Here is a 54,197-nt window from a genome sequence, read left to right as displayed (position 1 = left end):
AATCAAATTTATCGGTAGGCGATTTGTTAATGGTAGTAAAAAATAATTACTTTTGGCTTAAAGAAAATGCAGAAGCAGGTTTTATTGCAAATGGCGATATTATAGAAGTTACACGAATTAAAACAATTCAAGAACTTTATGGTTTTACCTTTGCAACTGTAACTGTAAAAATGGTAGATTACCCAAATCAGCCTAACTTTGAAACGGTGCTATTGCTAGATACTATTTCTAGTGAGTCGCCCTCGCTTACTTATGAAGAGTCGAATAAACTCTATAACGAAGTAATGCAAGATTTTAGCGAAGAAAAACACCAATACCGAAAATTTTTGAAGGTAAAGAATAGTCCCTATTTTAATGCCTTACAGGTAAAGTTTTCGTACGCAATGACGTGCCATAAATCGCAAGGAGGGCAGTGGCATACTGTTTTTGTAGAGCAGCCCTATTTACCTAATGGTATTACAGTAGACTATGTGAGATGGCTTTATACTGCCATAACCAGAGCAAAAGAAAAATTATATTTGATAGGATTTAATGATGAATTTTATGAAAGTTAGAATATTTGTAATAACACTATTTTGTTTTACACTACAAGCTTTAGGTCAAATTGAACTTTGCAAACCAGATTTTGTAAAAATTCAAGCCGAAGTAACTAAAAAATCAAGTAAATACTACTTGCCAAAATTATTAGAACGTTTTAATAATCCAAATGTTAAATTATCTGAAGATGAGTTGCATTATTTGTATTTTGGTTACCGAATGGTTGAACCTTACAAAGCACTTTCTTTAGAAGAAAAAGCAAACAAATTAAAAAGATTGTCTTTGTTGCCTTGCGAAAAAGTAGTTGAATACTGTGATGAACTTCTAAAAACAGATCCGTTCGATTTAGATTATTTAAAAACCAAACATTCGTGCCAATACGAATTAACAAACAATCAAAAGCAGTCTGAAGATAATTTTAAATTTTATTACAGTATTTTTATGACTATGCGAAAAACAGGCTGCGGTACAAGAGCTTCTAGTCCTATTTACGTGCTAGACGAAAACCACATTGCCACCATAATAAACACTTTAGGTTATAAGCCGTCGGGCAATAAAAGAGTCGAAAATAATTTGTTAATTGTAGAAGTTAATAATAATTTTTTCAAAAATAACGAACTTTATTTCGATATAACTTTAATGCACCAACAAAAATTTGATGCTAATACAATGGCTTCTAAAAGTGTAACGAATACAAATAGTCAAATTGCTACTACAGAAAAAGCTACTATACAAAACGATACAACAGTTGAAAAAACAGAAAATATTACAAATGTAACCCATAATACAGCTACTACCACTGATATTGCTCAAAATAACAATTCAAACATTGTTACCAAAGTAAAAGTAAATAGCGAAGTAGTAAATGAAGTAGCAAGTAATGAAACGGTAAGTACTATTGAAGATAGTAAAGAAGAAATTGTAGAAGAAGTACTAGACGAAAGAGCTTTGCGTATAAAAGAAATTGAAGAAATAAGAGCAAAAAGAGCTCAAGAAGCAGAGGAAAGAAGATTGCTTAAGCAGCAAATGCTAAAAGAACGAGAAGAAATGCGTAAAAAACTTATAGAAGATCGTAAAAGAGAAATTGAAGAACGCAGAAAAGCAATTGAAGAAAATAGAGGTTTAGAAAGTAGTTCAGCAGAATAAAATAAAAGCAAAAATTAGTATAAAATTAAAATTGTACTAACTTAGCGTTTTTTATTTATCGAACCAATACAAAAAATACTCATCATTACTTATTATTGGCCTCCAGCTGGTGGTCCAGGAGTACAGCGTTGGTTAAAATTTGTAAAGTATTTACCCACTTTTGGTGTTCAACCCCACGTTTATATTCCAGAAAATCCCACGTATCCGCTACTTGATGCTAATTTAAAGCAAGAAGTTTCTGAAAATGCTATCATCATTAAACAAAAAATAAAAGAACCTTACGGGTTAGCATCGGTTTTTTCTAGAAAAAAAGCTAAAAAAATTAGTTCTGGAATTATTTCTGATACCAAAAAACAATCGTTTATTGAAAAAATGTTGCTTTGGGTAAGAGGCAATTTTTTTATTCCCGATGCTCGTGTACTGTGGGTAAAACCATCGGTTAAATTTCTGAAAAAGTATATACAAGAAAACCAAATTACAATTGTAATTACTACAGGTCCACCGCATAGCTTGCATCTTATCGGGCTAAGTTTAAAAAACGAATTTAATATCAACTGGATAACCGATTTTCGCGACCCATGGACAACCATTGGTTACCATAACAAATTGAAATTAAGCACCAAAGCACAGAAAAAACATAAAAAATTAGAACGAAAAGTAGTAACTACTTGCGATACAATTATTGTTACATCGCCCACTACAAAAACCGAATTCGAACAGCTTACAACGAAACCTATTTTTGTTATTACAAATGGTTATGATGTAGAGAAAATTATACAAAAACCAATGGATGAAAAGTTTACATTGGCACACATTGGTTCTTTATTATCTGAAAGAAACCCGTTAATTTTATGGCAAAGTTTAAGCGAATTAGTAACCGAGAGTAGTGTTTTTGCAGAAAAATTTCAATTAAAATTAATTGGCGCCGTTAGTACTGATGTTTTAGCTAGTATTTCGCAATTTGGATTGCAAAACTATGTAAATCAACTAGGTTATGTTTCGCATACAGAAGCTTTGCAAGAGCAACGTTGTTCACAGGTTTTGTTGTTAATTGAAATAAATTCGAAAAAAACACAATGTATAATTCCGGGCAAAGTATTCGAATATTTAATTTCTAATAGACCTATTGTGGCTTTAGGACCAAAAAATGCCGATTTTGCCACTATAATTCAACAAACTAACACAGGAAAATTCTTTACTTACGAGGAAAAACAAGCACTTAAGGCACATATTTTCGCTTTGTTTAATTTGTATTTAAAAAATGAGTTAAAGGTTTTTCCAGTAGGCTTGCAACAATATAGTAGGAAAAATCTAACCGAGCAGTTGGTTACGGTTTTAAAATAATACAAAAATCCTGCTTCACTTTCGATCCACAGGATTTTAAAAACAAACTAACCAACCAAACTTTTTTTATTTTTTGCTACGAGGAGTAGCTGTTTCTTTTTCTTCTTTTTGTATTTCAATAACTTCATCAGCATTTATTTTTGCTTTAGTCCCATCTGTTCTATAGTAGTAAAAATCGTCATCGTTATTACTTGTATCATTATAATTGTAACTACCATAATTTCCGTTTGATGGGCCATAGTAAACACCTCCGTTTTGATTGTAATTATAAACAGTACTCGAATTGTTTACAAAACCAATTATGTTTATAATTCTTCCTCTGTTATCGTAAATAATTCTAAGATTACCTACTTGTTTTAAAGCAAAACTGTTATAGCTCATATATACAGAGCCTACACGTTTTACTCGTCCGTAAGCGTCGTAATTAATAAATACATTCCCTACTCGGCGTACTCGCCCCATATAGTCGTGTTCTACGCGAACGCCCATTGGCGCAGGATTGTGGTAACGATTGGTATTGCTTCTTGGTGCTCCGTATGTAGCATTTCTTGGTTGCGAAGCAGTAGTAGTAACAGTATTAAAATCGAAATCGCCATTAGGAAAAACATAAAATTCAATTCCTCTTTCCATAAAAACGATTGGATCGGCATATCGATAATCAATCGGAGTTAGTATTCTTCGGTCTCCATCATCAAAAACCTTTTCTGATGATGCTTTTGCAATTGTAGTTCCTATTACAAGAACAAATGCACTTAAAAGTAAAGTAATTTTTTTCATTTTGCATCAATTTAAGGTTAAACTTTCAACGTGTTAATTAAAACGCTGTTGCTTGTTAGGTATAAACCAATTTGCGTGCCAAAAACGAAATAGTACTTTTTTATCTTGTTAATCAGTTGTTAACAAATAAAAAAAGAGAAGCAATTGCTTCTCTTTCTAAATAGGGTAAAATTTATTTTATTTCCCAAAAATTTCTTGAAGTTTCTCTTGTAACAGTTCAGGATCTTGTAATCCTTCCATGCCAATTACAGAAAACATATAAATAACATAAATTAAGTAAATTGCACTTACAGCAATTCCAATTATACATAAAATTCTTCCAATTTTTAAATTATTGTAATTTGAAAATTCTTGTGGATTTTGCTGGTATAATTTTAAATCGTTATTGGCTAAAACCAAACCGATAATTCCTAAAATAATACCTACAACTCCATAACAACAGCACGTTAGTATAGAAAATATACCTAAAATAAGTACAGCTGTAGCATTTGGTAATTTTTGATTCATCATAATTTTATGGTTAGTGTTAAAAAATAATTTTATAAATGTAAGAAACAACCATAATAATTGCGTTTGCAATGGCTGTTATTATAATAATACGCGTATAATTTCTGCTTTTGTCAATAAAATGTAAGCCTAAAAAAAGAAATAACAGTATAAAGGTGTAAATAGCGGGATACATTTTAAATGCTTCAACAAATTCGCCTTTCAGTAATAAAGCTATAGCACGTTGTGTTCCGCAACCTAAACACTCTATTCCAAAAATCGATTTGTTTGTACAAGGCAACATATAATCTTCCATACAAGCTTTATTACAATTACAACAAATATATTTTAACTATTTAATATTACAAAAAAATAAAGTAAAAAATTACCTTTGTATACTAACTTAAAGAAATAAAGTAATGAAAAATTTTATATATCTAATTTTTTGTTTTGGTTGTGGCATTTTAGCAGTTTATGAGCAATCGAAACCCGAGCCCAATAAATTTATAATGTTTTTATCTTTTGCTGTTTTTGTTTTTGGCATGTATAAATTAATGAAAACTATACCGAGTAAAAATACAAATAACGATGAAGAATAGTTTTACAATAGGCGATAGGGTTGCGGTACTAGACGAGGCAATAGAAGGGAAAATTATTGCTATTAAAAATAACGAGATTACAATTGAAACAACTGATTTTTTACAGATGACATATTTTGTCAACGAATTGATTAAATTGCAGAATACAAATGAGTTACATAATGTGTTTTCAAGTAAAAGTTACAGTGAAGTAATTCGAGAAAAAACGACGCAAAAAAATAAAAAAACAATCCAATTTAAGACCTCAAAAAAAGATGAATTTGTTCTGGAAGTCGATTTACATATTGAAAAATTAGTTCCTTCAACTAAAGGTTTAGAAAATTTTGATATGCTCAATATTCAACTAGATGAAGTAAAACGAAAGCTAGAATTTTGTATAAAAAACCGTATTCCAAAAATGGTTTTAATTCACGGCGTTGGCGAAGGTGTTTTAAAATCGGAAATAGAATTTTTATTGGGTCGTTACGATAACATTATTTTTCAAGATGCAAGTTACAGAAAGTATGGCTTAGGTGCTACCGAAGTATATTTTAAACAAAATAAAAATTAAAGTTGAGTTTCCCAATCGCCAAAAATGTAGCTTTCAAAGCTAAAACTATCGGCGCTACCTTCAAAATTTACGTTTAAAAAAGTAATGTTGTGCGTATAGCCTACCACAATAGAAGGATCGTTTTCATCAAAAATTTTATTCGATTCAATTTGAATTGTTCCTGCTTCGGCTTTCCATTCGTTTACAACAGTGGGTGTTGCGGGTGCCAATTCGCTACACACTTTAGCCAATGTAATGTCGCCAGAATACATTCGATAAATAATAGGAGTAGTGCTACTAACTGAAATTATTCTAGGCGTATCGCCTGTTTCTTCATTAATAAAAGCTTGGTTATAAAGGGTTTCATTTAGTTGAACAAGTAATAACTCTTTTCCTTTTACTTTAAAAAGCAAATAATTATCGCCGCATTTCTGAATTGGCTGCTCCGAAAAATTAAACGATTGCAACGTAATATCTCCATCGTCACAACTTGATAATAAAATAAAAAAAGAAAAAACGAACAAAAATGACTTTTTAAACATAACTTTTATTTTAAGCAAACATACTAAATATAAATGTTTCAGTTTATAAAGTACAGTATTTTTTTGCAATCATTTTTAAAACATATTTTGTCGAAAGTCAAAAGTCAAAAGTCAAAAGTCAAAAGTCGAAAGTCGAAAGTCGAAAGTCGAAAGTAGTTTATTTTTCATAAATCATAGTTTTTTTGTTTCACGTTTCAAGTTTCTACAAACTTGTCATTGACTCTGTCGAGTGTTCTATTTCCGTAGGAATCTCATTTTTGTTTATTTCATATTTACATTATACGGTTTACGGTTACCAGTATTTCTTATTCGTTAACAGCTAAAAACTAATGCTAATTGCTAATTAACTTATTCTCAAATTATCTAATTCATAATTCGTAATTCATAATTCGTAATTCATAATTCGTAATTCATAATTCGTAATTCATAATTCGTAATTCATAATTCATAATTCGTAATTCATAATTCGTAATTCATAATTCGTAATTCGTAATTCGTAATTCGTAATTCGTAATTCATAATTCGTAATTCATAATTCGTAATTCGTAATTCGTAATTCGTAATTCGTAATTCATAATTCGTAATTCATAATTAGGTAATAGGTAAACTGTAGCTGTTAATCGTAAGCTATTCACTAAATCAATACAAAATTAAAGCATTCTATTTTTTTTATGTAAAAAAGTTTGTTTCTTCGTAAAATAATTCAACTAACAAACCAAATTATGAATACTAATCAAACCAAAACAAACTACCCCGCATTATATACACTCATTACAGTGTTTTTCTTTTGGGGCTTTATTGCCGCAGGAAACAGTATTTTTATACCATTTTGTAAACATTATTTTAATCTGGATCAATTTCAATCGCAATTAATCGATTTTGCTTTCTACACAGCTTATTATATAGGTGCATTACTACTCTTTATTTTTAGTACGGTAAATGGAAAAGATATTGTAGGAGTATGGGGATACAAAAAAAGCATTGTATATGGTTTGTTGTTCTCGGCATTAGGCGCAGGTGCTATGATTATAGCGGTTAAGGCAAATATGTATGCAGGTATGTTAACCGGTTTGTTTATTGTAGCACTTGGTTTTTCGTTGCAACAAACAGCGGCCAATCCTTTTGCTATTTTATTAGGAAATCCTAAAACAGGTGCTAGTAGGGTAAATCTTGGTGGTGGAATTAACTCTTTTGGTACTATGATTGGCCCAATTTTAGTTGGTTTTGCACTTTTTGGAACTGCGGCTTCTATTTCAGATGAGCAAATACAACACTTAGAACTAAGCAAAGTTATTTACCTTTATATGGGAGTTGGCGTATTATTTTTAGCCGCCGCTGCTTTGTTTTATTTTTCTAAAAAAGTTCCTAGCGGTATTTCAAAAGAACCAATGGAGAAAGCTAATAAAGCGCTACTTACACTGTTGGTTATAACAGGTTTATTAATTGTAATGTTTAGCCCTGTTTTTGCTAGTTATACTACTGCCGAAGCAAAAAAAATTGTTGCTATAGAAAATAGTATAGCACCTACAACTAAAAAAATTAATAGTTTAACCGATAGTTTAGTAGTAAACAAGCATAATATTATACTATCGGAAGTCGAAAAAGCCGAAAAATCAGCTAAAATTGAAGCTGCTATTGCAAGTTTAAAAACCGAAATAAAACCCCAAACCGATGAAATTTCGAGTATTAAAATGCCTTTAGAAAAATATAGAATGTATTGGCTTACAGGGGCATTATTGGTTATTGTATGCGGTATATTTTTTGCTTACTATTCGGCAAATAAAAAAACCGAAGGTTGGGGCGCTATGCAGTATCCGCAACTGGTGTTAGGTATGCTAGCTATTTTTACGTATGTAGGTGTAGAAGTGGCTATAGGTAGTAACTTAGGCGAATTATTAAAATTAAAAGATTTTGGCGGTTTGCAATCATCTGAAATTGCTCCTTATATTTCAATGTATTGGGGTAGTTTAATGATTGGCAGATGGGCAGGCGCAATTAGCGCTTTTAATTTAAAATCGACTAAAAAAACAATTGCATTACTTGTAGTACCAATTGTTGCATTTGCAGTAATTATAGCTGTAAACACTATTTCGGGTAAAGATATGAAACCGTTGTATTATTACATTTTCTGTGTTTTCTTGCAAATAGGTGCTTTCTTTTTATCTAAAGATAAACCAGCTAGAACTTTAATTATTTTTGGCTTATTTGGCATTGCAGCAATGCTTGTAGGATTGTTTTCTACAGGAAATACCGCTATTTATGCGTTTCTGTCGGGCGGATTAGCGTGCAGTATTATGTGGCCGTCTATTTTTAGTTTATCGCTTTTAGGCTTAGGCAAATATACTTCGCAAGGTTCGGCGTTTTTAATTATGATGATTTTAGGTGGCGGTATTATTCCACCTATACAAGGAAAACTAGCCGATATTATTGGTATTCATCAATCCTACATAGTAGCTGTAGTTTGCTTTGCATATTTAACACTATTTGCTGTTTTAGTAAAAGGAATTTTAAAAAAGCAAGGTATTAATGTTGATACTATTGAAGTTGAGGGTTCTCATTAAAAATTACAATGCAAAAAATATATTTAGATAACGCCGCCACAACGCCTTTACGTGAAGAAGTTATTGTAGAAATGACTAACGTAATCCGTAATTTCTATGGAAATCCGTCTTCTACGCATAGTTTTGGGCGTTCGGCAAAAAATTTAGTGGAGCAATCAAGAAAAAGTATTGCAAAAATGCTACACGCCGAATCTTCCGAAATTATTTTTACGGCAAGTGCAACCGAGGCTACTAATCTTATACTCCATAGTGTTGTTAAAGATTTGGGTATAAAGCGTATTATTACATCTAAAACAGAGCATCATGCCACGCTACATACTGTTGCGCATTTGCAAAAAGATTTTGGTGTAGAGGTGCTTTATGTGCCTATTCTTAAAGAAGGAAATCTCGATGTTGAATATTTAACAATGTTACTTCAAGACGAAAAACCAACTTTGGTTTCACTTATTCACGTTAACAATGAAACGGGCGAAGTTTTAGATATAGAACGAGTAGGGAAGTTATGCCAAGAATATAATGCTTTATTTCATTGCGATACTGTACAATCTATAGGAAAAACCGAATTTGATTTAGCAAAGTTGCCAGTGGATTTTATAGTAGCGAGTGCTCATAAATTTCACGGACCAAAAGGTGTAGGTTTTGCATATATCCGAAAAAATACAACTATTCGTCCGATGATTTTTGGTGGCGAACAAGAAAAAGGATTGCGTGCCGGTACAGAAGCTGTACATCAAATTGCCGGCATGGCAAAAGCTTTAGAATTGGCTTATCAAGAATTAGAAACGGAGAGAAATTACATTACTAATTTAAAAGGATATTGTATTGTTAAATTAAAAGAAATTTTCCCCGAAATTAAAATAATAGGAAATAAAACGTTTTATAATCTTGTTAATGTAGTTTTACCGTTAAACGAGCAAAAAGCATCAATGCTATTATTTATGATTGATATGAAAGGAATTGCCGTTTCTCGAGGAAGCGCTTGCCAAAGCGGAAGTGTAAAACCTTCGCATGTGCTAGCTCAGTTTTTATCAGAAGAAGATCAAAAGAAACCAAATCTTAGAATTTCATTTAGCCATTACAACACTTTAGCCGATATTGATAGCTTTATTACTGTTTTAAAGGAAGTATAATTTTTTATAAACAAATAAACGGGATATGCTTGTTGTCGTATATCCCGTTTTGTATGTATTATTTCGATAAATAATCTTTTATCTGGTTTTGAACATCAGCTAATTTATCTTTTAATTCTTGTGTAATTTTTTCCGGCGTATCTTTTAATTTTTTTAATTTTAAAGCTAAATAAACACCATAACACCCAGCAAATAGTAGTGCTAAACCCGTCCAAATAACAATGCTCATTCCTGCAAACAAAGGATTCCAAATTAAAATAAATGAAAAAATTAACCCTAATACCGCTATAAGCATTAAGTTGCCCCAGTCTAGTACTTTGTAGTTTTTAAGGTCGAGAGCAAAACTTATTCCTGCAATAGAACGAAACATTAATAGGAAACCAACATAGAACGGTAGTGTAATCATTGAAATTTCTGGGTTTGCAACCATTAAAATTCCCATTAAAAGCGAAACGGAACCAAAAAATAAAACCCAACCCCAATTATCGAGCTCTTCTTTATTAGAAAGTGCAAAAATAATTTCTGAAACGCCCGTTACAATAAACGATAGTGCAAATAAAAAGGATAAAGCTAAATACGATTCTGCAGGCGATGCAAAAGTATATATGCCTAATGCGATAAAAATTAATCCACTAATTAGCGGAATGTACCAATACTTAACTGAGTTTTTAATTGTTTTAAAAAAACTTGCCATATTTTTAAAGTGTTAATTATTGCCTACTGTTTTAGGGTTTCGGCTTTCCCGTTTATAGTTATAATGTTAAAAAATTAAATTAAAGTAAGTTTTAATTCTATAAAGATAGAAATTATTATAATTTTAACATAATTTTTTAAAAAAAATACCACACTATTGGTGTGGTATTTTTATAAAGTAAATATAATTTTAACTTAATATAATGATGGGAATTTTGCAGGGTTAGCCTCATTCATAATCGCATAAACTTTTTCAAAAATATCTTCTACACTTGGTTTCGAAAAATAATCGCCATCAGTACCATAAGCTGGGCGGTGTGGTTGCGAAGTTAATGTTTGTGGCTCGCTATCTAAATAGTTGTAAGCTTTTTGGTTTTCTATAATTTGTTGTAAAATAAAGCCACTAGCACCACCAGGAACATCTTCATCTATTATTAGCAATCGATTGGTTTTTGCAATACTTTTTACGATATCGTGTTTAGTGTCGAAAGGTAAAAGCGATTGAATATCAATTACTTCTGCGCTAATACCAAAAGCTTCTAACTCATTTGCAGCTTGTTCTACTAAACGTAACGTAGAACCGTAAGAAACTAAGGTAATATCTGAACCTTCTTTTATGATTTCTACCACACCAATTGGCGTTTTAAATTCGCCTAAATTTGTAGGCATTTTTTCTTTTAATCGGTATCCGTTTAAACATTCAATAACAAGTGCTGGTTCATCAGCTTCAAGCAAAGTGTTGTAAAAACCAGCGGCTTTCGTCATATTTCTAGGAACTAAAACATGAATTCCTCGAATTGCATTAATAATCATACCCATTGGCGAACCCGAGTGCCAAATTCCTTCTAAACGATGCCCGCGTGTACGAATAATTAAAGGTGCTTTTTGCCTTCCGTTTGTTCTATATTGAAGGGTAGCTAAATCGTCACTCATTATTTGAATGGCATACAATAAATAATCCAAATATTGAATTTCGGCAATTGGTCGTAAGCCACGCATTGCCATACCAATTCCTTGCCCTAATATGGTTGCTTCGCGAATTCCAACATCGGCAACACGCAAATCGCCATATTTTTCTTGCATACCTTCTAGTCCTTGGTTTACATCGCCAATGTTTCCAGAATCTTCTCCAAAAATTAATACTTCTGGATATTTCGAAAAAAGGGCATCAAAATTATCGCGAATTATTAATCGCGCGTCAACTTCTTCGTTTGTAGCATCATAAGAAGGCAAAACTGCTTCAATCGCGCTTACATTTTGATGGGAATTAGAAAATAAATGCGAGCTGTATTTTGGTTGAATTTTCTCGGTGTATTTTTTAATCCAAGTTGCTAATTCATTTTTTCCATTTTCTTGAATGAGCAAGCGCAAAACTCTACGAGCAGTTGTTATAATATCTTTTCGTATGGGTTCTTTTATGGTAGCTAAATCGTTACTGTATTTTTCTATAAATACTTTATTAGGACTAGATGTTGCTAACGTATTTAAGAAATTAACCAATTCTTGTTGCTCGGTTTTAATTGGCGAAGTATATGCCAACCAAGCCGCTTTTTTACCTTCTAAAACTTCTTTTTTAGAAACAGTATCTATCTCGTTTAATTCTTCTTCAGTTGCAATGTTATTTGCTAACATCCATTCTTTCATTTTAGCAATACAATCGAACTCGGTTTCCCAAGTTAAACGATCTTTACTTTTGTATCTTTCATGGCTTCCTGAAGTAGAATGACCTTGTGGTTGTGTGAGTTCTTGTACATGAATTAATACAGGCATATGTTCTGTACGTGCTATTTTAGAAGCTTTTTGATAAGTTTCTACTAAATTAGGATAATCCCAACCTTTTACACGTAGAATTTCGTATCCATTTTTAGCTTCGTCGCGTTGAAATCCTTTTAATATTTCAGAAATATTTTCTTTTGTTGTTTGGTGTTTTGCGTGTACTGAAATTCCGTATTCGTCGTCCCAAACACTCATAACCATTGGTACTTGTAACACACCTGCAGCATTTATAGTTTCAAAAAACAATCCTTCAGAAGTTGAGGCATTACCAATGGTTCCCCAGGCAATTTCATTTCCTTTATTCGAAAAATTTGTAAAACTTTCTAATCCAGTTACATTTCTATAAATTTTTGAAGCTTGTGCTAAGCCTAGTAAACGAGGCATTTGACCTGCAGTAGGTGATATATCTGAACTTGAGTTTTTTTGTTGGGTAAGATTTTTCCAATTTCCATTTTCGTCTAAACTATGTGTGGCAAAATGACCGCCCATTTGGCGTCCAGCACTCATTGGGTCAAAAGCAATATTGGGATGGCCGTATAAACCTGCAAAAAATTGTTCTATGGTTAAGGCGCCAATTGCCATCATAAAAGTTTGGTCGCGATAATAACCCGAACGAAAATCGCCGTTTTGAAAAGCTTTCGCTAAGGCTAGTTGTGGTACTTCTTTGCCATCGCCAAAAATTCCAAATTTTGCTTTTCCTGTAAGCACTTCTCTACGGCCGAGTAAACTGCATTCGCGACTTACAACCGCAATTTTATAATCGTTGAGAACTTCTTTTTTAAAGTCTTCAAACGACAGTGCTTCTTTTTCTTTGGTATTACTCATAAAAAATGAATTGAATTGTACAAAAATAGTAAAATGATACTATAAAAACAATATGTAATAAAGTTCTTTTTAAAAAATTAGTAAATATTTACACTTTTAATTGAAAAATATTTATTTTATAAAGTGTTAAATTGAATTTTATTGTGTTTTGTTTAATAAAACTATTACTTTGTTGTTAAAACCATTTTCGGGTAAATAACGAAATTAAGGTTTTAGGTGATAGTGTAATTACAAATCTAATTTTTTCGTTGTAGTGTGGTTGATTTATTTCAAATCCGTTTGAAGAATAAACAGGAAAAAACAGCTCAAAATAATCGGGAACTAAATTTAGATGAATACCGCTATCGTAAACAAATTGTGGGTTTTGGTAATTGTTTTTTAACACGCCAACATCTCCATAAACCTGAATCCAGTTCCAAATGTTAAAGGCAACATTTGCGGTAGCCATCCATTGATTAGCGAAGCGTGTGTTTAATTTCGATTTAAATCCGCCTTCGGCATATACATATTGTTGGCTAAATAATCCGTTAGATTCGCTTCTGCCCAATAAATTGTGTTCGAACATATAATCGGTAGGACGATCTAATCCGAAGCTATAATAATCAGAATTAGTATCGCGATATAAAAATGTACCAGCAAAAAAGCGAAGTGTTATTTGTCTGTTATCTTCAAAAAGTTTTCTGTAATGCACTTCGGCGGCTAATTTGCCAAAATTTCCAGCTACTTGTAAATCGGTTAAAAAACTATAATGTTTTGTTCCTTCCGATTGAAAATTTCCGTATTTCGCATTAAAAATATTATAATCTTCGGTGTTTTCATCGGTTATATAAATTGATTGTTCTCGTTTTGCATAAAGTTGTTTTAGTAAAATATATTCTTTTTTGTTTGACCGAAAATCGGGGTCGCGTAAATAAAATTGAACTGTTGGGCTTAAATTTGTGTAACGCGCATTAGGCGCATAGTGAAATTCGCTTCCTCGTATGGCATATTTTACTTTGTATAGTTTTCCTGTAGTTCTAATATTATTTTCATACGATAAAGAGGCTTTACCAACCAATGAGCCCGTGTTTGGCGAATAAAATGGAGTAGCGCTAAAGGTAAACGGTTTATTAAGAAGCGATTTGTTATTAATATTCATTCCTACAGCTATGCCATCGTATAGGTTGTATTCAAATTCGGGTACATAAAAAATTTGGTTGTAGTAGGGTTCTTCTAAATCTCTAAAAAAATTGAATTTTAGTGGGCGATGGTTGAACAAAAACCCTTTTAACGATTTCCAGTTATTGCGTAAATTGTATTCGGGAATTTCGTTTAAATAATTTAATGTTATTTTATCGGCTTTATTACGATTAAAAACTAAAGTAGTATCGGTCGTAATATTGGTTATCCATTCTTTATGTACAATGCTGTCGTTTTTTAACTCGTAAAATGAAATAGGTACATTTGTTTGGGTTATATTTTTTATGGTAACAGTAACTTTTTCATCTGTTTTTTTAACTTTTCCAAATTTAAAATCGATTAAATCTCTAGAGTTTACGAGTGTTTCAAAAAACCAATCGATATTTTTTGAAGTATTTTTTTTAAGAATATATTCGAGGTCGTATTTGCTCGATTCGCATTCGCGATTATTATTTAAAAATTCTTTAATTGAATTTGCTACAATTTCATTTTCTAAATAAGAATCTAAATATTTAAAATTTAAACCAGAACGATATTTATTGGCAATTTGCTCGTTAAATTTTATGAGTTTATTTTTGGGTAAACCAACGGCTTGATCTAGATTTTTTCGAGCCATTAACATATATAAATAGTTGTATTGCTGATTAAAATCGAGATTAATAATGTTATAGGCTTTTAATATTTTTAATTTGGCAACATTTCCAGTAAGTTTCATATCGGGATAATACTGATCCATATATTGCATCATGGTATAAACTTGAATACCATCGTAAATCCAACTTTCGTTTCGGGCATTTAGTTGCAAATTAGCTTTTAGATATTTGTATAAGTAAGTTTTTAAAAACTTTAGCTCAAACATTAATTCGTTTGGAAAAGGATTTAAAAAAGCAGGCATTTGATTTAACCCATAAAAAGGTTGTCTGTCGTAATCTTCTTGTGAAACTAAAATTTTATTAGTTAAGCTACTACCAAGATTTTCTTGTGTAAAACGTGTTATTCTATCAATTAAAATAACTTTTTGTATTTCATTTATTCGTTTGTTTTCTAAATTGGTTGAAACTTCTATAAATTCGTTTGTGTAGCTTTTATAATTCGTTTCTTTATTGATAATAAGTGCTACCGATTGTATTTTTTCTCCTTCTAAAGTATAAATATTTGCATCATTTTTTATAATAGATAAATTTGTTGCAAGTGTATAATTAGTTGGTAGCTTAGTAGTAATAGTGTAATTACATAATGCGTTTGTGTTATCATCAAGGTTTTCGTTACTATATTTTATAAAACCTCTATTTTCGTATTTGCAAGGTACAAGTAAAAAATCTTTAAAATAGAGTTGGTTATCATCAAAACCATAACGTGTAAACTTATCGTTTGGAATTTTTACGTTATAAATGAGTGTTATTTTTTGAGAAGTGTAGGGCAGAATAGGAGTATGCAGCGAAAGTTCTAACAAATCTACTATTTCATTTGGACGATTCCATTGTAATTGGTTAAAATTTTCATCAATACAATTTTTTACAGCTGTGTAACCTCTATCGGCATCGGGTGCAAGATGAAAAGCTCTAACAAATTCATCGGAAAAACGTTTGGCTAAAGCAGAGCTTTTAGACGAAAACGCATTATTCCAATCGTTAAACATAATAGTACGCAATGTATCGGGCGAATTATTAACATATAAAACATCTTGTTTAATTGCAATTGTTTTTTCTTCAAAATTAATACGCGATTCTATTGTAATAGTATGTTGCGCAAATAAACTTATATGTATAAACGCGAATAAAATAATAGTATTGAAAACTTTTACTGACACTTTTTACTTTTTAAACACCACAATTATACTAAAAGTTAGGTATAAAATTCTTAAATATTAATTAAATATTACGCTATGCCTTATTTAAACCAATACTTAACAAAAAATAACAGATAATTAACCTATAAAGTTAAAAAAAATGAATATGTTTGGCTTTTAAACCAAATTTTAAGATGAATAAAAGAATAATTACCATACTATTTATAGTCTTTACATGTTTTACTTTTTCTCAAACAGTTGTTATAAACGAATTAGATTCTGATAATTCAGGTTTCGATACTACTGAGTTTATAGAATTAAAATCGTTTGATGCTGGTGGAAGTGCTTTAGCCAACTTTTCATTAAACGGATATACAATAGTTTTTTACAACGAAGGAACTGTTGCAAGTTATTATGCTATAGATTTAGATGGATTAACAACAGATATAAACGGAATAATTCATATAGGTAATAGTGCTGTAAGCCCAGCACCAGTAACTACTTTCCCTAATAGCACCATTCAAAATGGGCCAGATGTAGTAGCTTTATACCAAGCTAATAGTAGCGATTTTCCATTGGCAACAGCACCTACAACTACAGGTTTGGTTCATTCATTAGCCTATAATACAGGTACAGCACAACCTACAAACTTAATGTCAGCGTTAGGAACTACTATTTTTGTAAACGAGAATGCAAATAATGCTAAAGATACTCAGTCTATTCAGCGTAAAAATGATGGTACTTACGAAGTAAAAAACCCAACACCAGGAGCAAATAATGATGGAAGTGGAGTTGTATTTAATGAAATAACAATTTCATTAGATCAAGAGAACTATAATGAAGGCGACCAATTTTATGTAACTTTTACCACTTCGCAACCTGTTACAGGCTCTAATTTAGCTATCAATTTTTCTATAGCAAATGGTAATTTTATGGTTAATGATTACAATATTCCTTTAACAGACTTAACCCCAGTAATATATGTTGGTCAAACTTCGGCACAAGCACTTATAGTTTTAAATGATGATTCTGTTGATGAAGGTGATGAGGAAATGCTTATTGATGTGCAATCGTTACCAAGTGGATATGTTGTGAATAACGATAATATTATTGTTAGAATTTATGATAATGATTATTCCACAGATCCATGGGGAACGCCATTAAATCCTACTTATGGGCTTTGTACACCTCAAATTCCAACGGGTTATTACGATAGTTTAAACGGTTTATCAGGAGCTGCTTTAAAACAAGCTACACAAGATATTATTGCTAATAGTTCAGTAGTACGTTTACAAAGTTATGCCGATATATGGGATATTTTAAAAGAAGCCGATAGAAATCCAGAAAACAACAATCAGGTATGGACAATTTATAGAGAAATGCCTATGGCAAAGTTAGACCAACAAAATACAAGTAGTATAATAGGCAAATGGAATAGAGAACATATATTTTGCCAATCGCGTGGTGGTTTTGAGGTAGCTAATAGCGATACTGCTGATGGAATTAATGTTTGGTCGTACATAGGTGGTCCCGCTGCTACGGTAGAAGGCGTTTCCGATGCACATCATATTAGAGCTGTTAATGGTCAAGAAAATTCCTCACGAAATAATAAAAATTATGGCGAAACAGCTACTTCTACAATCTATGCAGGTCCTACAGGCACGCAAGGTTCTTGGAAAGGCGATGTGGCTAGAGCTCTATTTTATATGGCAGTTCGTTTTAACGATTTAGATATAGTTAATGGCGATCCAAGCGAAAATAATGGTTCAGATCCTTCCTATCAAATAGGCGATTTAGCTACCTTATTAAATTGGAATACACAAGATCCGTCTGATGATTTTGAAATGAATCGTAATAATGTAGTTTACAATTGGCAAATGAACCGAAATCCGTTTATAGATATGCCACTTTTAGCCGATTATATTTTTGGTTCTCATTATGGCGATGTGTGGAACGCTACTTTAACTACACCAATAGTTTCTTTAAATACTATTAAAGTGTATCCTAATCCTGCGGTAGATTATATTTATATTAACGGTTTAGAAGGTATAGCCCAAGCCGAAATTTTTACACTAACAGGACAAAAAGTTTTAGAAATTGCTTTTGAAAATGAAACTAAAATTAGTTTCGATTTACAGGCAGGAGTATATTTAGTAAAAATTACTAACGGTACAAATGAATTAATGAAGAAAATAGTAATTCAGTAAAAAAAAATCGCTTCATTTGAAGCGATTTTTTTTAGAAGTTTGGCGATAAATTATATTTTTTATAGAAGTTATCAAGTGCTTCTAATACTTGGTCTTCATTATCTACAATTTTAAATAAATTTAAATCTTCTGGGCTGATATTGTGGAATTTATCTAAAAGTACCGCTTTTACCCAATCTATTAAACCTGTCCAAAACTCAGTGCCAACTAAAATAATTGGGAATTTAGCAATTTTTTTGGTTTGAATTAACGTAATCGCTTCAAATAATTCGTCTAATGTTCCAAAACCACCAGGCATTACTACAAACCCTTGCGAATATTTTACAAACATTACTTTTCGTACGAAAAAATAGTCGAAATTTAAGTTTTTATCGTGATCGATATACGGATTAAAATGTTGTTCGAATGGTAATTCAATGTTCAATCCAACTGATGTTCCGCCACCAAAATGCGCACCTTTGTTACCTGCTTCCATAATTCCAGGACCACCACCAGTAATTACACCATAACCCGCTTTACTAATTTTGTAAGCAATTTTTTCAGCTAATAAATAATATTTGTCTTCGGGTTTTGTTCGTGCTGAACCAAAAATAGAAACACAAGGACCAATGCGTCCCATTGCTTCATATCCGTTAACAAATTCAGACATAATTTTAAAAATCGCCCATGAATCGTTGGTACGTATTTCATTCCAAGTTTTTTGCTTGAATTTTTCTTGTATTCTGTGATCTTCGTTTTCGTATTGATCTGCTGCCATAATAAAATAAACTAATTTGTAGTAAAACAAATAATTAAGTTAAACAATAAATTTTGAGCAGTGTTGTTGTGTGAAGTAATTAGAATGCTAAGATAATTCTTTTTTCAAAAACTGCGCGGTATAACTCTTTTTATTTTTTATCACTTCTTCTGGAGTGCCGACAGCAACTACTTGTCCGCCGCCTTTTCCGCCTTCGTAACCAATGTCAATAATATGATCGGCCAGTTTTACAACATCTAAATTATGTTCGATAATTAAAACGGTGTTTCCTTTTTTTACCAATTTATTGATAACTTCCATCAACACACGAATATCTTCAAAATGCAAACCTGTAGTAGGTTCATCTAAAATATAAAAGGTATTTCCAGTATCTTTTTTAGATAATTCCGTTGCCAATTTTACACGTTGTGCTTCGCCACCAGATAGGGTAGTGCTTTGTTGACCCAATGTAATATAACCCAATCCAACATCTTGAATGGTTTTTACTTTTCTGTAAATTTTCGGAATGTTTTCAAAAAAATCAACCGCTTCATCAACCGTCATTTCCAAAACATCAGAAATTGATTTTCCTTTGTAACGAATTTCTAAGGTTTCTCTGTTAAAGCGTTTCCCCATACAGGTTTCACATTCTACATAAACATCTGGCAAGAAACTCATTTCTATAGTTCTAACACCCGAACCTTCGCAAGTTTCACATCTTCCTCCTTTTACATTAAAACTAAATCGACCTGGTTTGTAACCACGAATTTGTGCTTCTGGTGTTTGCGTAAACAAACTTCTAATTTCTGAAAAAACATCCGTATAAGTCGCTGGATTACTGCGTGGTGTTCGCCCAATTGGACTTTGGTCGATATCAATCACTTTATCGATGTGTTCTAATCCTTCAATTTTCTTGTAAGGTTGTGGTTTTTTAACGGCATTAAAAAAATGAGTATTTAAAATAGGGTAGAGGGTTTCATTGATTAATGTTGATTTACCACTGCCCGAAACACCTGTAACGCATATTAATTTTCCTAACGGAAATTCAACGGTAACATTTTTTAAATTATTTCCTGAAGCACCCGTTAGTTTCAATGTTTTTCCGTTGCCTTCTCTACGTTTTTTAGGAACTTCAATTTTCATTTTACCACTCATAAATTGAGCAGTAATAGTATTTTCGTTCAATAATTCTTTTGGTGTACCTTGACTGATGATTTTTCCACCAAAACGACCTGCTTTTGGGCCAATATCAATCACATGGTCGGCACGTTCAATCATATCTTTATCGTGTTCTACCACAATAACAGAATTTCCAATATCGCGCAGACTTTCTAATGATTTAATTAAACGTTCGTTATCCCGTTGATGCAAACCAATACTTGGCTCATCTAAAATATACAAAACGCCAACTAATTGCGAACCAATTTGCGTAGCCAACCGTATGCGTTGTGCTTCACCACCTGATAATGATTTTGAACTTCTATTTAAGTTTAAATAATTTAAGCCAACATCTAGTAAAAATTGCAATCGCGCAGTGATTTCCTTTAAAATTTCAGTAGCTATGGCTTGTTGTTTATTGTCTAAATGTTGTGGTAAATTGATAAACCAATCCGATAATTCAGAAATATCCATTTGTACCAATTCGCCAATGTTTTTTTCATTTATTTTAAAATATAATGCTTCTTTTCGTAAGCGTGAACCGTGACATTCTGAACAATCATTTTCATCCATAAACTCTTTTGCCCAGCGCTTAATGCTTTGTGAATCGGCTTGTTCGTATTGATTTTTAATAAAATTAGCAATCCCTTCAAAATCAATTTTATAATCTTTAGTAATGCCCATCACTTTAGAAACTACCGAAAATTTTTCATTGCCGCCATGTAAAATCATATCCATTGCATCTTGTGGAATCGTTTCAATAGCATCGGTAAGTTTAAAATCGAATTTTTGAGCAATAATTTCTAATTGTTTAAAAATCCACGAGTTTTTATATTCTCCAATCGGAGCAAAACCACCGTTTTTTATAGATAATTTTGGATTAGGAATAATTTTATTTAGATTGATTTCGTTTACTGTTCCCAATCCGTTACAAGTAGGGCAAGCACCTTTTGGAGAATTAAACGAAAAATTATTGGGTTCGGGGTTAGGATAGGAAATACCAGAACTAGGACACATTAAATTTCTACTGAAATATCGTACTTCGCCACTTTCTTGTTCGATAATCATTAGAATATCATCGCCATGATACATAGCGGTTTTAATGCTTTCTGTTAAACGCTTATCTGTTTCCTCATCGTTTTTAATTAAAATACGGTCAATTACGGTTTCAATATCATGGGTTTTATAACGATCGACTTTCATACCGTGTTCAATATCACGAATTTCACCATCGATACGAACTTTTACAAAACCTTGTTTAGCAATTTGTTCAAATAATTCGCGGTAATGCCCTTTTCGAGAACGAATAACAGGCGCTAAAATATTGATGCGTTTGCCGTTAAAACTTTCGTAAATCAATTCTTTTATTTGCTCATCAGAATACGAAACCATTTTTTCGCCCGTATTGTAACTATAAGCTTCTCCTGCACGTGCATACAACAAACGTAAGAAATCGTAAATCTCGGTAATTGTTCCTACAGTAGAACGCGGACTTTTACTCGTAGTTTTTTGTTCGATAGCAATAACTGGCGAAAGACCATCAATTTTATCAACATCGGGGCGTTCTAAACCGCCTAAAAACTGTCGAGCATAGGCAGAAAAAGTTTCTATATAGCGACGTTGCCCTTCGGCATAAATGGTGTCGAAAGCAAGTGATGATTTACCCGAACCCGAAAGACCCGTAATTACTACGAGTTTTTCACGAGGAATGGTAACATCTATATTTTTAAGATTATGGGCACGAGCACCAATAATTTCGATAGTTTCTTCTGATTGTTGCATATTTTTAGGCAAAATGCAAAATTACAATTTTAATAACAGAAATGCTAACGAACTTATAGTGAATTAGATGTTGATAACTAAAATTGATAAGTTGAAAGGTGTTTTGTAGATTTTGAAGAAATTAGTTTAAATGAGAAAGTATATTTTTATTTTTTTCAATTTCTTTAAATATTTTGATGCATTAATAAGCGAACATATTACAATTTCGGATATTAAATTAGAATTACAGAGTAATATGGCATACTATTGTAAAAATATTGAATTTGAAGGAGGATTTGTCATAGAGCCAATAATTAAAAATGAAAATGTTGATTTAGATTCAATTCCTGAGAATACTATTAAAGTAATAAAAGAAAATATTGTAGGTATTAGAAATAGTTTAGTTCATTTGCGCGAATCACGAGAAAATAAAGTAATACTTCCAACGGCAAAAAATGATGATTTATTAATACCATACCTTTATTTGATTAGAAGAATGTGTGAAAAAATAATAATCGATAGATAAAAAATGAAAAACCTAATCCTAATCTTTTCTTTATTTACACTTTTAAGTTTTAGTCCGTCATCAGAAATTAAAACAAATGATGTAGATAAAATAGTTTATGTATGCGGAAAAAGCGATATTTATCATCCTACAACATCACATGCTTCTTTTAAACGATGTAAATCTAAAATTTTAGAAATGACAGAGAAAGAAGCAATAGCTTCTGGTAGAAGAAAATGTAAGTGTAAAGGATAATTTTTTATCCAGAATTGTTGCGAAATTTATTTATAAAAATACCATTTAGAACCATCAAAAACCGCTAGTGCTTTATTATACGTATCGTAACACATGGTTCCAGGGTGTGGATTTACTAAGTTTAAATGCGGTTGGTCTATTCTAGGAAGAATAAGTGCTTTAGAATTAGATTCTAAAACTAAAACACCATCAGCTGTTGCTGGATTTGTACCTATAACTACACCGTTTCCGCTATCTGTAGCAGTATTTAAATTAATAGTTGACGTATCGCCAACTTTTGGCGTTAAATTTTCCCAAGCATTATTTTGTCTAATTTTTACGCAACCATTGTTATAATCGTAAATAATGGTACCATTTGTAGCAGCTGTTCCAGTAGGTAAAGTAGTTACTGCTGGTAATATAATACCACCACGAGCTGGGTTTTCAAAATCTAAAATGCCATCGCCATCAACTGAAGCTTTTCCAATACTTACTTGAGAAAAAATGATAATTGGGGTAAAAAGGACAATTATTGAAATAATTTTTTTCATAATTAAAATTTTAATCGTTAGCACAAGTTTCTTCAATACAGTTCCAAGTAGTACCATTATATAATTGAAAACAGTTTTCTGTTTTATTGTAAATTAACATTCCTTCGACAGCACTAATAGCATCTCGTTCTAAAGTAGTTAAGCGAGTTATTACAAATCCTTTATTTTTAGAGTCTAAAACTAGAGCACCGTTATTAATGCTATTTGGCCAGTTTGTTTGAATACTTTGAAAAGTACCAATACCTACTTTAGATTCATTTGGTGTTCCTGTTGTTTTTGGGCTTTTACTACAATCGCTTTTAAAGCTACCAGCTTCAAGATAAACAACACTATCATAGCCACCATCACTTATATCCATTACAATTAGTTTAATATGATAGGTTTCACCAGGAGTTAGTCCTTCTTGTTTTGCAGTGAGTATAATTGTATTTCCGTTTAATTGTGTACCATCTATTGTTCCTAAAAACTCTGGAGACGGTGTGTTTTCAACCCAATCGGGATTTACACTTAAACATCTACTTGCATCTGGAGAGCCACCACTTGAACCAACTTCGCCACTATTAACTGAATTTATAGAAACCTCGGAACCATTATCTAAACGTGCTATATTTTTGGCATCGTTTGTATAGCTTGCTCCTCCAGAAATTCCAGGTCCGCTAATTAAAAATCCGAACTTATCATTAAAAGAGGAACATTGGTAATTTATCCAACCGCCATCATCGGAATATTCTTCTGAACCAAAAATATAGCGAAAAGAAATTTCTGAATTATCAGGAACAAAATCGAATTCTAAAATAGCGGTATTATAATAGCTATATCCACCCGACAATATGTTTAAATCGTTAATAATAGAAGCGCATGTTCCTCCTTTTCTAATTTCCCCAGTAGTACAAGATGTGTAGTTTCTGCTCATTTGACTAGCAGAGCCAGGATTGGTGCCTAAGGTTAACGGTATTTCAGACGTATTTCCTGTAGATAAAACAACACCATCGGTAAAACCCATTTGCGCAAGTGTAGTAGTTGCTGTAGAAAAATAACCTACTTGATATCTACTAGAAACATTATATACACCACTAAATGTTACATTTGAAATAGTAACTCCACTTCCAGAAGGTACTAAAACCCCATCAACTAATTGAGTAGTTGTGTAAATTGTATTATTAATAGTAATTTGTGCATTTGTGTGCAAATACGTTAAAAGAACTAAAATAATGTATATTTGTTTCATATAATAAGTGTAGATTTTGATTACGGTTTATAAAGTTATATGCTAAGGTTTAATATTTATTTTTTTAGCAATTAAAAATGTATTGATTATAGAAATTCATACATATTAGTATTATAAATAGTGTTTTTTTATGTTGATTATATTATTTTTTCCAATTATAGTTTCTATTCTTTTAGGATTTATTTTACTCTTATCAAAGAAAAAACAGGGAGTTTCTAAAAAAATTTTAGGAGTATTTTTTCTACTATTTTCTTTTTCTCTTTTTGCAATATCCTTAAATTTTCTTCGTAGCTTTTTAGAGCCTATTCAAAAGTATTTTCAGTTTGTAGAATTATTATTTTATCCAGCAATGTTGTCGTTGCCAGTTGTAGTGTTTTTGTATATTAAAAGTTTAATTTATTATAAAAAAGAATCTATAAAGAAAGACGTTATCATTCATTTTTTCATACCAATACAATCGTTTTTGTTTAATTTGACTCCTATTATAAACGGTAGCATTATTTCAGCGTTAAATGAAAAATTAGATTATGCTAACTTTTTTACTTTAAGAATAACATTTGTATTACTTAATTTATATTATTTAATAAATGCTTTTACTATTTTTAAGCAAAATTCGGAAAAATTAAAAGAAGAATATTCCTATAAAATTGGAGTTCAATTTAAATGGATGCTATTCTTTATTTTAGGATATGTAGCTTTTATACTATGCTTCTTTTTATTAAGCCCAAAAGCTTCTCCTTATGTTGTTTATATACCCTTTTTAATGGTTAGCTTTTATTTATATTTTCAACGATTTAATCAAAATTCTATAGAATTACAATTAAATTCAGATATAGAAGAAGAAAAAAAAGAGGCTAGCAATATACTTTCCATAGACAAACGATTAAATATTATTGAAAAAGTTAAAGACCATATAGAATCTAAAGAAGCGTATCTTCAACACGATTTAACAATACACGATATTGCCCGAGAAATAAAAGTAAATAGCAGTTATATTTCAAATGTATTAAATCAAAATCTTAGTACAAATTTTGTAACTTTTATTAATAAGTATAGAATTGAAAAAGCTAAAGTAATATTACTCGATAAAAATTACGAGCACTATACAATTGAAGCAATTAGCGAATTGGTTGGTTTTAAATCAAAATCCTCGTTTAACAGCGCTTTTAAAAATTTAGTAAAAATGACACCTTCAGAATTTAAAAAAAACAAAAATATTAAATAGAAAACGAAGTTTAGTTATAGATTAAATATCTAAATCGAATAATTTTTTTAACAATTCTATATTAGGATTAATTTCTTTTAAACGTTCGTATTTTTCAATAGGAGTAAAGGCATATTTTTTTTCGGTGCTTTCATTTACGATAACTTCTATAGCAATGTCGTGGTTGTGCAATTTACCTCGCAAATAGCCTAAAAGTTCATTAACGCCCGATAAAAATTCTTCTTTTGTGCTATTGTTTGGCAAACACAATTCTATTGTTGTTCCATTTAATACCGGATCGTTCATTTTCATATAGGTTGCCATTAGCATTTTTCCTTGGTCGGTTAAACGCTGTGCATATTTGTTCCAAACTAGCAACATATCGGTTTCGGTAAAATCTTGGTTAGGTAAACTTTTAGCGTGAAAATGATTTTTCTGTTGTTGTGCTTCAAGTTCTTTTTTTACTTGAATACTTTTTATTGAAAAAGCCGAAACTTTTTTACCTTCTGGAAGTGAAATAGCTGTTTTTGCCTGCTTTTCGGTAGTTTCTTGTGTTGGTTTTTCTTCTAGCTGTTCTTCCGTTTTTATTTCGGTTGCAACTTTTGGTTTTTCTTCAATTATGGAATAACTAGTATTCTGATAATGAGTAGCTGGAATTATATAGGATTTAGCTTTTTTTTTTCTCCATCGAAAGTGATAGAGGCAATTTGCATTAAGCATAATTCTACTAAAAGCCGCTGATTTTGAGAGGTTTTGTATTTTAAATCGCAATCGTTTGCTAATTCAATTCCTTGTAATAAAAAGGTTTGCGATGCTTTTTGCGCTTGTTCACGGTATAAATTTTGCGCCTGTTCGCCAGCTTCTAACAAGGCAATAGTATTAGGGTTTTTACAAACTAACAAATCTCTAAAATGCGAAGCTAATCCTGCAATAAAATGATGACCATCAAAACCTTTTGCTAAAATATCGTTATAAGCTAGTAAAATTTCTGGAATTTTATTTTCTAAGACTAAATCGGTTATTTTAATGTAATATTCAAAATCGAGAACATTTAAGTTTTCGGTAACAGCTTGTCGTGTTAAGTTAGCACCACAATATGAAACTACTCTGTCGAAAATAGAAAGTGCATCGCGCATAGCACCATCGGCTTTTTGCGCAATTATATGCAGCGCATCATCTTCAAAAGTTACGCCTTGTTCTTTGGCTATTTCGGCCAAATGTTCTTTAGCATCGTTTAGGGTTATGCGTTTAAAATCGAAAATTTGACAACGCGATAATATAGTAGGTAAAATTTTATGTTTTTCGGTGGTGGCTAAAATAAAAATAGCGTGTTTTGGTGGCTCTTCTAACGTTTTTAAAAAGGCATTAAAAGCCGCTTGCGAAAGCATATGTACCTCGTCTATAATATAAACTTTGTATTTACCTGTTTGCGGTGGTATGCGAACTTGGTCTATAATGTTTCGAATATCATCTACACCATTGTTAGAGGCAGCATCGAGCTCGAAAACATTAAATGAAAAATCTTCATTTGGGTCATCATAACCTTCTTGATTAATTTTTCGGGCTAAAATACGGGCGCAAGTTGTTTTACCTACACCACGTGGCCCTGTAAAAAGTAAGGCTTGTGCCAAATGGTTGTTTTCAATAGCATTAAGTAACGTATTGGTAATGGCTTTTTGTCCTACAACATCTTTAAACGTTTGCGGACGATATTTTCGGGCCGATACAATAAACTGTTCCATAGTGCAAATTGAGCTACAAATATAAGTTTAGTAATTTCAAAACACAAATTCAATAATCAAATTCAATATAAAAGTTATTCACAAACTAAAAAAAATATCAAATACAAGAAGCAATAGTAATATTAAATTTCCAAAAGACAAGTTCAAAAAAACTAATCACTAATCACTAATAACTAATTACTATTACTTAAATTTGCACCGCAGACCGCCTTATCGTTCCATTTTTTGGAGAGGAAAGTCCGGACATCGTAGAGCAGCATAGCGGGTAACGCCCGTCGTCCCTATAAAATGGGGAAAGGACAAGTGCAACAGAAAGAATGTACAGATAATGCTGTAGTGAAAACAGGTAAACTCTATGCGATGAAATGCCATGTATATCGGCAGTTAAGGGTTGCTCGCCCGTTGTCGAGGGGTAGGCAGATAGACTTTGTGAGTAATTGCAAAGCTAGATAAATGATAAGGGTTTCAATTTCTTTGAAATACAGAATCCGGCTTACAGGTCTGCATTTTTTTGATAAACCTTACAATCCTTTTTTATATTCTATAGTAAATTTAGCCGAAACGCCTGTTTTTAGGTTCCATTCGTTAGAAGTGATGAGGTTGTCGTTCTCATCATAAATAGCAAAAAATGCTGTATTTGGCCCAGCCAAACCTGTATTTAGAGCCATTATTGCTACTAAATTATCGCCTTGGTTTAAGTTAATTACATACGTTTTAAAGTACGATTCTAGTAATTCATTATTGTACATAGTGCTGTTGTTTAAATAAAAACGCACTCTATCACCGTCGGGGTCAGCAAAGTCACGTGCTTTAATTTTAATAGTAGCGGTATTTACAACAAATTTTCCAAAATATACATCGTTCCAGCTACCTTCTTTTGCAATTTCGTTGTTTAATTTGTTTTTAATTTCATCGCCAATATTTTGCAAATCGGTAGAAGTGTCTAAAATACTTTTTTGTGGTGTTTCTTTTTTCTTTGTAATAGAATAACGGCTTGGTACATCGTTTCTGTCTAAAATACTTTTATACTCAATAGTAGGTAAATTAGCATTATCGGCTTGTTTTGTTTCAAACGGATTATCTAATTTAAATTCATATACTTTCTTTTCAGAATCTACTTGGGCAGAAACAAAAAGTACAGCACATAAAAAAAGTATTGTAAATTGAAATTTCATCGTTATATTTTTAACAAATCTAAAAAAATACAGCTATTGTTTTTAGCAATTAACCAATGATTAACATTCTTAAATTAACAAAAAATATACCAAATATAAAAATAATGTTAATCGAAAGTGGTTTGTTGCTATATACAATTAAAACCTTTATTTTAGCAATCGCTATCAAAACCAACAAAAAATGCTTAAAAAAGGACTTTTTACTTTTTTTATTTATGGTATAACGTTTTGTGCTTTTGCGCAAGAAAAGTTTACATTAAGTGGCACTATTACAGATGCGCTTACAGGCGAAACGATGATAGGTGTTACTATTTTAATTCCAGATTTGAATACAGGAACAACAACCAATGAGTATGGTTTTTATTCTATTACCTTACCAAAAGCAGATTATAGAGTTGTAATTAGTTTTATTGGTTTTGAAAGTATTGAAGAAACAATAACATTAGCACAAAATATTCGTAAAAATTATAGTTTAAAAGAAAGCAGTCAACTTTTAAACGAGCTGGTTATAGAAAATAATTTAAACAAAATTGATATTAAAAAACCAGAAATGAGTGTAAACCGACTTTCGGCGGCAGCTATAAAAAAAATGCCTGTTTTACTTGGCGAGGTCGATGTTGTAAAATCGCTTTTGTTTTTACCAGGTGTAACCAATGCAGGCGAGGGGCAGTCGGGTTTTAACGTTCGTGGTGGTGCTGTAGATCAAAATTTAGTATTATTAGATGAAGCAACGTTATACAATACCTCGCACGTTTTTGGTTTATTTTCGGTTTTTAATGCCGATGCCATAAAGGATTTAAAATTGTACAAAGGTGGAATTCCTGCCCAATATGGAGGGAGAGTTTCATCGGTTTTAGATATTTATCAGAAAGAAGGAAATAGCACAAAATTTAGTATGAATGGCGGCATTGGTTTAATTTCGAGCCGATTACTATTAGAAGGTCCAATTGTAAAAAATAAAAGCTCGTTTTTAGTTGCAGGTCGTGGTTCATACGCACATTTATTTTTAAAACTGACTGACAATCCGAACTCTGCTTATTTTTACGATTTAAATACAAAATTAAATTATAAATTTAACGATAATAACAGTCTGTATTTATCCGGTTATTTTGGAAGAGATGTTTTTACATTAAATAAATTATTTTCGAATACTTATGGAAATTCTACTTTAAATATAAGATGGAATCATATTTTTTCTAATAAATTATTTGCCAATACTTCCTTTATTTTTAGTGATTATTATTACGGCTTAACACTAGATTTTGTTGGTTTCGATTGGGTTTCAAGTATAAAAAACTATAATTTTAAATACGATTTAAACCATTATGTATCTGATAAAACCCAACTTAATTACGGCGCTTTAATAACAAAATACGATTTAAATCCAGGAATTATTGACCCAATAACCAAAGATGCACCTGTAAATTACAGAGAATTAGAAAAAAAGCACGCATTTGAATTAGGAATTTACACAGACATTAAACAAAAGGTAACCGAAAAATTCTCGGCTTCGCTAGGTTTACGCTTTAGTTATTTTAATCGTGTAGGAAAATCAACAATTAATTATTACGCAAATAATGAAGCAGTTGTATTTAATGAGGCTTTTCAAATTTATGAAAAAGGAACGGTAACTGCTACTAAGTATTTTAATCGAAACAAATCAATAGCTACCTACAATAATTTTGAACCTAGAGCTTCTGTATCGTATGAGCTTACTAAAAACTCGGCAATCAAAGCAAATTATAATCGTATGGCGCAATATATGCAGTTAATTTCAAACACTGCTTCGCCAACACCTTTAGATGTTTGGACACCAAGCGATAATTACATAAAACCACAACTGGCCGATCAATACGCGATTGGTTATTTTCGAAATATAAAAGATGGCGATTATACCTTAGAAATAGAAAGCTTTTATAAAAAAGTAAAAAATAGAATCGATTATATTGATGGCGCCGATTTAATTGCAAACGATGCTATTGAGCAAGTTATTTTAAATGGTAAAATGCGTTCGTATGGTTTAGAACTATTATTTAAAAAAAACATAGGAAAACTACGCGGTTGGGTTGCCTATACACTTTCTCGTTCCGAACAAAAAACACCCGCTAGAACAGCAGTAGAAACAGGAATCAATAATGGAAATTGGTACTTATCGGCTTACGATAAAACACATAATCTAGCCATAACTAGTACTTACGAATTTAGTAATAAATGGCAATTTGCGGCAAACTTTACCTTGCAATCTGGGCAACCTGTTACATTTCCTAATGGAAAATATGTTTTTCAAGGTGTAACGGTTCCAAATTATGGTTTGCGTAATCAAAATCGTTTACCAGCGTATCATCGATTGGATTTGTCGGCTACTTTAATACCTCAAAATCAACAAAATAAAAAATATACGCACGAATGGGTTTTCGGAATTTATAATGTGTACAGTAGAAATAATGCCGCATCTATTCGTTTTAGAGAAAATGCCGAAACAGGTGTAAACGAAGCAGTTCGCCTTTCAATTTTTGGAATAGTACCATCGGTTTCTTTTAATTTTAAATTTTAAATGATGAAAAATATAAAATATTTAATTTTGTTTCTGTTGGCTTTTTTGGGTTTTTCTTGCGAAAAAGTAGTTGACGTTGCGTTAGATGAAGCCGAACCACGATTAGTAATAGATGCCGTTATCCGTTGGCAAAAAGGAACATTAGGTAATGAACAACTTATAAAATTGAGTTTAACTAACGATTTTTATTCGAGTACTGTTTTACCAGCTTCTGGCGCTGTAGTTACTATAACTAACAGTACTAATGAAGTTTTCGAATTCACACAACAAGGAACAACAGAAAATTATATTTGTACCAATTTTATTCCTACTATAAACGAAACATACGTTTTAGAAGTATTGTATAAAAATGAAGTTTATACCGCAACAAATACTTTATTAGCCACACCAAGTATTGTAAATATCGAACAAAATACTATTGATACTTTTGGTGATGAAACCATTCAAATAAAATACTTTTTTCAAGACAATGCCACTACTACCGATTATTACCTAATGGGCGTTATAAACCCTAATAAGCAAGTTCCAGAATTTGGTATTTTAGACGATGAATTTTCGCAAGGGCAACAACTTTTTGGATATTATGCTAGTAGCGAAACGGAACCTGGAATTACGTTGCTTTTAAGTGTTCAAAGTATGTCGTATGGCTTTTACGATTATATGAACAAATTGGTTCCTATAGCATCAAGCGATTCTAACCCGTTTGCAACACCTACAGGAACTCTTAGAGGTAATATAATCAATCAAACAAATACCGATAATTTTGCATTAGGCTATTTTCATTTAGCTGAAATTGATGCTGTTGAGTATTTGGTAGAATAAGCAAAGGAAAACGGAAACTTTTAACTTTTTAATCCCAATGTCATCACACCATATTGTTCGCGACGACCAAGAACCAGCGTTAATTATTGCTAACGGTGCTTCATGCAATATGGAATTAATGGGACAATTGTTAGAATGGTCGCCATTTGTTGTGGTTTTAGACTCAGCTATTGAACGTGTTTTAGATTTAGGTATAAAAGTAGATGTTTTATTGGGCGATTTTGACCGAAATTTTGAGCCAGAAAAATATCTTAAACAACAATTTCCTTTAGAAATAGTTCATACGCCCAATCAAGATAAAACCGATTTAGAAAAGGCTTTCGATTTTTTAATTGAACGAGGTCACAAAGCTGTGAATGTAATTTGGGCAACTGGCAAACGCGCCGATCATACCATAACTAATATTACTAATATTGTTAGTTATAAAGAAAAATTAAAAATTGTAATTCTCGATGATCATTCTAAAATATTTGTTTTACCCAAAAAGTATGAAAAATGGTATCCAAAAAATACTACTCTTTCATTAATTCCTGTTGGAAAAGCAACAGAAATTAGCACTGAAAATCTTTTTTATCCATTACAAAACGAAGATTTAACAATAGGAATTCGCACTGGTAGTAGTAATCATGTAACTGAAGACGGTATCGTAAAAATAGAATACAAAAACGGCGATTTACTTTTAATGGAATGTTGGGATTAACTTTGTAACTTTACAACTTTCAAACTTTGCAATTTAATCAATGAAATTCCAACTCAATTCAGCATATCAACCCACAGGCGACCAACCACAGGCCATTAAAAAACTTGCAAATGGAATTATAAATGATGAAAAATTCCAAACACTTCTTGGTGTTACAGGTTCAGGTAAAACCTTTACCGTTGCCAATGTGGTACAAGAAGTGCAACGACCTACTTTAGTTCTGGCTCATAATAAAACATTAGCGGCGCAATTATATTCCGAATTCAAACAGTTTTTTCCTAATAATGCCGTAGAATATTTTGTTTCTTACTACGATTATTACCAACCCGAAGCATATATTCCTGTTACAGGAACCTACATTGAAAAAGATTTATCCATAAATGATGAATTAGAAAAAATGCGTCTCAGTACTACTTCTTCCTTGCTATCTGGTCGAAGAGATATTTTAGTGGTTGCTTCTGTTTCGTGTTTATACGGTATCGGAAATCCTGTAGAATTTCAAAAAAATGTAATAGCAATTGAACGTAGTCAAATTATTTCACGAACTAAGTTATTACACAGCTTAGTTCAAAGCTTATATGCCCGCACCGAAGCCGATTTTCTTCCAGGTACTTTTCGAGTAAAAGGCGATATTGTTGAAATTTTCCCTAGCTACGCTGATGATCCGTTTCGCATTCACTTTTTTGGCGATGAAATTGAAGAAATTGAAGTGTTTGATAGTAAAACGGCAAAAGTTATTGAACGCTACGAACGCTTAACTATTTATCCTGCTAATATGTTTGTAACTTCGCCCGACGTGCTGCAAAAAGCCATTTGGGAAATTCAGCAAGATTTGGTTAAACAAGTCGATTATTTTAAAGAAATTGGTAAACATCTCGAAGCCAAACGATTGGAAGAACGCACCAATTTTGATTTAGAAATGATTCGTGAATTGGGCTATTGTTCGGGTATTGAAAATTATTCTCGCTATTTAGATGGTAGAGCACCCGGAACACGACCTTTCTGTTTACTCGATTATTTCCCCAACGATTATTTAATGGTCGTTGATGAAAGTCACGTAACCATTTCGCAAGTACACGCTATGTATGGCGGCGATAGAAGCAGAAAAGAAAATTTGGTAGAATATGGCTTTCGCCTTCCTGCCGCTATGGATAATCGTCCGTTAAAATTTGAAGAATTCGAAAGTTTACAAAATCAAGTATTATATGTTTCGGCTACGCCAGCTGATTACGAATTAAAAAAATCGGAAGGAATTTATGTAGAGCAAGTTATTCGACCAACGGGTTTGCTAGATCCCATTATTGAAATACGGCCAAGTGCCAATCAAATTGACGATTTAATTGAAGAAATTCAACAACGAGTAGAAGTTGACGAACGTGTTTTGGTTACAACACTTACCAAACGAATGGCAGAAGAATTAGCTAAATATTTGGCAAAAGTGGCTATTCGCTGTCGCTATATTCACAGCGATATTGATACGCTAGAAAGAGTCGAAATCATGCAAGATTTGCGCAAAGGATTATTTGATGTTTTAATTGGCGTAAATTTATTACGTGAAGGTTTAGACTTACCCGAAGTTTCATTAGTAGCCATTTTAGATGCCGACAAAGAAGGTTTTTTACGCAGTCATCGTTCGCTAACACAAACCGTTGGTCGTGCCGCACGAAATGTAAATGGTAAAGCCATTATGTATGCCGATAAAATTACCAATTCCATGCAGCGCACAATTGACGAAACCAATTACCGCAGGGAAAAACAAATGAATTATAATAAAGAGCATAATTTAGTTCCAAAAGCATTGAATAAATCAATTGAAAATCCGTTAACAAAAAGCCCAATTTCAAGCTTTCATTACGAAACACCAAAAGCTGCCGAACCTGAAACGGAATATTTGGCTAAACCTGAAATAGAAAAACGCATTCGTGAAAAACGAAAAGCCATGGAAAAAGCGGCTAAAGATTTAGATTTTATGCAAGCTGCAAAATTACGCGATGAAATTTCGGCTTTGCAAGAAAAACTGTAATATTAATCTAATATTTCTTTTTCGAAATTAGGTAAATATAAATTGGTAAATCCGTTTTTAATAGTTTCATCTGGGTTTACAACAATTACGCGATGTACTTTCGTTATAACCCAGTCGTTTTTAATTTGTTCAAAATCAGTAGCTTTAAACTCAAAGTTTCGATTAAAATTATTTTTTGTTATGGTTTTACGCCATTTTTCATCACTATCGGCAAGGTTAATACCTATAAAATTAATGGTAGGATATTTTTTGCGTAAATTGTCAATTTTTGTATGAACCGACAATAGGTGTGTTTCGGCTTGAGTTGTCCAAAAGAAAAAAACCGTTTTTTTATTTTTAATAATGTTTTTTAAACTTGTAGAATTGTTTTTAAAGTCAATTAAAGAAATTTCAGGAAGTTCATTGCCAATTTTTAAATTTTGAATAGCATCAACTATTTCTTTTATTTCTTTTTGTTTTTCTTCGTCAGTAGATAAAGCTAAATATCGAGATATAAATTGCTTATTATTGTACATATTTTGCTCTTCAAATAAATACATTAAAGCAATATTATTAAGTACTACATTTTTATTTATGGCGTTTGTAAATATTGAATCGGCGCAGTTTAATTTAAATAAATTATTTTCTAACGAATTATCATCGTTTCGCTTAAAATTACTTTTTACGTAGGAAAGATTGTTTAAATAAGCGGTAGTATATTTTATGAATGGCGAAAAATTAGAAAACTCGGTTACGTTAAAATCGATGTTTTTTCGATAATCGTAATAATTTTTTGGTAATTTTTCATAAATATTTTCATTCGTTTTAAACTGATGAATTATTGGATACATTTCTTTTCTCGAAAAATAATTAAAATCGATACTTGCTTTTGCTACACTATCAAAACCATCACTCCATGAAACATCTTTTTTATGGTTATTGTATTCTAAAATTCTATCGTTGTACATTGAGTCAATTGCTTTTGAAAAGGTATTAAAATCGGCATCAACATACTTATAAAAAGTGCTTTTATCGTTTTCGTTTTTTAAATATAAATCAATTAAAAAATTGTTTTTTTCATCGCCGCGACCACAAAAAGCCAAAGAATTATCAAAGTCTAATGAATTGAAACGAATCATTAAACTATCATTCTTTTCAAAATAAATATACTGGTATTCTGGAGCATTTTTAAATGTATATAAACCAGGAGCTAGAGAATCGAATTTATGAAAAAAACGATTGTTTTTATCTAAAAATATGGTGTCTATTACATTACCATTTTTGTAAAATAAAATTTCGTTGCTCTGCGGATTAATTACCTCTCCGCCAAAATACGCAACATAATTATTTTGTTCAAATATTTTTTTACAAGAAAAAAATAATCCAAAAGAAATAATTACACCTGAAAATATTTTTAAAAAGTAATGTTTTACCATATTTTACCATTAATTTCACAACAAAAATATAGGGAAATATGCAACACCCTTGTTAATAGTGCGTTAAAATAAACCTAAAAATTGTGTATAATTTTTTTTGCAAGTAAAAGAAACTATAAAAATAGAATAAAAAGCAGTTTATAATGATAAAAACTAAACTTGAATGCTTACTTTTGCACCAGTTTTTTAAAAAAGAATAAAAATGCTATCAGTTTCAAATTTATCAGTTCAGTTTGGTAAACGAATATTATTTGATGAAGTAAATGTTACCTTCACACAAGGGAATTGTTACGGAATTATTGGTGCAAATGGTGCCGGAAAATCTACTTTCTTAAAAATATTAGCAGGTGATATTGACCCAACATCGGGACAAGTAATTTTAGAACCTGGTAAAAGAATGTCGGTATTAAACCAAAATCACAACTTGTTTGATGAACATACGGTTTTAGATACGGTAATGATGGGGAACAAAGTATTGCACGCTGTAAAAGCTGAAATGGACGCGTTGTACTTAGATTATACTGATGAAAATGCAGATAGAATAGGAGAATTGCAAATTCAATTCGATGAAATGAACGGTTGGAATGCAGAAAGTGATGCGGCAACTTTATTATCTAATTTAGGAATTGGTGATGAGTTTCATTATACCTTAATGGGTGAAATGGATGGTAAATTAAAAGTTCGTGTGTTATTGGCACAAGCACTTTTTGGAAATCCTGATGTGTTAATTATGGATGAGCCTACCAACGATTTGGATTTTGAAACCATTGGCTGGCTTGAAAACTTTTTGGCAAACTACGAAAATACCGTTTTAGTGGTATCGCACGACCGTCACTTTTTAGACGCTGTTTGTACGCATATTTCTGATATCGATTTTGGAAAAATTAATCATTTTTCTGGAAACTATACGTTTTGGTACGAATCGTCGCAATTAGCAGCTCGTCAGCGTGCACAACAAAACAAAAAAGCCGAAGAGAAAAAAGCTGAATTAGAAGAATTTATCCGTCGTTTTAGTGCTAACGTTGCCAAATCAAAACAAGCAACTTCACGTAAAAAAATGTTGGAAAAACTTAAAGTTGATGATATTAAACCTTCAAGCCGACGTTATCCAGCGATTATTTTTGAACAAGATCGTGAAGCAGGCGATCAAATTTTAAATATTCAAGGGTTAAGTGCTTCAATTGATGGTGAAGTATTATTTAAAAATGTAGATTTAAATGTTGCTAAAGGCGATAAAATTGTAGTTTTCTCTAAAGATTCACGAGCTACGTCTGCATTTTATGAAGTGTTAAGCGGTAATAAACAACCCGATAGCGGAAAATTTGAATGGGGAATTACGACTACACAATCGTATTTACCAGTAGAAAATCATAAATATTTTGATGGTGTCGATTTAAACTTAGTAGATTGGTTACGCCAATGGGCAAAAACAGAAGAAGAACGTGAAGAGGTAAACATTAGAGGATTTTTAGGTAAAATGATATTCTCTGGAGAAGAAGCCTTAAAAAAATGTAATGTGCTTTCGGGTGGCGAAAAAATGCGTTGTATGACTTCGCGTATGATGATGATGCGCGCCAATGTATTAATGCTTGATGAACCAACCAATCACTTAGACTTAGAATCGATTACGGCTTTTAATAATTCATTAAAGAATTTTAAAGGAACCATTTTATTAACTACGCACGATCATGAGTTTGCGCAAACTGTTGGAAATCGCATATTAGAAATTACACCAAAAGGCGTTATCGATCGTTATATGACTTTTGATGAATATTTAGATGATCCAAAAATTAAAGAACAGCGCCAAGCAATGTATGAGTAAAAAAAATATAATTTTGTAAGATATTTCAAAATAAATTAGTTAAATTAGTCTTCATATTCTAAATCTATGAAGACTTTAATTTTAATTCGTCATTCAAAATCTAGTTGGGAATCGCCATTAAACGATATTGACAGACCACTTTCGGTACGTGGTATTGCCGATGCTCACTTAATTTTTTCTAAAATAAATGCCATTTTGCCTAAAACTTTTATAGTTTGGTCTAGCGTAGCAAGACGAACAAAAGAGTCGGCTTTGTTGTTTTCTCAAAACCTCGATTTTTTATTAGAAAACATACAATTTAAAAATGAACTTTATACGTTCGATGAAACACAACTTGAACATAGTGTTAAAAATTGTGAAAATAAATACGACAATTTAATTCTTTTTGGTCATAACAATGCTATTACAAATTTTGTTAATAAATTTGGAGACTTTTTTTTAGAAAATGTTCCTACAACAGGCGTTGTAAAATTACAATTCGATACAAATAATTGGGAACATTTAAAAAAAGGAACAATTGTTGAAACTATTTTTCCAAGTCATTTTAAACATGAATCAAATTGAAAGGAATAAAAACCAATATATAGATAGAGAAAAAAGCTGGTTATCATTTAACGCTAGAGTACTACAAGAAGCTGCAGACGAAGCCGTTCCATTATTAGACAGATTACGATTCTTAGGAATTTTTTCCAATAATTTAGACGAATTTTTTAGAGTTCGTTATGCAGCTATTCGCAGAATGTTAACCGAAAAAGTAGATGCTACACAATTATTAGGCGGAATTTCAGCCGAAAATCTCTTAAAAGAAATTACAGAAATTGTAATTGCGCAACAATCTGAAAGTTTACGAATATTAAGCGAAATCGAACAAAAATTAGAACAAGAGAATATTTATATTGTAAACGAAACCGAACTTTCTAAAGAACAAGAAGTTTTTTTACACGATTTTTTTATTCAAAAGGTTAGCCCCGCTGTGGTAACCATTATGCTAAACGATTTAGAAAAATTTCCTTTATTAAAAGATACATCAGGTTATTTGGCTATTAAATTAGTAATGAAACCTAACGGTATATCCGAAAAAAATAAAAAGAAAGGAAGCGAAGTAAAATATGCTATTGTAGAAATTCCTAATACGATTAATCGCTTTGTAGTATTACCTTCTGCAAATGAAAAAAAATATATTATTCTTTTAGATGATGTTATTCGATTTAATATTCATCAACTATTCAATATTTTCAATTACGAACGTATTTCGGCACACATGATTAAAATAACGCGCGATGCCGAACTCGATTTCGATAGCGATTTAAGTAAAAGTTTAATCGATAAAATTTCAGATAGTGTTAAAGAACGTAGAGTAGGCGAGCCCGTTCGTTTTGTTTACGATCAAAGTATAGAAAAAGATACACTACATTTTTTACTTAATAAATTAAAAATAAACTCGTCAGACAGTATAATTCCAGGCGGACGCTACCATAATAGACGCGATTATATGGATTTTCCAAATCTAGGAAATTACAATTTGTTGTATAAAGAAAACGTTCCGTTACCTGTTCCAGGGTTAAGTTTAGAAGGTAGTATTCTCGATAAAATAAAAGAAAAAGATTATTTGTTAAGTGCTCCTTACCAGTCGTTTTCGTACGTTATAAAATTTTTACGTGAAGCAGCGTTAGACCCTAAAGTTTTTTCTATAAAAATTACACTATACCGCTTGGCAAAAAACTCACAAATTGTAAGTTCGCTTATTAATGCGGCTAAAAATGGAAAAAAAGTAGTGGTTCAAATTGAATTGCAAGCTCGCTTCGACGAAGAAAGTAATATTTCGTATGCCCAGCAAATGCAAACCGAAGGAATTGAGCTCATTTTTGGTGTAAAAGGTTTAAAAGTGCATAGCAAAATATGCGTTATAGAACGAATGGAAAACGATAAAATTAAACGCTACGGCTTTATTTCTACCGGTAATTTCAATGAAAATACAGCAAAAATTTATACCGATAATACTTTATTTACTTCAAACAACAAAATATTAAAAGATGTAAGTAAAGTTTTCGAATTTTTCGAAGTAAACTACAAAGTGCATCGTTACAAGCATTTGTTTGTTTCGCCACATTACACACGAAGTAAATTTGTAAAATTAATTGATAAAGAAATTGCAAATGCAAAAAGTGGTAAAAATGCCTTTATAAAATTGAAAATGAATAGTTTGTCTGATTTTAAAATGATAGATAAACTATACGAAGCAAGTAACGCTGGTGTAAAAATTCAACTAATAATTAGAGGGATTTGCTGTTTAATACCAGGTGTAAAAGGAATGAGTGAAAACATTGAAGCAATTAGTGTTGTAGATAGGTATTTAGAACATTCTCGAATTTATATTTTTTGCAACAACAATAATCCTGAAGTGTTTATTTCTTCTGCCGATTTTATGACACGAAATTTAGATGCTAGGGTAGAAGTTACGTGTCCTATTTACGACAATAGCGTAAAACAAGAATTATTAGATACTTTCGAAATCGGTTGGAAAGCCAATGTAAAAGCACGCTTTCATTCAAACGATTTAAAAAATGTATATCGAAAATCAGATGGAGAAGTATTTAGAGCACAAAAAGAATTATACAAATACTATCTTAATAAATTAAATATAAACGCCGAAAAACAATAATATGATTACAATAAAAAAATATGCAGCAATTGATATTGGTTCAAATGCCATGCGATTGCTAATAACTAATATTGTTGAGCAAAAAGGAAAACCTACACAATTTAACAAAAGTTCATTAGTGCGAGTTCCTATTCGTTTGGGGCAAGATGCCTTTACTATTGGCGAAATTTCAGAAGAAAATATTGCCCGAATGGTAGATGCAATGAAAGCGTTTAATTTATTAATGAAAGTTCATAAAGTAGAACAATACAGGGCGTGTGCTACTTCGGCAATGCGCGAAGCTTATAATGGCAACGAAATTGTAGCGCTAATTAAAAAGAAAGCCGATATAAAAATTGATATTATTGATGGTAAAAAAGAAGCTGCTATAATAGCTTCGTCTGATTTGAAACAATTTATAAACTCTGATAAAACCTATTTATATGTAGATGTAGGTGGCGGTAGTACCGAGTTTTCGCTGTTTTATGAAGGTAAAATTGTTACTTCAAAATCGTTTAAAAACGGAACAGTTCGTTTGCTTAATAATATGGTTTCCGATATCGTTTGGACCGAAATTGAAAAATGGATTAAACAAACCGTAGCACCGTATGACGATATTACTTTAATAGGATCGGGCGGAAATATTAACAAATTGTTTAAAATGTCCGAAAAAAACCAAAGCAAACCACTTTCATATGTATATGTTAATTCGCAATTTCAAAAATTAAGCGCTATGACTTATGATGAAAGAGTTGCCGAGCTTGGTTTAAACCCCGATAGAGCCGATGTTATTATTCCTGCAACGCGTATTTACTTAAACGCAATGAAATGGAGTGGTGCTCGCCAAATATATGTGCCAAAAATTGGTCTTTCTGATGGTATTGTAAAAGCGATGTACTTTAAAAAAATATAATATTTACCCGTAGTGCATTTAGAAAATTTTATTTGTTTATTTCGTAAGTTCGAGTATTTCTTAGATAAATTTTATGCAAATTTATCTAAGAAATGTATCGAGAACTTACAATTTAATGCTTCTCGATAAAATTTTTCTTCGCTTTACTACGAAAAATTACTCGAAGTGACGTCGTTTAATAACTTTTATCAATATTTAATAGGTTTTAACAGCAATCATCGAAATTTCTACGTTTACATTTTTTGGTAAACAAGCCACTTCTACAGTTTCTCTAGCAGGTGCTTCATTTTCATTAAAATACTGTGCATAAACGCCATTAATTTTAGAAAAATTATTCATATCACTAATAAATATTGTAGCTTTAATAACGTGTTCAAAATTCATTTCTGCTGCATTAAGAACTGCTTTCATGTTTTCCATAACTTGCTGAGTTTCGGCTTCAATATCGTGTAGAACCAATTCTCCGTTTGCTGGGTTTATAGCAATTTGTCCAGAAGTGTACAAAGTATTTTCTACTAAAACCGCTTGACTATAAGGGCCAATGGGTGCTGGTGCTTTATCGGTAAAAATTATTTTTTTCATTTGGTATTTTTTATCTAAAAACTTTGTCTGGTAATTGGCGTTCTTCCCACTTAATATCGCTTAACATAGAAGAGCTTATTCCAATAAAAAAGCCCCAATATTTGTTTGTGCCAACAGGCACCCAGTTAAAGCTCATTCGCCAACTTTCTAAATCGCGTTCAAAACGAAGTTGCGTAAAGGTTATGCCTTTATTTTTAAAATCGTAACCCGAAGAAAAACCTACTTTCCAGCGCGGCGCTAGTTCTATATTTCCAGAACCCATTAACGATTGTGAACTTATTTCGCTTTGTCTGTTAGAATTGTTATACGTAACCGAATAAGCAAAACGAAAATCCCAAGGCAGTTTGGTCATATACCACTCCGAATTGTTTTTAGTATTGTCTTCGTCTTTATCTTTGTTAAACATACTTTTGCGGTTATCGCTTAAATCGGTTCCAGTTCCAAATAAATCATCGGTTCTACCACCATTCATAGCTGTTTGATCGCTTTTAGATGATTTATCGTTACTAAAATCAGAGCTCGTAAAGGAGTAGTTAATAGTTAAATTGGCACTCGTCATTCTAAATAAACTACCGCCATTATCAATATTAAAAACATCTATTCTTCTTCCTGCATTATCAATTGCATAAGGATCTAATCGGGCGGCAAAGTTTACATTCATTTTATCTTTTAGCAGCTTTGTTCCGCCATTTAGCGTAACACCGCCCCATTTAAGCGAATCGGCAACTATATTGTAACTTGTACTTAGGTTTAACAGTAAAAGCTCTTTCTTTTTAGGCTCGTCGGTATTATTTTCGTCGTCTGTAAACTTACCTTCAAAAGTGTTTTTTACCGAAAATCCTACGTTTTGCGCTAAATTTTTGTTTGGAACACCAAAAACAGTATTTTCGAATCGAGAAAAATCGGCTAATGTATTTCCTGTTGCATCAATTGCATAAGTGTCGTAATACTGGTCAAAACTTGGGTTATAATTGTAGCTAACACTTGGCGAAATTACGTGTCGTAGTGCTTGAAATTTTTTATCTTCTCCAAAATTAAATGTTCCGTATAGTGTAGTTCCTAAACTGGTATTAAAATTATAAGTTCTGTAAGCATCAAAACCATTTACATCTTCCGTTATTACTCGGTTTTCTATATTACTGTAGTATTTATCTGTGGTTTTAAGCGCCCAAACTTCGTTATAATTTGCACCAAGGTTTACATTAAAATATTTTGCTATTTTAAAATTAGTACTTAAAGGTATAGTATGCTGTATTCCTGTTTTAGCATCGCGAAACATTTGAGGTTTAAAAAATAACGAATCGTAGGTTGCAATTCTATTTTCGCCTCTTAAATTATACTGAAGATTGATGTTTTTTAGTATTCCTTTTTTGGTTTCGCCTTCTTTTGCAAACGGAAATATTCTATCTACACTAGCTTGCAGCGTAGGTAAGGTCATGTTAATTTGTTCGGTATTCGTGTTTTGATTGTGTGTAGCTGTTACCGAAAAATTTACTTGCGGAACAGTTGGAAAGGTTTTAGAATAATTAATAGACGAACTCATATTATTATTTAAACTCGAACTTACGTTGTTTAAATTAACCGAGTTTCGGTAATATTGACTACTACCTAAGTTTACCGATGCCGAGAAACGTGAGTTTGCCGCTGCTTTTGCATCTTGGCTATGGCTCCATTGTATATTGTATTGTTTCGATTTAACATAATCGGGTAAACCGCGTTCGCCTTGTATGTTGTTTTCAAATCTAAAGTTAACACGACCATTAAATTTATACCGTTTCGAGTAGCTACTTTCTACTCGTAAACCATAACTTCCATTTGTGTAATAATCGCCTAAAACGGCTAAATCGTAATAATCGCTTAAAGCAAAATAGTAACCTCCATTTTGGAGAAAATAACCTTGTCTGTTCGATTCCCCAGGTGTAGGAATAATAAAGCCCGACGTGCTTTTTTCGGTCATAGGAAAATAGGCAAACGGAAGACCAATTGGAGTAGGAACATCAGCAATAACCATATTGGTTAAACCAGCAACAACTTTCTTTTTCGGTACAAATTTTACTTTTCGAACTAAAAAATAATACTCGGGGTCGTCTAAATTTTTTGAAGTGGTAATGCGTGCATTGCGTAAAAAAATAACAGAATCGTTTTCCCTTTTTGAAACTTCTGCTTTAATGTACATTTCGCCTTGTTGCGTTCTAGAATTCCAAATCATTGCTTTTTTAGTTTTGAAATTGAAACGAATGGAATCGGGCTCAATAACATTGTTACCTTGTTTAAAAACAGGATATTGGTTGTAATTTCCTAAACTATCTTTTAAACGACCAGCATATACTTCGTCTTTTTCGTAATCGAGTACAATTATTCCCGATTTTAATTCAATATCAGTATAATACAGTTCGGCTTCATTGTAAAGTGTAAGTTGCTTTTTCTTTTGATCAAAACGTTCGTAATCCTTAGCTTTTCGTTTTACAATTCCTTCTAAAACGGGTTTCTTCTTAATAGAATCGTTTTTTTGTTTTACAACAGTATCATTTTGTGTAGCATCTTCACGATTTACAATAGTGTAAGTATTTAGCTTTAAACTATCTACAGTTCTAATTTCTTGAGCATAGAACGCAGTGCTTGCAACTGTTAGCAAAATTGCTAATAAAACGATATGAAATAACTTGTTATACAATACTAATAATACTATTTTTGTAAAAAATGGCTCACTTTTTGAAGTGTCAAACTTACATATATTTTTTTGCAAAAATAATTATTTAATAAAATTATAACGCTATAACTTATAACTTACTCTATTATGAAGTTAAAAAAACAACTACAAAAATTGTTGCTTTTAAGTGTAATACTTTTAAGCACAGTTGTTTATTCTCAAAATTCTAAATTTAAAGTGGTGCTCGATGCGGGTCATGGTGGAACCGATCCAGGAAACTCATATCACGGCTATGTAGAAAAAGAAATTGCGCTAAAAACAACTTTGTTGGTCGGAAAAGAATTAGAAAAATATAGCGATATTGAAGTTTTATATACTCGAAAAACCGATGTTTTTTGGACTCTTAGGCAACGTTCTGAATATGCTAATGATAAAGACGCTGATTTATTCGTTTCTATTCATTGTAATTCTGTAAAAAACTTTGGTCCGTTTGGAACCGAAACTTATGTAATGGGTATGTCTAGAAGCAATATGAATTTAGAAGTAGCCAAAAGTGAAAACTCGGTAATATTTTTAGAAGACGATTATAAGGAAAAATATAACGGTTTCGATCCAAATAAGCCAGAATCCTTAATTGGTTTAAAAATTTTACAAGAAGAATATTTGTCGCAAAGTATTAATTTGGCATCAAAAATTGAACAAAAATTTGCTAAAGAACTAAAGCGAAACAGTAGAGGTGTAAAACAAGCACCATTGTGGGTTTTAGATGCTTCTTACATGCCAAGTGTTTTAATAGAATTAGGTTTTTTATCAAATAAAAATGAGGGTTCATATTTAAATTCATCTCTAGGAAAAACTGAAATGTCGCAAGCAATTGCTGCCGCTATTTTAGAATACAAAAAAGAGTTTTTTCAAGAAAGTACCACAAACACGGAAACCGTACAACCTGAAAAAACAATAAGTAAAAAAACAGAAACAACTAAAGAAACTACTTTAAATAAAGAGAATAGCAATGCCGAAAATATTGTATTTAAAGTTCAAATTTCGGCAAGTACAAAAAAAATTGAGCCAAAATCGTATAATTTTAAAGGTTTATCTACAATATCAAGAGAGAAAGATGGAAAATTGTATAAATATTTTTACGCAGAAGAATCGTCTTATGAAACTTCTAAAAAACGTTTAAACGAAGCCAAATCAAAAGGTTACAAGTCGGCTTTTATTGTAGCGTATAAAGATGGTGTAAAAATTAACGTAGCCGATGCCTTAAAATAAAATAAAGTTTTATTTTTGTTAAAAATAGAATTTGTAATAAGAACTACGTATTATTTCTTTTACAACTATTTAAAATCAAATGAAATGAAACTATCTCGAGAAATAAAAACGGCAATTTTAGTAATACTTTCACTAGTCTTATTTGTTTGGGGCTACAACTTTTTAAAAGGAAAAAACCTATTCGATACTAGTAAAAAGTTATATGCTGTTTACGATTCGGTTGAAGGTTTAGAATCGTCTTCTCCTGTAAAGCTTAAAGGTGTTACTGTTGGTCGTGTAAATTCGTACGAGTTTTTAGAAAATAGAAAAGTAGTTGTCGAAATTTCAATTACGTCAAATTATCCTATTTCAAAATCGAGTGTAGCAGAATTGGTAGGAAGTTCGCCACTTGGTGGAAAAGAAATTGTAATTATTCCTAATGATGAAGATCCGCAATTAGCTGAATCGGGCGATTATTTAAAGGCAAGTTCAAAATTAGGTTTAACCGATGCTTTAGCCGAGCAAATTGTACCCGTTAAAGACAAAGTAGAAAAACTATTAGACAATGCAAATGTGTTGTTTGCCAATGTAAATGAGGTTTTAGATGAAAAAACTAAAATTAATTTACAAAACAGTATAGCCGAACTTAACAAAACAATGGCAGAATTTAGTAAAACATCTAAAAATTTAAACCTACTTTTAGCCGATAACAAAACAAAAATTGACAATTCGTTAACCAATTTAGATAAAACTACTTCAAATTTTGCTAAACTGTCCGATTCTTTATCGCAGACCAATATACAAGAAACAGTAGCAAGTTTACAAAAAACATTAGCAAATGTAGATAAACTAATGGCCGATATTCAGCAAGGAAAAGGTACAATGGGTAAATTAATGAAAGACGAAGAAATGTACACTAATTTTACCAATGCTTCTAAAGAACTAGAATTGTTATTGCAAGATGTGCGCTTGCACCCAACACGTTATGTAAACGTTTCGGTTTTTGGAAAGAAAAATAAACCTTACGTTGCACCCGAAGTAAACGAAAAAAACGAACAAATTAACAACTAATCAAATATGAGTATTTTACCTAATATATTATTTGCAGTTATTCTTAGTATCGGAATTGGTTATTTTGCCCGAAACGTCAAAAAACTAATACGAAACATAAAACTAGGTCAAAATATAGATCGTTCTGATAATTCAAAAGAACGATGGAAAAACATGGCAATGATTGCACTTGGCCAATCGAAAATGATAAAACGCCCAATTGCTGGTTTTTTACATATTGTAGTGTATTTAGGTTTTATTATAATTAATATCGAAGTATTAGAAATTATTATTGACGGACTTTTTGGAACACATCGTATTTTTCGATTCTTAGGCGGATTTTATGATTTTCTAATTGGTTCGTTCGAAATTTTAGCTTTTCTTGTATTAATAGCTGTGCTTGTTTTCTGGGCTCGTAGAAATATAATAAAAATTCAGCGCTTTTGGAAACCGGAAATGAAAGGTTTTCCTAAAAATGATGCAAATTATATATTATACTTCGAAATGGTGCTAATGAGTTTGTTTCTTATAATGAACGCCGCCGATTTTCATTTACAGCACGTTAGTGGTGGTTTTGGTCATTACCATCAAGCAGGTAGTTTTCCTATTTCGCAGCACATTGCTACTCTTTTCGACGGAATGAGTAATAATTTAGTAATGCTAATTGAAAGAGCCGCTTGGTGGTTGCACATTACAGGAATTCTTATTTTCTTAAATTATTTATACTTCTCAAAACATTTACATATTCTTTTGGCGTTTCCTAATACTTATTTTGCGAATTTAAATCCGTTAGGAGCTTTTCCAAATAACGAAACAGTTACAAAAGAAGTAAAATTAATGATGGATCCTAATGCCGATCCGTTTGCTGCACCTGAAAATCCTGAAGCTATTCCTGCTAAATTCGGAGCTTCAGATGTGCAAGATTTAAATTGGGTACAATTATTAAATGCTTATACCTGTACCGAATGTGGTCGTTGTACATCGTCTTGTCCTGCTAATCAAACAGGTAAAAAACTATCGCCGCGCAAAATTATGATGGATACACGCGATAGGCTAGAAGAAGTGGGTAAAAATATAGACGCTAATGGTGGTAAGTTTGTTGACGACGGGAAAACGTTATTAAACAATTACATTACTCCCGAAGAATTATGGGCATGTACCACGTGTAATGCTTGTGTAGAAGAATGCCCTGTAAGCATAAGTCCACTTTCTATTATTATGGAAATGCGCCAATTTTTAGTAATGGAACAAAGTGCAGCACCTACAGAATTAAACAGTATGATGACTAATATTGAAAATAATGCAGCCCCATGGCAATACAACCAAATGGATAGATTGAATTGGGCAAATGAACAATAAAATGAAAGATAATAAATTAGTAGATATTTCAGTTAATGGCGAAAAAGTAAGTCCTATTTTACCAGATGGCGTAAAAAATTATTTAATAGATATAGACGGTACCATTTGCGATGATATTCCTAATGAAGAACCAGAACGTATGGCAACGGCAGAAGTTTATCCAGATGCTTTAGCTACACTTAATAAATGGTACGATGAAGGACATATTATCTGTTTTTTTACCTCGCGCACCGAAGAACATCGCGAAGTTACCGAAGCTTGGTTAAACAAACATGGTTTTAAATACCATAGTATGCTTATGGGTAAACCACGTGGTGGAAATTATCATTGGATTGATAATCATTTGGTAAAAGCGACTCGTTATAGAGGAAAATTTACCGATTTAATAGAAAAAGAAGTAACCATTCAAGTTTTTGACGACGAGCATCATAACAACGAATAACTATACTAATTACTAAACCTAACACCATGTCTGAAAATTTAGTAGTACCAACAATGGCCGAAATGATGGCAGAAGGTAAGCAACCCGAAGTATTGTTTTGGGTAGGCTGCGCTGGAAGTTTTGATGATAGAGCCAAAAAAATAACAAAAGCTTTTGTAAAAATCTTAAATAGAGCCAATGTTTCATTTGCTGTTTTAGGAACCGAAGAAGGTTGCACTGGCGATCCGGCAAAACGAACTGGAAACGAGTTCTTATTTCAAATGCAAGCCATGACAAATATTGAAGTTTTAAATGCTTATGAAGTAAAAAAAATTGTTACAGCTTGTCCACATTGCTTTAATACATTAAAAAACGAATATCCTAGTTTAGGTGGAAATTACGAAGTAGTTCACCATACCCAATTTTTGAAATCGCTTTTAGACGAAGGAAAAATAACCGTTGAAGGTGGACAGTTTAAAGGTAAAAAAATTACATTTCACGATCCGTGTTATTTAGGTCGAGCTAACAATGTGTATGAAACTCCTCGCAATTTAATTGAAAAATTAGAAGTAGAATTGGTAGAAATGAAACGTTCGCGTGCAAACGGATTGTGTTGTGGAGCTGGTGGAGCACAAATGTTTAAAGAACCCGAAAAAGGAAATAAAGACATAAATGTAGAACGAACGGAAGATGCACTAGAAACAAAAGCCGAAATTATTGCTACAGGTTGTCCGTTTTGTAATACCATGATGACAGACGGCACAAAAGCAAAACAAAAAGAAAATGATATTCAAGTTCTCGATATTGCCGAAATGATTGCAAACGCTAAAGATTTATAATATGTATGTTCCTTTTGAATCGTTACCGCCTCATGCTCGCATCTGGATATATCAGTCCAATCGAAAGCTTTCGGAAACAGAAGTTCTTGAAATAACTGAACAAACAGAAGCATTTTTACATGAGTGGTCGGCTCATGGTCAACCTTTAGAGGCTTCTTTTGTTATAAAGTACAATCGTTTTTTAATTATAGCGGTAAACCAAGATGTTCAAGCCGCAACAGGCTGTTCTATTGATGCTTCGGTAAAATTTATTCAAAATTTAGAGCAAAAATATGCTATTGATTTGCTGGATAAAATGAATGTTACTTATAAGCAAGGCGAATTTATTGCGCATAAATCACTTATCGATTTTAAAAAAATGGCAAAGGAAAAGGCTGTAAACGCAAATACTATAGTTTTTAATAATTTAGTAAATACTATAGAAGAGTGGCAAGACTTTTGGGAAGTTCCCGCTAGCGAAAGTTGGCACAATAGGTTTTTTTAATACAATAAATATAGTTCATTATTCACTATATATTACCTCAAAACAAAAGAGATGAACAAATGTTCATCTCTTTTTTATTTACAGTTAACTTTCGTATTATTCTTTAATAATTTTAATAGTTTTAGAAGTGTTGTTTACCGTTACTTTTACAAAATAAGTACCAGCTTGTAACATAGACATATCTAATTCTTTCTCCATTGAATTTGGATTATTATTTATTACTATTTGTCCTAACATATTATATGCAGTAACATTTTGTATAGCAGCACTTGCTTTTAAAGTTAAAATGCTATTTACTGGGTTAGGGTAAAAATTAAATAACGATTCATTTTCTAATGCTATATTTTCTGTAGAAAGAACATCTAAATCATAAATGCTTATTCCAAAATAACCAGGGTCAGAACCGCCCCATCTATCAATTTGTACATAGTAAGTAGTTCCTTCGGTTAATCCTGTTACTTCTACAGTAGATAAATAATTAGCAGTAATATCTTGGCTACAACCTAGTTCTGTACCTAAAGAAGAGGCGTCAGCACAATTAGATGGAGCTTCATATACAGCCAATTCCGTATCTTCATGAGTTCCGCCCGCTACATCAGTTGAAATTTGTACCGAACCAGAAGCTGGTGCTACAAATGAAAACCATACAGAACCATCAATACCACCATTAAAACAAGAGCCTACTACTTCGTTAGTTTCGCTAGTTGCATAAATGTCATAATAGGCATTTCCAGCCGAAGTGGTATTCATTGTTAAAGCAGTTGCGTTGCATACATTATCATTAGGTGGAACTGCTGGACCAGCATCTGTAGTAAAGCCCCAAATAGCACAGCCTGACGCTTCACTTGTTTCGTTTACAGGAATAACCATCCAATACAGTGTAGTACTAGCTTGACCTACGGTTACTTCAATAGAAGTTTCTGTAACATTTGTAAACAACGTCATATCGCTTCCATCGCTTAATGTACCTACATAAATATCATAAGATGTAGGCGTAGGTCCTGTAGAAGGAGCCGTCCACGATAATGTAAATATATCAAATGCGGGAACGGTTGTAGAACCATCAGCAGGGGTTATGGGAGTTTCGGCACAATCGGGAACTGGTGCAGGCGTACACGTTGTACACTGAATATAAGTTTCTCTACATGTTTCATCGCCAGTACAAGTGTTATCGGCATAAATGTGAAAACGTCCACTTGCAACCGTTATTGCAGGTACGGCTAAAGGCGATTGTCCATAAGCAATAATATTATTGCTATCGTCTGTAAAGGTAATATAATCTGTAGCAATTTCACTTGAAAACTCATAATCTTGGCCAATCACTAAATCTGTAATGTTGTTCCAATCTCCACCCCAGTTACAACCATCTTGTACTTGAAGTGAACCGTCGTTAACAGAGGAAACATCAACATACTCATATGTACCAATACATTGTGCATTTATACCGAATGTATAAAATAGCATAGTTAAAAAAAGAAAAGTAATTTTTTTCATAAAAATGTTTTATAGTTAATATAGCAAATTTAATTAAAAAAATAATACATTCATTTTTTTTAAACTACTTTATTAAGAATGACTTTATAGTAATGTTAATTTTTTGTATATAAATGGTTGTTTTAATACAAAACTAAAAAGTATTTTTATTTAGAATATTTTATGATTACTATATATATGAATAATAAAAACGGAATGCTTATTACAAAATACAATCCAAAAATTTTCAATAAAAAAATTCCACCTAAAAAAAATAGTAAAAACGCAATTTTATATTGAATTCTCTTTTTCAATTAATATTTTCCACTCAACAATTCCCCACCAATAGCTGATTTAGCTTCAATGTTTAATTTTTTCATCATTTCATAAGTCGTACAAACCGCAGCTGAAGTTACGGGAATACCACATTCTTTTTGAATTAAGTCAATAGCTTCTAAAGAAGGCATTTGCACACAAGCCGAAGCGACTAATACATCAACATTGGTTAAATCCAGTTGTTTGTAGATTTCTAATAAATTCATTGGGTTTTGCGCTGCAACTTCTAAATTATCGGGAATTTCAAGCGCAATGCTTTCTTTTACTTTAATACCTTGATGTTCAATATAATCGACTACTTTATCTGTTAACGGACGCATATAAGGCGTTATAATCGAAATTTGTTTCGCCTCTAAAACGTTTAATCCGTTAATTAAAGCACCTGCAGAGGTAACAATTGGAGTAGGGAAATCATTCGCTACCGTTTCTTGGTGTAAATTGACTTCCGAAACACAATGATAACCACGCCCCATACTCATAATGGCAACCAAACAAGCATATCCCATAACATCAACATGAGCATCAGATAATTCTTGAGCACATTTTAAACTCATTTTATCCATTGCTTCCAGTTCTTCTTTGGTTACTTTTTTCATGCGCATTCTACTGCTATGAAACGTAAAGCGTTCTGGTAAAATGGTTTCACGCGAACGAAAAATAGCTGGGATTTCCGTTTCCATTGTAATATTTGAAGAAGGAACAATTTGTCCTATTCTAAATTTCATGTTTAAAAGTTTAAGGTTTAAAAGTTTAAAAGTTGCTCAAAAACTGAACACTCAAAACTATTTACTGAATACTATCTATATTTCTTTAACCGTATTTGTAATTGTTCCAATTCCTTCAACGGTTGCTTCAATTACATCGCCATCGTGTAGCCATTCTTGTGGATTTCTACCCGCGCCAACACCAGCAGGTGTTCCAGTAGCAATGATATCACCCGCTTCCAATGTAAACACAGTACTTAAGTCTTCAATTAAATCATTGATATTAAACAACATAAATTGCGTATTTGAATTTTGTTTTTCAACACCATTTACTTTTAATGATAAATTTAAATTATGTGGATTTTCAATTTCGTCTTTAGTAACCAAAATTGGACCCATAGGTGCAAAAGTATCTTGCCCTTTGGAAACAATCCATTGCCCTTCACGACGACAATCTCGTGCTGAGATATCATTGATAACAGTATAGCCAAAAACATAATCCAATGCTTCAGATTTTGGAACGTATTTTCCTTTTTTAGAGACAATTACGGCTAGCTCTACTTCCCAGTCTAACTGATTGGTTAAGTTTCTGTTTAATAAAACATTTGTGTTGGTAGCTGTAACGGTTGTAGGTGGTTTTGAAAAGATAATTGGTTTTTGCGGTAACTTTCCAGTCGTGTCAAGTGTTCTGGCACTTTCGGCAACGTGCTCGGTGTAATTTAGACCAATTCCAATAATGTTTTTACGAGGTTTCGGAATTGGGGCTAAAAAAACAACTTCATCTAAATCGTATGCAATTTCATCAAATTGATCATCCGAAGTCTCGTTAATCATTTCAGTGATTTCTGCAATAACTTCAAATCCCATATCAATTAAATCCAATATATTATCGGGTAGTGGGAAATTGGAAAAATTTCCGAAATCTTCCATATCTATTACACGATTATGATGAATAAAGCCTAACCTTGCTTCGTTATTATCTTTTGTTGTATAAGTAAGTAGTTTCATTATAATTTTGTTTCAAGTTTCAAGTTATAAAGTTAACCTAAATTGTTTTGTTATTGAATTTGTTGATGTCCGTTGTTTTCAGTGTATTCTCTTCCTTGGTATAATCCTAAACCTTCGATTACAGGTAAATCGTTAAAATTGAATAAACAAGCATCTTCTGTATCAGAAAGATTGTGATGTTCGTGCCAAGTCCAGCTTGGAACACAGAAAATATCTCTTTCTTTCCAATCGAAACGTTTTCCGTTAATGATAGTGTAACCTTTACCTTTTGCACATTGGTAAACGAATGAACCCGTATGCTTATGTGCTTTTCCTTTAAATCCAGCAGGTAGCAATTGCATCGCTGCACCCATGGTTTGCATAACATGTCCGCCTGTTAATGGATTTGAGTATTGCATAAAAATACCATCAAACGGATTTATTTCAGCTACTTTTTGAGTTTCTAATAAAGCTGGATATACCTTTTTCCAAGAAAATTTGAAAAGAGGCGAATACGGTTTGTTCCAAATTGTATCGGCTGGAATTAAACCCGCACAACCGTAAATAATTGGCGAATAATTCAACGGAGCTGTTAGTTCTTGTTTGCCTTCTAAAACAGCATAATCATTAGCCTCTAAAGCATTTACTAATGGAATATCTAAACCATCTTGCCAAATGCACGTTTTTCCATCGGCAGCAACACCATGTTCGTGCCAAGTCGAGTTGGGAGTGATAACAAAATCATTGACTTCTAATT

Annotated in this window: 46 protein-coding genes and 1 other RNA gene; 26 read left to right on the top strand and 21 right to left on the bottom strand. The window is 32.0% G+C overall.

The window, feature by feature from the left end:
* The 3 genes from R2808_RS08190 to R2808_RS08180 all read left to right on the top strand — a co-directional run.
* A partial coding sequence (locus R2808_RS08190) for an ATP-binding domain-containing protein (RefSeq protein WP_371270474.1) occupies positions 1-554 on the top strand: 554 nt, incomplete at its 5' end.
* On the top strand, positions 544-1,683 hold the full coding sequence (locus R2808_RS08185; protein ID WP_371270473.1) for a DUF4919 domain-containing protein: 1,140 nt from the start codon (positions 544-546) through the stop codon (positions 1,681-1,683). The genes R2808_RS08190 and R2808_RS08185, both read left to right, overlap by 11 nt.
* Before the next feature lie 66 nt (positions 1,684-1,749).
* Positions 1,750-3,027, top strand: a complete 1,278-nt coding sequence (locus R2808_RS08180) for a glycosyltransferase family 4 protein (protein ID WP_371270476.1) — start codon at positions 1,750-1,752, stop codon at positions 3,025-3,027.
* Positions 3,028-3,093: 66 nt separating this feature from the next.
* On the opposite strand, the gene R2808_RS08175 is transcribed toward R2808_RS08180, so the two are convergent.
* The 3 genes from R2808_RS08175 to R2808_RS08165 form a co-directional block, all read right to left on the bottom strand.
* Complete coding sequence (locus R2808_RS08175) at positions 3,094-3,804, bottom strand: hypothetical protein (protein ID WP_371270472.1); 711 nt, start codon at positions 3,802-3,804, stop codon at positions 3,094-3,096.
* Positions 3,805-3,981: 177 nt separating this feature from the next.
* Entirely contained in the window at positions 3,982-4,314 is a 333-nt protein-coding gene (locus tag R2808_RS08170; RefSeq protein WP_371270471.1) for a CCC motif membrane protein, read from the bottom strand.
* 16 nt (positions 4,315-4,330) lie between these two features.
* Positions 4,331-4,606 (bottom strand): DUF2752 domain-containing protein, encoded by a 276-nt coding sequence (locus R2808_RS08165; protein ID WP_371270470.1) that lies wholly within the window; start codon positions 4,604-4,606, stop codon positions 4,331-4,333.
* 103 nt (positions 4,607-4,709) lie between these two features.
* Between R2808_RS08165 and R2808_RS08160 the strand changes: the two genes are divergently transcribed.
* Both R2808_RS08160 and R2808_RS08155 read left to right on the top strand, forming a co-directional pair.
* On the top strand, positions 4,710-4,889 hold the full coding sequence (locus R2808_RS08160) for a hypothetical protein (protein WP_371270469.1): 180 nt from the start codon (positions 4,710-4,712) through the stop codon (positions 4,887-4,889).
* Positions 4,879-5,439: a Smr/MutS family protein gene (locus R2808_RS08155; RefSeq protein WP_371270468.1), complete on the top strand. Its 561-nt coding sequence runs from the start codon at positions 4,879-4,881 to the stop codon at positions 5,437-5,439. The genes R2808_RS08160 and R2808_RS08155 overlap by 11 nt, the downstream gene beginning before the upstream one ends.
* Here R2808_RS08155 and R2808_RS08150 read toward each other — a convergent pair.
* Positions 5,436-5,960, bottom strand: a complete 525-nt coding sequence (locus R2808_RS08150) for a hypothetical protein (protein WP_371270467.1) — start codon at positions 5,958-5,960, stop codon at positions 5,436-5,438. The genes R2808_RS08155 and R2808_RS08150 overlap by 4 nt on opposite strands.
* A 722-nt stretch (positions 5,961-6,682) precedes the next feature.
* Between R2808_RS08150 and R2808_RS08145 the strand changes: the two genes are divergently transcribed.
* Together R2808_RS08145 and R2808_RS08140 are read left to right on the top strand one after the other, a co-directional pair.
* On the top strand, positions 6,683-8,521 hold the full coding sequence (locus R2808_RS08145) for an MFS transporter (RefSeq protein WP_371270466.1): 1,839 nt from the start codon (positions 6,683-6,685) through the stop codon (positions 8,519-8,521).
* Between the two features lie 8 nt (positions 8,522-8,529).
* Complete coding sequence (locus R2808_RS08140; protein ID WP_371270465.1) at positions 8,530-9,651, top strand: cysteine desulfurase family protein; 1,122 nt, start codon at positions 8,530-8,532, stop codon at positions 9,649-9,651.
* Between the two features lie 58 nt (positions 9,652-9,709).
* Here R2808_RS08140 and R2808_RS08135 read toward each other — a convergent pair whose 3' ends face one another.
* From R2808_RS08135 to R2808_RS08125, 3 genes are all read right to left on the bottom strand, one after another.
* Complete coding sequence (locus R2808_RS08135) at positions 9,710-10,345, bottom strand: HdeD family acid-resistance protein (protein WP_371270464.1); 636 nt, start codon at positions 10,343-10,345, stop codon at positions 9,710-9,712.
* A 194-nt stretch (positions 10,346-10,539) separates the two neighbouring features.
* On the bottom strand, positions 10,540-12,945 hold the full coding sequence (locus R2808_RS08130; RefSeq protein WP_371270463.1) for a thiamine pyrophosphate-dependent enzyme: 2,406 nt from the start codon (positions 12,943-12,945) through the stop codon (positions 10,540-10,542).
* Positions 12,946-13,120: 175 nt separating this feature from the next.
* Entirely contained in the window at positions 13,121-15,934 is a 2,814-nt protein-coding gene (locus tag R2808_RS08125) for an aminopeptidase (protein WP_371270462.1), read from the bottom strand.
* Positions 15,935-16,107: 173 nt separating this feature from the next.
* Between R2808_RS08125 and R2808_RS08120 the strand changes: the two genes are divergently transcribed.
* Positions 16,108-18,120 (top strand): endonuclease, encoded by a 2,013-nt coding sequence (locus tag R2808_RS08120; protein WP_371270461.1) that lies wholly within the window; start codon positions 16,108-16,110, stop codon positions 18,118-18,120.
* A gap of 31 nt (positions 18,121-18,151) precedes the next feature.
* Here the strand turns inward: R2808_RS08120 and R2808_RS08115 are convergent, their stop codons facing one another.
* Both R2808_RS08115 and uvrA read right to left on the bottom strand, forming a co-directional pair.
* A complete protein-coding gene (locus R2808_RS08115; RefSeq protein ID WP_371270460.1) occupies positions 18,152-18,877 on the bottom strand; it encodes a TIGR00730 family Rossman fold protein in 726 nt (241 codons plus the stop codon).
* An 87-nt stretch (positions 18,878-18,964) separates the two neighbouring features.
* Complete coding sequence (uvrA, locus tag R2808_RS08110; RefSeq protein ID WP_371270459.1) at positions 18,965-21,796, bottom strand: excinuclease ABC subunit UvrA; 2,832 nt, start codon at positions 21,794-21,796, stop codon at positions 18,965-18,967.
* A gap of 130 nt (positions 21,797-21,926) precedes the next feature.
* On the opposite strand from uvrA, the gene R2808_RS08105 reads away from it, so the two are divergent.
* Entirely contained in the window at positions 21,927-22,301 is a 375-nt protein-coding gene (locus R2808_RS08105) for a hypothetical protein (protein WP_371270458.1), read from the top strand.
* Between the two features lie 3 nt (positions 22,302-22,304).
* The gene (locus R2808_RS08100; protein ID WP_371270457.1) at positions 22,305-22,535 is read left to right on the top strand and encodes a hypothetical protein; all 231 of its coding nucleotides are present in this window, start codon (positions 22,305-22,307) and stop codon (positions 22,533-22,535) included.
* 26 nt (positions 22,536-22,561) lie between these two features.
* On the opposite strand, the gene R2808_RS08095 is transcribed toward R2808_RS08100, so the two are convergent.
* Together R2808_RS08095 and R2808_RS08090 are read right to left on the bottom strand one after the other, a co-directional pair.
* Positions 22,562-23,065, bottom strand: coding sequence for a hypothetical protein (locus R2808_RS08095; protein WP_371270456.1), 504 nt, complete (start codon positions 23,063-23,065; stop codon positions 22,562-22,564).
* 10 nt (positions 23,066-23,075) lie between these two features.
* A complete protein-coding gene (locus R2808_RS08090; RefSeq protein ID WP_371270455.1) occupies positions 23,076-24,293 on the bottom strand; it encodes a choice-of-anchor L domain-containing protein in 1,218 nt (405 codons plus the stop codon).
* A 130-nt stretch (positions 24,294-24,423) separates the two neighbouring features.
* Here R2808_RS08090 and R2808_RS08085 point away from each other — a divergent pair, with 130 nt between their 5' ends.
* Positions 24,424-25,518: a helix-turn-helix domain-containing protein gene (locus R2808_RS08085; RefSeq protein ID WP_371270454.1), complete on the top strand. Its 1,095-nt coding sequence runs from the start codon at positions 24,424-24,426 to the stop codon at positions 25,516-25,518.
* A 21-nt stretch (positions 25,519-25,539) separates the two neighbouring features.
* Here the strand turns inward: R2808_RS08085 and R2808_RS08080 are convergent, their stop codons facing one another.
* Together R2808_RS08080 and dnaX are read right to left on the bottom strand one after the other, a co-directional pair.
* Positions 25,540-26,217 (bottom strand): DNA polymerase III subunit gamma/tau, encoded by a 678-nt coding sequence (locus tag R2808_RS08080; protein ID WP_371270453.1) that lies wholly within the window; start codon positions 26,215-26,217, stop codon positions 25,540-25,542.
* A complete protein-coding gene (gene dnaX, locus R2808_RS08075) occupies positions 26,154-27,239 on the bottom strand; it encodes a DNA polymerase III subunit gamma/tau (protein WP_371270452.1) in 1,086 nt (361 codons plus the stop codon). Before dnaX ends, R2808_RS08080 begins: the two co-directional genes overlap by 64 nt.
* Positions 27,240-27,436: 197 nt before the next feature.
* Here dnaX and rnpB point away from each other — a divergent pair.
* An RNA gene (gene rnpB, locus R2808_RS08070) (RNase P RNA component class A) lies at positions 27,437-27,751 on the top strand.
* Positions 27,752-27,760: 9 nt separating this feature from the next.
* On the opposite strand, the gene R2808_RS08065 is transcribed toward rnpB, so the two are convergent.
* The gene (locus R2808_RS08065; protein WP_371270451.1) at positions 27,761-28,414 is read right to left on the bottom strand and encodes a hypothetical protein; all 654 of its coding nucleotides are present in this window, start codon (positions 28,412-28,414) and stop codon (positions 27,761-27,763) included.
* 181 nt (positions 28,415-28,595) lie between these two features.
* On the opposite strand from R2808_RS08065, the gene R2808_RS08060 reads away from it, so the two are divergent.
* Genes R2808_RS08060 through uvrB form a run of 4 tightly spaced genes read left to right on the top strand, consistent with a single transcriptional unit; the run spans position 28,596 to position 34,513 of the window.
* Positions 28,596-30,968 carry a carboxypeptidase-like regulatory domain-containing protein gene (locus R2808_RS08060; RefSeq protein WP_371270450.1) on the top strand — a complete coding sequence of 791 codons (2,373 nt, stop codon included), beginning with the start codon at positions 28,596-28,598 and terminating at the stop codon, positions 30,966-30,968.
* A 3-nt stretch (positions 30,969-30,971) separates the two neighbouring features.
* Positions 30,972-31,790 carry a DUF4249 family protein gene (locus R2808_RS08055; protein WP_371270449.1) on the top strand — a complete coding sequence of 273 codons (819 nt, stop codon included), beginning with the start codon at positions 30,972-30,974 and terminating at the stop codon, positions 31,788-31,790.
* 37 nt (positions 31,791-31,827) lie between these two features.
* A complete protein-coding gene (locus R2808_RS08050; RefSeq protein ID WP_371270448.1) occupies positions 31,828-32,490 on the top strand; it encodes a thiamine diphosphokinase in 663 nt (220 codons plus the stop codon).
* 40 nt (positions 32,491-32,530) lie between these two features.
* Positions 32,531-34,513, top strand: coding sequence for an excinuclease ABC subunit UvrB (uvrB, locus tag R2808_RS08045; protein WP_371270447.1), 1,983 nt, complete (start codon positions 32,531-32,533; stop codon positions 34,511-34,513).
* A 2-nt stretch (positions 34,514-34,515) separates the two neighbouring features.
* On the opposite strand, the gene R2808_RS08040 is transcribed toward uvrB, so the two are convergent.
* Positions 34,516-35,928, bottom strand: a complete 1,413-nt coding sequence (locus tag R2808_RS08040) for a TlpA family protein disulfide reductase (protein ID WP_371270446.1) — start codon at positions 35,926-35,928, stop codon at positions 34,516-34,518.
* A 202-nt stretch (positions 35,929-36,130) separates the two neighbouring features.
* Between R2808_RS08040 and R2808_RS08035 the strand changes: the two genes are divergently transcribed.
* From R2808_RS08035 to R2808_RS08020, 4 genes are all read left to right on the top strand, one after another.
* Complete coding sequence (locus R2808_RS08035; protein WP_371270445.1) at positions 36,131-37,750, top strand: ABC-F family ATP-binding cassette domain-containing protein; 1,620 nt, start codon at positions 36,131-36,133, stop codon at positions 37,748-37,750.
* A 66-nt stretch (positions 37,751-37,816) separates the two neighbouring features.
* On the top strand, positions 37,817-38,314 hold the full coding sequence (locus tag R2808_RS08030) for a histidine phosphatase family protein (protein WP_371270444.1): 498 nt from the start codon (positions 37,817-37,819) through the stop codon (positions 38,312-38,314).
* Positions 38,301-40,412 (top strand): polyphosphate kinase 1, encoded by a 2,112-nt coding sequence (ppk1, locus tag R2808_RS08025; protein ID WP_371270443.1) that lies wholly within the window; start codon positions 38,301-38,303, stop codon positions 40,410-40,412. The genes R2808_RS08030 and ppk1 overlap by 14 nt, the downstream gene beginning before the upstream one ends.
* A gap of 1 nt (position 40,413) precedes the next feature.
* Positions 40,414-41,304 carry a Ppx/GppA phosphatase family protein gene (locus R2808_RS08020; RefSeq protein WP_371270442.1) on the top strand — a complete coding sequence of 297 codons (891 nt, stop codon included), beginning with the start codon at positions 40,414-40,416 and terminating at the stop codon, positions 41,302-41,304.
* A gap of 195 nt (positions 41,305-41,499) precedes the next feature.
* On the opposite strand, the gene R2808_RS08015 is transcribed toward R2808_RS08020, so the two are convergent.
* Together R2808_RS08015 and R2808_RS08010 are read right to left on the bottom strand one after the other, a co-directional pair.
* Positions 41,500-41,886, bottom strand: coding sequence for a RidA family protein (locus R2808_RS08015; protein WP_371270441.1), 387 nt, complete (start codon positions 41,884-41,886; stop codon positions 41,500-41,502).
* Between the two features lie 10 nt (positions 41,887-41,896).
* Entirely contained in the window at positions 41,897-44,521 is a 2,625-nt protein-coding gene (locus R2808_RS08010) for a putative LPS assembly protein LptD (RefSeq protein ID WP_371270475.1), read from the bottom strand.
* Between the two features lie 162 nt (positions 44,522-44,683).
* Between R2808_RS08010 and R2808_RS08005 the strand changes: the two genes are divergently transcribed.
* From R2808_RS08005 to R2808_RS07980, 6 genes are all read left to right on the top strand, one after another.
* Positions 44,684-45,808: an N-acetylmuramoyl-L-alanine amidase gene (locus R2808_RS08005; RefSeq protein ID WP_371270440.1), complete on the top strand. Its 1,125-nt coding sequence runs from the start codon at positions 44,684-44,686 to the stop codon at positions 45,806-45,808.
* A gap of 84 nt (positions 45,809-45,892) precedes the next feature.
* A complete protein-coding gene (locus tag R2808_RS08000; RefSeq protein WP_371270439.1) occupies positions 45,893-46,858 on the top strand; it encodes an MlaD family protein in 966 nt (321 codons plus the stop codon).
* 6 nt (positions 46,859-46,864) lie between these two features.
* On the top strand, positions 46,865-48,196 hold the full coding sequence (locus tag R2808_RS07995) for a 4Fe-4S dicluster domain-containing protein (RefSeq protein WP_371270438.1): 1,332 nt from the start codon (positions 46,865-46,867) through the stop codon (positions 48,194-48,196).
* Between the two features lies 1 nt (position 48,197).
* Positions 48,198-48,638: a phosphoheptose isomerase gene (locus R2808_RS07990; RefSeq protein WP_371270437.1), complete on the top strand. Its 441-nt coding sequence runs from the start codon at positions 48,198-48,200 to the stop codon at positions 48,636-48,638.
* Positions 48,639-48,664: 26 nt separating this feature from the next.
* A complete protein-coding gene (locus R2808_RS07985; protein ID WP_371270436.1) occupies positions 48,665-49,456 on the top strand; it encodes a (Fe-S)-binding protein in 792 nt (263 codons plus the stop codon).
* A 1-nt stretch (position 49,457) separates the two neighbouring features.
* The gene (locus R2808_RS07980) at positions 49,458-49,940 is read left to right on the top strand and encodes an ABC transporter ATPase (RefSeq protein ID WP_371270435.1); all 483 of its coding nucleotides are present in this window, start codon (positions 49,458-49,460) and stop codon (positions 49,938-49,940) included.
* Between the two features lie 96 nt (positions 49,941-50,036).
* On the opposite strand, the gene R2808_RS07975 is transcribed toward R2808_RS07980, so the two are convergent.
* The 4 genes from R2808_RS07975 to R2808_RS07960 form a co-directional block, all read right to left on the bottom strand.
* A complete protein-coding gene (locus R2808_RS07975; RefSeq protein WP_371270434.1) occupies positions 50,037-51,434 on the bottom strand; it encodes a T9SS type A sorting domain-containing protein in 1,398 nt (465 codons plus the stop codon).
* Between the two features lie 293 nt (positions 51,435-51,727).
* Positions 51,728-52,474: an Asp/Glu racemase gene (locus R2808_RS07970; protein WP_371270433.1), complete on the bottom strand. Its 747-nt coding sequence runs from the start codon at positions 52,472-52,474 to the stop codon at positions 51,728-51,730.
* A 75-nt stretch (positions 52,475-52,549) separates the two neighbouring features.
* Positions 52,550-53,461: a fumarylacetoacetate hydrolase family protein gene (locus tag R2808_RS07965; protein WP_371270432.1), complete on the bottom strand. Its 912-nt coding sequence runs from the start codon at positions 53,459-53,461 to the stop codon at positions 52,550-52,552.
* 50 nt (positions 53,462-53,511) lie between these two features.
* The coding region (locus tag R2808_RS07960) for a cupin domain-containing protein (protein ID WP_371270431.1) at positions 53,512-54,197 on the bottom strand (686 nt) is incomplete at its 5' end.

This window comes from Flavobacterium sp. (assembly GCF_041392005.1).
Lineage (GTDB): Bacteria > Bacteroidota > Bacteroidia > Flavobacteriales > Flavobacteriaceae > Flavobacterium.
The sequence above is the reverse complement of the archived record's forward strand: the minus strand, read 5'-3'. Positions and strand labels throughout refer to the sequence as shown.

Coding starts and splice junctions, on each gene's coding strand:
- R2808_RS08185 (WP_371270473.1), top strand. CDS start 544: ATGAAAGTTAGAATATTTGTAATAACACTATTTTGTTTTACACTACAA.
- R2808_RS08175 (WP_371270472.1), bottom strand. CDS start 3,804: ATGAAAAAAATTACTTTACTTTTAAGTGCATTTGTTCTTGTAATAGGA.
- R2808_RS08170 (WP_371270471.1), bottom strand. CDS start 4,314: ATGATGAATCAAAAATTACCAAATGCTACAGCTGTACTTATTTTAGGT.
- R2808_RS08165 (WP_371270470.1), bottom strand. CDS start 4,606: ATGGAAGATTATATGTTGCCTTGTACAAACAAATCGATTTTTGGAATA.
- R2808_RS08160 (WP_371270469.1), top strand. CDS start 4,710: ATGAAAAATTTTATATATCTAATTTTTTGTTTTGGTTGTGGCATTTTA.
- R2808_RS08155 (WP_371270468.1), top strand. CDS start 4,879: ATGAAGAATAGTTTTACAATAGGCGATAGGGTTGCGGTACTAGACGAG.
- R2808_RS08150 (WP_371270467.1), bottom strand. CDS start 5,960: ATGTTTAAAAAGTCATTTTTGTTCGTTTTTTCTTTTTTTATTTTATTA.
- R2808_RS08145 (WP_371270466.1), top strand. CDS start 6,683: ATGAATACTAATCAAACCAAAACAAACTACCCCGCATTATATACACTC.
- R2808_RS08140 (WP_371270465.1), top strand. CDS start 8,530: ATGCAAAAAATATATTTAGATAACGCCGCCACAACGCCTTTACGTGAA.
- R2808_RS08135 (WP_371270464.1), bottom strand. CDS start 10,345: ATGGCAAGTTTTTTTAAAACAATTAAAAACTCAGTTAAGTATTGGTAC.
- R2808_RS08130 (WP_371270463.1), bottom strand. CDS start 12,945: ATGAGTAATACCAAAGAAAAAGAAGCACTGTCGTTTGAAGACTTTAAA.
- R2808_RS08120 (WP_371270461.1), top strand. CDS start 16,108: ATGAATAAAAGAATAATTACCATACTATTTATAGTCTTTACATGTTTT.
- R2808_RS08115 (WP_371270460.1), bottom strand. CDS start 18,877: ATGGCAGCAGATCAATACGAAAACGAAGATCACAGAATACAAGAAAAA.
- uvrA (WP_371270459.1), bottom strand. CDS start 21,796: ATGCAACAATCAGAAGAAACTATCGAAATTATTGGTGCTCGTGCCCAT.
- R2808_RS08105 (WP_371270458.1), top strand. CDS start 21,927: ATGAGAAAGTATATTTTTATTTTTTTCAATTTCTTTAAATATTTTGAT.
- R2808_RS08100 (WP_371270457.1), top strand. CDS start 22,305: ATGAAAAACCTAATCCTAATCTTTTCTTTATTTACACTTTTAAGTTTT.
- R2808_RS08095 (WP_371270456.1), bottom strand. CDS start 23,065: ATGAAAAAAATTATTTCAATAATTGTCCTTTTTACCCCAATTATCATT.
- R2808_RS08090 (WP_371270455.1), bottom strand. CDS start 24,293: ATGAAACAAATATACATTATTTTAGTTCTTTTAACGTATTTGCACACA.
- R2808_RS08085 (WP_371270454.1), top strand. CDS start 24,424: ATGTTGATTATATTATTTTTTCCAATTATAGTTTCTATTCTTTTAGGA.
- R2808_RS08080 (WP_371270453.1), bottom strand. CDS start 26,217: ATGCTTAATGCAAATTGCCTCTATCACTTTCGATGGAGAAAAAAAAAA.
- dnaX (WP_371270452.1), bottom strand. CDS start 27,239: ATGGAACAGTTTATTGTATCGGCCCGAAAATATCGTCCGCAAACGTTT.
- R2808_RS08065 (WP_371270451.1), bottom strand. CDS start 28,414: ATGAAATTTCAATTTACAATACTTTTTTTATGTGCTGTACTTTTTGTT.
- R2808_RS08060 (WP_371270450.1), top strand. CDS start 28,596: ATGCTTAAAAAAGGACTTTTTACTTTTTTTATTTATGGTATAACGTTT.
- R2808_RS08055 (WP_371270449.1), top strand. CDS start 30,972: ATGAAAAATATAAAATATTTAATTTTGTTTCTGTTGGCTTTTTTGGGT.
- R2808_RS08050 (WP_371270448.1), top strand. CDS start 31,828: ATGTCATCACACCATATTGTTCGCGACGACCAAGAACCAGCGTTAATT.
- uvrB (WP_371270447.1), top strand. CDS start 32,531: ATGAAATTCCAACTCAATTCAGCATATCAACCCACAGGCGACCAACCA.
- R2808_RS08040 (WP_371270446.1), bottom strand. CDS start 35,928: ATGGTAAAACATTACTTTTTAAAAATATTTTCAGGTGTAATTATTTCT.
- R2808_RS08035 (WP_371270445.1), top strand. CDS start 36,131: ATGCTATCAGTTTCAAATTTATCAGTTCAGTTTGGTAAACGAATATTA.
- R2808_RS08030 (WP_371270444.1), top strand. CDS start 37,817: ATGAAGACTTTAATTTTAATTCGTCATTCAAAATCTAGTTGGGAATCG.
- ppk1 (WP_371270443.1), top strand. CDS start 38,301: ATGAATCAAATTGAAAGGAATAAAAACCAATATATAGATAGAGAAAAA.
- R2808_RS08020 (WP_371270442.1), top strand. CDS start 40,414: ATGATTACAATAAAAAAATATGCAGCAATTGATATTGGTTCAAATGCC.
- R2808_RS08015 (WP_371270441.1), bottom strand. CDS start 41,886: ATGAAAAAAATAATTTTTACCGATAAAGCACCAGCACCCATTGGCCCT.
- R2808_RS08005 (WP_371270440.1), top strand. CDS start 44,684: ATGAAGTTAAAAAAACAACTACAAAAATTGTTGCTTTTAAGTGTAATA.
- R2808_RS08000 (WP_371270439.1), top strand. CDS start 45,893: ATGAAACTATCTCGAGAAATAAAAACGGCAATTTTAGTAATACTTTCA.
- R2808_RS07995 (WP_371270438.1), top strand. CDS start 46,865: ATGAGTATTTTACCTAATATATTATTTGCAGTTATTCTTAGTATCGGA.
- R2808_RS07990 (WP_371270437.1), top strand. CDS start 48,198: ATGAAAGATAATAAATTAGTAGATATTTCAGTTAATGGCGAAAAAGTA.
- R2808_RS07985 (WP_371270436.1), top strand. CDS start 48,665: ATGTCTGAAAATTTAGTAGTACCAACAATGGCCGAAATGATGGCAGAA.
- R2808_RS07980 (WP_371270435.1), top strand. CDS start 49,458: ATGTATGTTCCTTTTGAATCGTTACCGCCTCATGCTCGCATCTGGATA.
- R2808_RS07975 (WP_371270434.1), bottom strand. CDS start 51,434: ATGAAAAAAATTACTTTTCTTTTTTTAACTATGCTATTTTATACATTC.
- R2808_RS07970 (WP_371270433.1), bottom strand. CDS start 52,474: ATGAAATTTAGAATAGGACAAATTGTTCCTTCTTCAAATATTACAATG.
- R2808_RS07965 (WP_371270432.1), bottom strand. CDS start 53,461: ATGAAACTACTTACTTATACAACAAAAGATAATAACGAAGCAAGGTTA.